This window comes from Streptomyces sp. CB02056, from assembly GCF_001905545.1.
Taxonomy (GTDB): Bacteria; Actinomycetota; Actinomycetes; order Streptomycetales; family Streptomycetaceae; genus Kitasatospora.
The window spans coordinates 342,340-398,772 of record NZ_LIPD01000007.1; the positions used below are offsets into that span (position 1 = coordinate 342,340).

The following is a 56,433-nucleotide window of genomic DNA, read 5'->3' on the forward strand; positions in this document are numbered from 1 at the left end:
GGGTGCGTGCATCGCAAGGCGGAGGAGGGAGTCCATGCGGAGCATCGGCGACCGACGACAACGCGGCGAGGTGCGTGCTCCGGCGTCGTGCGCCCGGCATGATCCGAAAGAGAGGACCCAGGCCGACCAGGCGATTCGGGAGCGAAAACGAAGGCGTGAACCCCTACCGAACGGCAGAGCGAAGAGCCGGATTTAGGCCGTTCCGCATCTGGCTCTCCCCCGCCCCGGCGTCGCTATGATGATCCGCCTCACGTCCTCGGCGTCCCCCTCCGCGGGCGTGACCCGCCACCGCGCCCCGCCGTCCCCCTGGAGGCCGCCGTGCCCATGTCCGAGACCGCGGTCGAGGCCGCAGTCCACTCCGCGCCGCTGAAGCGGGACGACATTCCCGGCTGGTTCTTCAGCCTCGACCGGGCCGCCTTCAGCCACCTGCTGTCCGCCCAGACCGCGGCCGGCGTCACCGGCGACATCCTGGAGCTCGGCAGCTACCTCGGCCGCAGCGCCGTCCTGCTCGGCGACCACCTGCAGCCGGGTGAGCGGCTGACGGTCTGCGACCTGTTCGACTCCGAGGCGGGCGACGCCGACAACGCCGCCGAGATGAACATGTCCTACCGCAAGACCCTCACCCGCAGCGCCTTCGAGGCCAACTACCTCGCCTTCCACGGCGAGCTGCCCGAGATAGTGCAGGCCCCGACCTCGGTGCTGGCCGACGGCCGCGTCCGGGCGGACAGCTGCCGCTTCGTCCACGTCGACGCCTCCCACCTCTACGAGCACGTCGCCGGGGACATCGCGGTGGCCCGGGCCGCGCTCGGCGAGAACGGCGTGGTCGCCCTGGACGACTACCGCTCCGAGCACACCCCGGGCGTCTCCGCCGCGGTCTGGGAGGCGGTCTTCACCGGCGGACTGCGGCCGGTCCTGCTCACCCCGATGAAGTTCTACGGCACCTGGGGCGACGCGGCGGCCGCCCAGGCCGTCCTGCGGAAGCGCGATTGGCCGGCCGAGGGGTACACCGTCGACGAGGACACCATCGCCGGCGCCCGGGTGATGCGCCTCAACTACCAGGTCAAGGGCCCGATCCAGCGCTCCACCTCACGGCGGCTCGCCCTGGAGCTCCTGCCCCCGGTCGCGACCAAGGCCACCCGCCGGATGCTCCGGACACTGCGCGAACGCCGCGCCGCACCCCCGCTCCCGCGCGCCTGACCCTCACGCACCGGGGCCCGCACCTCACCGGCCGGGCCCCGGCGCCGGCTTCGCCCCGTACACGGCCCTGTTCCCCCGAAGCCACGGCGAAGCGAGGAACAGCGCTCTGCAGTCGGAGTGGCACTCGGCCCGGGACAGCGAGGCGGGCACCGGGACTTGGCCTACCTGAAGGACGGCGAAGTCGATGTGGGCCTGTTCGACGGCTTCGGGGCACACCTCGCGCTTGGCGTGCTCGGGCGGCGCCCGGTAGATGCTCGCGACGGAGGGGTTCCGCCCCTTCCGCTTGCCGGCGGGGATGATCAGGCCGGGCTGGATCTGTTCGACCGACCGCCGCCCGCGCGGCGCCGCAGGACGGTGTGCACCGTGTCGTCGGTGATGACGGGCGGTCGGCCGCTGTCCTTGCCCTTGCGGGCCGCGGTGTGCCCTTCGAGGGTGGACGCGCGGAGTGGGCGGTGCGGACGTCCGGGCTCGGCGGGTCCGGGTCGGTCAGCGCACTTCGGACAGGCTTGCCGGCAGGGGTCCGGCACCCCGTGATCGACCTTGCTCTCGCACCGGACCGTTCGCGAGAAGGCAACTCTGGTGGACACTTAGTCCAGGCTGGATATAACGTCCAACTCATGAGGAGCCCTGACGCACGCACGGATCCGCGCGTGCAGACCTGGGCGCCCCGGACTCCGCACTCGCCTCGGACGTCCTCCACGAACCGACCCCGCCGGCCCGATGATCACCATGCTCAGCGTCAGCCCCGGCAGCCACGGACAACAGCCCAGCCGATGACAGCAGAGCCACTCGAAAAGAGAACCGCGATGACGACCCACTCCGCCGGCACCCCTGCGCTCCCCACACTCGCGAGCGACAACTCGGCCTTCTCCGGCGATGACGGGTGCATGAAATTCGAACTGGTCGAAGTGTTCGGGAATGAGCCGCTGACCGGAGGGCCACTCGGAGTGGTCACGTGCGCTGCCTCATGTGACGATGCGCTGATGCAACGCCTGGCGGCCCGCCTGGCCATGCCGGAAACCGTCTTCCTGCGCCGGGGGGACGGAGGAGAGGTGGAGGTGCGAATCTTCACCCCCTACGTCGAGCTGGACTTCGCAGGTCATCCCCTCGTGGGAGCAGCCGCAGTGGCGGTGCGGCAGGGCCTGGCCCAGCCCGGCCGGGTGGCGCTGCGCACTCGGGGCGGAATCGTTCACGCGCAGGTGGGGCCGACAGGGGAAAGTGCGGTACTGGAGGAACGGGCCTGCCAGGTGGGTCCGCCCGTCGTTCCGGATCTCGTATGCGAAGCGGTTGGGCTCGCTCCGGACGCGGCAGTGGGGCCCGTGAGATTGGCATCGGCCGGGCTCGGGTTCGCCTGCCTCCCGGTGAGCGCCGCCGATCTGGAGTCGGCCGAGGCCCTGCCGCACAGGGTTGCGGCGCTCGCCGAGAGCGTGCCCGGACTGGCCGGCGTTTTCGGGGTGGCAGTGTTCGTTCCGCAACTGCCCGAAGTCCGCGCTCGGGTCTTCGTTCCCGAGCCGGTTTGCGCGGAAGACCCCGCCACAGGCTCGGCCGCACTGGCAATGGCCGGATGGCTGGCGCACACGGGGCCGATCGACAAGCCCCTGGTGTTCGACATCGTCCAGGGCACCACCGAACTCGGCTTCTCCAGATTGCGGGTGGAAGTCCGCAGGAATGCCGATGGGGGCATATTCGCAAGCGTCGGCGGCGGGGTACGCACCTTGCTGAAAGGGCAGCTCATGACGGGCAAAATGGTCGACCGGGCCTGAGAACCGCTCGCCCGGCGATTCACGTGACGGCAGTCGACTCCGACAGCCCTGCCTCCGGGGCGCCGACCCCGACCACCCTGCTGGAGCGTCACAGCATTTAGCCGATATACATATCAGCATCTTTCATATCTTCGACATTTCTTCACTCTCGCGAGTGAATCTCACTTAAAGATTTGCCCACGGAACCTTAAAGAGCGCATAGTGATGACACCTCAGTTCGGTCTGGCAAGCACCAAGTTCAGGCAAAGTCATCCCCAGTGAGGAGAAGACCTTGTTCCACGGAAACACGGCAACGGACAGCCCCGGGCAGCGGCTGCGCGCGGAGATCGCGGGCCCGGGGGCGACGCCGCTGATCGGCGTCTACGACATGTACTCGGCCTCCATCGCGGCCGAGCACTACGACGGCATGTTCGTCTCCGGCTTCGGCTTCGCGGCCTCCTACTACGGGCTGCCGGACATCGGTTTCATCGCCTGGCCCGACATGGTGGGCTTCGTCGAACGGCTGCGCGGGGCCTTTCCCCGGCACCACCTGCTGGTCGACATCGACGACGGCTACGTCGATCCGGAGGTGGCCTGCCACGTCGTGCGCAAGCTCGAACGGATCGGCGCGTCGGGCGTGATCCTGGAGGACCAGAAGCGGCCGCGCCGCTGCGGGCACGCGGACGGCAAGCTGGTGCTCCCGCTGGAGGAGTACCTGGAGAAGCTGGAGCTCGTCCTCGCCAACCGGACGGACTTGGTGGTGGTCGCGCGCACCGACGCCACCGAGGAGGCCGACATCCTGCGCCGGGCCCGGGCGCTCGCCGCCACCGACGCCGATGTGGTGCTCGTGGACGGCGTGCGCAGCGAGGAGTGGATCCGCCGGATCCGCCGGGTGGTCGGCGACAAGCCGCTGCTGTTCAACCAGATCGCGGGCGGCAAGTCGCCCCGGCTGTCGCTCTCGGAGCTGTCGGCCCTGGGGGTGGACGTGGCCATCTACAGCACCCCGTGCCTGTTCGCCGCGCACCGGGCGATGGACGAGGCGCTGTCCGAGCTGAAGAGCGCCGACGGGCGGCTGCCCACCCCGTCCGGGGGGCGTGAGCAGGTCGGCGTGCGGGAGTCCACCGAGCTGCTGGAGCGGAACATCGCGCGCCCCAGGGGGCTGATGGCGGTGACGGCATGAGGGCCGGGCAGCTCAGGCCGGCCCGGCCCTCGCCCGCCCTGCCCTCGTCGGCCCAGCCCTCGGCGGCCGCCGCCCTGCGGGCCACCGCGCTGGGGCTGGCCGGGGCCTGCGCCCTGCTCGCGGGGGCCGCGGCGCCCGCGGCCGCCGGCGGCGGGCTGATCACGGTCGTGGACAACTCGAACGCCGACTCCTGGCTGGAGATCGACCGGACGGCCAACCTCCAGAACGGCAGCGGCTCCGCGGGCAGCGACCACGACGGCGCCGGCTCGCTGGTGGGCGGCCTGCTCGGCCCGGGTTCCTCCTCCGGGCCCGCCCTCCGCCCGGTGACGGGAGGCGGCCCGTGACCGACGGCCTGGCGCGCCCGGAGCAGCCACCAGGGCTCCGGGCGCGCGGGGAGCGGCCCCGCGGGGCAAAGGCGCTCGAGGTACGGGCGCAGACGCAACGCGGCTCCGGGCCCCGCTCCCGAAGACTGCTGCCGCGCTGGCTGGACCCGTACATGGCGGCGCTGGCCGGAACGGTCGGGCTGGCCGCGCTGTTCCCGGCCTCCGGCGCCTCGGCACGGGTCGCCGAAGTGGCCTGCGACCTCGCGGTGGCGCTGCTGTTCTTCCTCTACGGCGCCCGGCTCTCCACCCGCGAGACGCTGGCCGGGCTGCGCCACCTGCGGCTGCACGGGCTGGTGGTGGCCACCACCTTCGTCCTCTTCCCGCTGCTCGGCGTGGCCACGGCACTGCTCACGCCCGTCCCGCTCACCGGGCCGTTGCAAACCGGGGTGCTGTTCCTCTGTCTGGTGCCCTCGACGGTGCAGTCCTCGGTGGCGCTCACCGGCGCCGCCGGGGGCAACGTCCCGGCGGCGATCTGTGCCGGCACCTACTCCAGCCTGGCGGGTCTGGCGCTGACACCGCTGCTGGCGGCCTGGCTGCTGGGTTCGCACACCGAGCTGTCCGCCGACGGGCTGCTGCGGATCGGGCTGCAGCTGCTCGCGCCCTTCCTGCTCGGGCAGGTGCTGCGGCCGTGGCTCGGTGGTCCGCTGTCACGGCACAAACGGGTGCTCACGCCGGTGGATCGCGGCTCGATCCTGCTGGTCGTCTACACGGCGTTCAGCGCGGCGGTGTCCCAGGGCATCTGGGGCCTGGCCACCCCGCTGGCACTGCTCGGGCTCCTCGCGGTGCTGCTCGCCCTGCTCGCCGCCGCCCTGGCGGCCACCGGGCTCGGTGCCCGGCTGCTGGGGCTCGATCGGCCGGCCACCATCGCGGCGGTGCTCTGCGGTTCGCAGAAGAGCCTGGCCAACGGCCTGCCGATGGCGACCGTCCTGTTCGGAGCGCAAGCCGGGCTGATGGTGCTGCCGCTGATGCTCTACCACCAGCTCCAGCTGATCGTCGGCACCGTCCTCGCCGGTCGCTGGTCGCGGGCGGCGGCGGGCGGCGCGGCGCCCGGATCGGTCCCGCCCGCGCTCACCGGTCCGGGCGCTCCGCCAGCGCCCGGGTGATCCCCCGGCGCAGCCTGGCCGAGGCCCCGGGCTGTCGGCCGAGCGGGCGCAGCCGCTCGGCCGACAGCTCCGGTCGGCGGGCCAGCTCCAGGACGGCCGCGTACGGGCGGTCGCCCTCCCGCAGGCGGTCCCCGACGAGATCGACCAGGCCGTCCAACGCCTCGCCCGTGAGGGCGGGGTGGGCCGCGAGCAAGCGAAGGAGGCGATTGTCGTTCCACACCTGCTGCCGGCGCCCGACCAAGGCCGCCAGCAGGTCGGTGGGGGCGGCCGGGTTGTCGGCGATCGCGTGCCAGACGAACGGGTACTCGCCGATGGCCAGCCGGCGCAGGACGTCGGGATTCGAGGTCCGTTCGGCGAGCCGCCGGTAGTCGCCGCCGTCATGCAGGTGCTTGAGCGCCTCCATGTCGTCCGTCGCGTCCGTCGTGTCCGCCGCGGCCACCGCCCTCAGCACCCTCGCCGTCCTTCGTGCAGGGGCGCGACCCTAACAGTCCACTGATCCGCCCTCATTCCACTTTCCGGCGGGGGTGCTGAGGGCGGTGGCCGGGAGGGTGGGCAGCGGTCCCTCCGGCGGCAGCGTCCAGGCGTCCGAGTCGGGGGCGAACGGGCCGGTGCGGTCCCGGAGCTGGGCGAGGGCGAGCTCCCGGGCCCGGTCCAGCTGTCGGTGGGTGGCCTCGTCAACGACGCCGAGGCGCCGGGCCTGGGCGTACTCGTCCTCGTCCTTCCAGCTGTACGACGACAGATCGGGGGTGATCACGAGGTCCAGGAAGAGGTCGAGGGTGTCGATGCCGATGGCCGTCCGGCGGTACGGGCGCTCGAAGTTGACGTACCAGCGCAGCGGCCGGCCGTCGGGTGTCAGGAAACGGTGCACGCTGAACGGCACTCCGGCGGTGAAGCGGCTGAGCACCACGGTGTCGCGCCAGGTCCAGTGGTCGAGTTCCCAGCGGCCGGAGGCGAGGTCGTGGACGCAGTCCAGGCGCAGGGCGTCGTCTCCGGCGTGCGCTGCGACGGTCCAGCTGGCCGGGGCCAGGCTCTCCGTCCCCGGGCGGGCGGTGAGGGTCAGGACGTCGCCGTTGTCCGCGAGCACGGTGTGGGGCATGGCCGACCAGACCCGGCCGTGGGCGACGTCCCGCCGTACGGCGGTGCTGCCCGGGGCGAAGACGGGAGCCGAGCCCGGGGCCGTCACCGGACGTAGTAGGCGCGGTTGTGGGCGGCGACGGGCGGGGACTGGTAGGTCCAGACCCCGGCGGCCGGGGCGTCGGCGATCAGGTGGGCGAGGTCGCGGGCGGACTCCTCGGCGGGGTTGCCGAGGTCGAGCCGGACGCGGTCGGCGGTGCGGTCGTCCAGCGCGTAGTAGCGGTAGGGCTGGTAGACGTTGAGCGGTCCGGCCAGCAGCTTGCCCTCGTCGTCGGTGCCGTAGCCGGTGATCGGGGTGTTGTTGACGGACTCGGGGGTGAGGCCCACCAGGTTCACGTCCAGGGCGAGGAGTTCCTCGTCGTGGCGGCTCAGCCCGTCCGGCCCGAGGGCGGCCCGACGGCAGGAGACCGACCAGCGTTCGCGCACGTCGGGCGCGTTGAGGGAGGGCAGGGTGGTCTCGAACCAGCCCGGGTGCTTGGGCTCGGCGTACAGCCGGCGCCCGGCGTCGATGGCGAGCGGGTTGTCGCAGAGCACGTGCAGCCGCGCGATGCCGAGCAGCTTGGTCTGGTCGTAACCCCGGGCGTACTGGCCGTAGTTGACCACCGGCATCCGCTCCTCGGCGAAGACCGGGTGGGCGATCAGGTTGATCTCCAGCTCCTGGGTGATGCCGCCGCCGTTCGGATACTGGGCGAAGTAGAGCTGGAAGTTGAGCGAGACGCAGGCCCCGCCGTCGAAGGCGGCGACGCTCAGCCCGGGGTGGCGCTTGGCGAGCAGTTCACTCGCCCGCGCACGGTCGACCAGGTAGTCGACACCGACGTTGTGCAACGCACCGTAGTGGAAGGGCAGGTGGTACGGCTCCGGTACGGGCGGCAGCGGCAGGCCGGTCATGAGGGCTCCGAGGACGAGGGGGACGAGGGGGACGAGGAGGACGGCGAGGAGAACGGCAAGGGGGGCGACGACGGGGTCAACGCGGGTGAGAACACGGGCGCTACGGGGACACGGCTGGCGGCCGGGGGCGCCACCGCCGCCGGGCGGTGCAGCTCCAGCAGGTCGCGGTGCATCCGCTCGGCGCTGCGCAGCGCGAGGGCGGCCATGGTGAGCGACGGGTTGGAGGTGCCGAGAGAGGGCATCGACCCGCAGCCGACGGCGTACAGGTTGGGGTGCTCCCAGCACCGCTGCCAGTGGTCGACCACCGAGTTGGCGGGCGAGTCGCCCATGATGTGGGTGCCACCGGCGTGGCCGGCGCCCCGGTAGCCGTGGACGGTTCCCCGGTGTTCGAGCCGTCCCGGCCATCCGGCCGCCGGGTAGGCGGTGTGGTCCTCGGCGCCGAGCAGCGCGAACAGCTGGTCGGAGACGGCCCGGGCCGAGGCCATGCCCTCGCGGACGTACTCGGAGACGTCGTAGCGGATGGCCGGGCTCGGCAGGCCGAGCGGGTCACGCCGGTCCCGGTCGAGGGTGACCCGGTTGGCCGGGTCGGCGGGCTGCTCCAGCTCGAACTGGAGCGAGAACTGACGGCCCAGCCGGTCGCCGAGCCGCTCCCGGAGCTCCTTGCCCCGGAGGCCCGCCGCGAGCAGCGACGCCGCCTCGGCCTCCGGCGCGCCGCCCGCCCAGGACCAGCCCCAGTTGCCGATCTCGATCCGGAACGGCGCCCGGCGGTCCCGCCCGGGTCCGAAGCGGAACGCCTCCAGGCCGCTGGTGGAGCCGGGCCCCCGGTAGGGGCCGACCGGTCGGGGCATCAGCCCCCAGGTGAGCAGGGCCGGGTGGTCCATCAGGTTCCGGCCGACCTGGTCGCTGCGGTCGGCCAGACCGGAGAGGAGCAGCAGCCGGGCGTTCTCGATCGCGTGCGCGGCGAGGACGACCAGGTCCGCCGTCACCCGGTGGGTCGTGCCGCCGGCGAGGTACTCGACTTCCCGGGCCCGCCCGGTCTCCGGGTCGGCCAGCACCCGGCTGACGACGGCCTCCGTTCGCAGTTCGACCCCGGCCGCCCAGCGGGCCTGGGTACGCATCGGGGTGTACTTGGCCCCGCTCGGGCAGGCCGGGACACAGCTGGAACTGCCCGCGCAGAGCGGCCCGTCGGCGGAGCCGGGCCTGGTCGGCACGCCGTTGCGGGCGTGCGGGGTGGCGGTGACGGCGAGCCGGGCGGGGCCGGGCACGGCGGGATCGCGGACGGTCCGGCCGTCGAGGGCCCGGGCCAGCTGCCGGTCGAGGTAGCTGGCCGGGATGGCCCGCATCGGGAAGTCGTAGCCGTCCGGGATGGGCAGTCCGACGGCACGGCGCTGCTCCTCGGCGTCGGCGGCGACGCCGAGTTCCCGTTCGGCCTCGCGGTATTGGGGTTCCAGGTCGTGGTAGCCGATCGGCCAGTTGCGGCCGTGGCCGAGGTCGCCGGTGCGGAAGTCCTCGGGGTGCATGCGCGGGGTGAGTCCGGTCCAGAGCAGCCCGGTGCCGCCGTTGGCGCGCAGGTAGCCGCTGGCGTAGGGCAGCGGCCCGTACTGGCGGAGGTGGCCGGTGGCGGTGAAGCCGCCGTCCGGGTTCCCGGTGAGGTCGGTGACGTCGGGTGACGGCGCCTCGGGGCTGTGCGAGTAGGGCGAGGTGGGCGGTCCGCCGCCAGCCGCTCGGTGGGCGGTGGCGGCCTCGGCGCCGGTGGGCGCGGCCCGTCCGGCCTCCAGGACGAGGACCCGCCAGCCCTGTGCGCCCAGGCGGTGGGCGACCAGTGTCCCGGCGAAGCCCGCGCCGACCACGACGGCGTCCCAACGGGCGGTCACCGGCCCTCACCGCCGTTCTCCGGTGCCACTGCCCCGGTGCCCCGCGATGCGGTGCCTCCCGACGTCGCGGCCCCGCCCAGGATCTCCGCCCCTCCCCGGACCTCGGGGCCCGGAACCTCGGCGCCCCGGGGCGCGCCGGCCCAGCTGCCGTGCCCGGGGGCGGCGGCGCCGGGCGGGACGGCGTGGAAGGTCCGCCAGACCAGCCCCTGGTCGTGGGCGCGGGCGGAGGAGGGCGCCTCGCCGGGCCAGGCGCCGACGTACCAGAGGTGGACCAGGGCGTGCTCGTCGCGGACCCGGTGGGCCAGCGTGGTGCGGTGGTGCTCGTCCGCCATGCCGGTGGAGCGCAGTTCGGGCACGTCGAAGCCGGTCAGCTCGGCGCAGACGCGGAGGAACTCGTCCGGGTCTGCCAGGGCGTCGACGTACGCCTTCGCTCCGGGGTCCCAGCGCTCCGCCAGGTCGTAGTCGGCCGGACGGTTGTCGGACACGGACACGCGGACACCCCCACGATCGGCAACGGGTGGCCGAGGCATGACAGGCCGTACGGCGCAACGGTCCGTACGGCACGACAGGCCCCGCACAACGCGGCAGGTCCGGGGCCGCCGGTCCTCGCGGGGACGGCCCTGCCTGCCACCGCGATCCTGCCGCCCGCCCTCACCACCGGAAACGCGTTGCACGAATCTGCCCGGACTTCATCACCCTGTGCCCGGTCGGCCGTCCATCCCGATCATCCGGCGTCCGCTTCCGGTCGGCCCAGCGCCCGCACCGCCGCCAGGACGTCCAGGCCCAGCTCCGGGTCGGCGTCCTCGGGGAGGCTGACGGACAGCCGGGTGACCAGCCCCGCGTAGCGGCGGTGGATCTCCCCCGCGACCTCCTCGACCGGACCGCAGACCGCGAAGGCGTCGAACACCTCGTCGTCGATCAGCGCGGCCATCTCCGCCCAGCGCCCGCGAACCGAGTGGGTGTGCAGTTCCTCCTGGAGCCCCTCCCAGCCGTGCTGCGCCAGCACCGGGCGGTAGGCCGGCGTGGAGGCGTAGAACGCGAGCCGCTCGCGGGTGGCGGCCCGGTTGGCCGCCAGCTCCTCCTCGGTGCGGCCGGTGGCGGTGAGCACGTTGCCGACGATCTCGAACGGCCGCTCCGTCCACGCGGCGCCCTCCGCCTCGGCCCGGGCCCGTTCCTCGGTCAGGCCCGGCAGCACCTGCTCGACCAGGTAGGCGGTGGAGGAGAACGGGTGGCTCAGGAAGCCGTCGGCCACCGCCCCGGCGGTCCGGGTCATCAGCGGCCCGACGCCCGCCAACAGGATGCGCGGCACCCCGGACGGGACCGGATCCGGCGAGAACACCGGCGTCATCACCGTGTGGGTGTAGAACTCGCCCCGGAAGCGCAGCCGTTCGCCGGTCTGCCAGCTGTGCCAGATCGCCCGCACCGCGTGCACGTACTCGCGCATCCGGGCGGCCGGGCGGTCCCAGGGCATCCCGAAGCGCTTCTCGATGTGCGGCTTGACCTGCGAGCCCAGCCCGATGACGGCCCGTCCGCCGGAGGCCGCGTGCAGCCCCCAGGCCTGGTAGGCGAGCGTCATCGGGGTCCGCGCGAAGGCCACCGCGATGCCGGTGGCCAGCTCGATCGACTCGGTGCGGTCGGCCGCCCGGGCGAGCTGGAGGAACGGGTCGTACGCGGTCTCGGCGACCACCAGCCGGTCCGTGCCCCGGCGTTCGGCCCGCTCGGCGGCGTCCAGGATGCCCGCCGGGTGTCCGGAGGCGGTGGCGTCGAGGCGCAGGGCGGCGGGTCGGAGGGCGGCGGGTCGGTCCATGGCGGTGCTCCTGGTCGCGGGCGGCGGTGCTACCCGGGTAGCCTGCCACGCCCCGCCCCGGGCCCCCGGGCCCCGGACCGACCGCCGCCCCCTCACCGACCGCCGACGGCACCGCCCGCACCGCCCGCACCACCCGGCGCCGCGAACAGCCGGTCCAGGTGCCGGTCGACGGCCGTGAGCACGGCGGCGGGCTCGACCACGTCCAGCTCCAGCAGCGTGGTGAACCCGGTGAGCGCGAGCAGCAGGTCCGTCTCCACCACCGGGTCGCGGTCGGCCGCGAGCTGCCCGTCGGCGATCGCCTGCCGGACGATCCCCTCGACCATCGCCCGCCCCTGGAGCAGTCCGTCGCGCGCCCGCGCGTGGACCTCCTCGTCGTGCAGCGCCTCCAGCACGTAGGCGGCGCTCATCCGGCTGGTCGCCCGCGCGTCGGCGTGCAGGGGCAGCAGCTCGACCAGCATCGCCCGCAGCACGTCGCGCGGGTGCGGCCGTTCGCCGAGCTCCGCCAGTGCCCGGCCGACCCGCAACCCGCTCTGCTCGCCGGCGAAGTCCATCGCGAAGGTGAGCATCTGCGCCCGGGAGCCGAAGTAGTGCTGGAGCTGCCCGAGCGAGATGCCCGCCTCCTGGGCGACCTCGCGCATCGTCAGGTGCGTGGCGCCGCGCCGCTCCACGACCCGCCACAGCGCGCGGGCGATCGTCTCGCGGCGTTCCCGGTGGTCGACCTGCTTGGGCATCGGCGGCGGCTCCTCGGACTCCCCGCGGGCCGCGGAAACAGCGGACCCTGCGGGATCTTTTCCATACGCTTGACATAATACAGCTGACCTATAACGTGGGAAGCCTTCCGAGGGAGGAGCGTCCACATGTCGGAGCAGCCCGTCATCCGCACCACCGAAGGACTCGTCCGCGGCCGCTGGGAGCCGCGGCGCGAGCCGGAACAGCACTCGGAGCAGCACCACGAGCAGCGAGACCGCCGAGGACTCGCAGTCTTCCGCGGCATCCGCTACGCCCAACCGCCCGTCGGAGCCCTCCGCTTCGCCGCCCCCGCCGAGCCCGAGCCGTGGGACGGCGTCCGCGAGGCCGTCGCCTTCGGCCCCGTCGTCCCCCAGTCCGGGCCGATGCCCGCCGGGTCCGGCGAGTCGTCCGAGGACACCGACTGGCTGACGCTCGACGTCTGCACGCCCGATCCTGGCGCGGCCGGGCTGCCGGTCCTGGTCTGGATCCACGGCGGCGGGTTCATGTCCGGCACCGCCGGAGACCCGCTGTACGACCCGACCGCCCTGGCCTCCGCCGGGCTCGTCGTGGTGGCCGTCAACTACCGCGTGGGCGCCGAGGGCTTCGCCCTGCTGGAGGGCGCCCCGGCCAACCGGGCCTTCCTGGACCAGATCGCCACCCTGCACTGGGTGCGGCGCAACATCGCCCGGTTCGGCGGGGACCCGGCCCGGGTGACCGTCGCCGGGCAGTCCGCGGGCGCCGGCTCGGTCGCCGCCCTGCTGGCGATGGACCCGGCCCGCGGCCTGTTCCGGCGGGCCGTCGCCCACTCGGTGCCGGGCAACCACTGCACGCCCGCACTGGCCGCCGAGGTCACCGCCGAGCTCGCGAAGCTGCTCGGCACCGTCCCCACCGCCGCCGCGCTGGCCGAAGTGCACCCCTGGCGCCTGGCCTCGGCGGTCACCGAGCTGAATGCCGCGCTGCCGGACCACGTCGCACGCTGGGGCCGACTGGCACGGAGCGGCATCGCCACCGTCCCGGTGGTCGACGGCGAGATCCTGCCGGGCTCCCCGTGGTCGGCGCTGACCGCCGGCGTGGACCTGCTGGTCGGTCACACCCGGGACGAGTTCCGGCTGTTCAGCGTCCTCAGCGGCCGACACGGCGGCTTCACCGAGGAGGAGGCGCAGCGCATGCTGAAGGCGTTCGCGCCGACGCCGGGCGGCCCGGACGCCTACCGGTCCGCCCTCCCCGGCGCGACGCCCTCCGAACTCCTCGAAGCCGTCGGCTCCGACGCCCTGTTCCGGGTGCCGTCCCTCCGGCTGGCCGAGGCCAACGCGGCCGCCGGCGGCACCTCGTACCTCTTCGAGCTCGCCCTGCCCGCCCCCGCCCTCGGCGGCGTCCTCGGCGCCTGCCACGGCCTGGACGTACCGCTCGCGTTCGGCAGCCTGGACAGCCCGACGGCGCGGCAGTCGCTCGGCGACCCGCCCCCGCCGGAGGCCGTCCGGGTCTCGGCGGAGCTGCGCCGGGCCTGGGTCCGGTTCGCCACCACCGGCGACCCGGGGTGGCCCGCCTTCGATCCGGACCAGCAGCTCACCCGCGTCCTGGACACCCGCTCGGAGACCGTCCGCTACCCGGAACAGGCCGCCCGCCGGATCTGGGCGGGGCACCCCCTCACCGCCTACGACCTGCACTGACGGGGGCCCGGCCGGACGGGGAGCCCGAGGGCGGGTGCCGAGGACGGCCGTACGGCGCGGGCGCATGCCCGCGCCGTACCCGCCGTGGGCTCCTCACCCGCTCAGGCAGCTCCCGTGCACGGGCGACCGCACGGACCGGCCGTTCCGCCGCTACTTCCCCTACTTCCCCGCGTCCTTCAGCAGCCGCAGCAGCCCGGTCGCCACCAGGGCCGAGGAGGCCGGGTTCTGACCGGTCACCAGGTTGCGGTCGACCACCGCGTGCGGCGCCCAGGGCTCGCCCTCCTCGAAGTCCACGCCGAGCCCGACCAGCCGGTCCTGGAGCAGCCACGGCGCGCGGTCCGCCAGGCCGGCCTGGGTCTCCTCGGCGTTGGTGAAGCCGGTCACCCGGTACCCGGCGAAGGGCGAGCCGCCGTCCTCGGTCCGCGCGGCGAGCAGCGCGGCCGGGCCGTGGCAGACCACTCCGAGCGGGCGCCCGGAGGCGAGCACCCGGGTGAGCAGCCGGCCGGAGTCGGCGTCGACCGCCAGGTCCTCCATCGGGCCGTGGCCGCCGGGGTAGAAGACGGCGTCGTAGTCGGCCGGGTCGACCTCGGCCAGCACCAGCGGCCGCCGGAACTCGGCGATCCCCGCCAGTTCCTCGGCCATCGCCGGGTCGGTCAGGCTGGCCCGGTCCGCGACCGGGACGACACCGCCGGGAGTGGCGACGGCGACCCGGTGGCCGGCCTCGGCGAAGGCCCGGTACGGGACGACCGCCTCCTCCGCCCAGAAGCCGGTCGGGTGCTCGGTGCCGTCGTTCAGGGTCCAGACCTTCGAACCGGTCAGGACGAACAGGATGTCGGCCATGGGGGTGTGCCTCCGGGGGTGCCGCGGTCTCCGCCACGACGGTCCGCCGCGGCGCTCACGCGGTCGACGCTAGACGCGCCCGGCCCACGGGAACCAATGGGCCACGCGATACGAGGCATCGGAATTCCGATACCTCACCCGGACCGTCGAGCCGGTCGCCAAGCTCAGCACCGAACCGACCACGGAATCCACCATCGGGCCCACCCCAGGGCCCACCGCCGAGCCATCGGAATCCCGTACGCTCACGGGCATGAGCGATCGCCCGGCCACCGGCTCCGGCCCGCTGGACCTCAACCAGCTGCGGACCTTCCTCGCCGTACACCGGGCGGGCTCCTTCACCGCGGCCGCGCACCTGCTGGGCCTCTCCCAGTCCACGGTGACCGCGCAGATCCGGGCACTGGAGCAGCGGCTCGGCCGGGAGCTGTTCGAACGCCGGGCCCGCGGGGTCAGCCCGCTGCCGTACGCCGACGACCTCGCCGCCCGCCTGGCCGGGCCCCTGGACCGGCTCGCGGGCCTCGCCGACGGGCGCGGCGGCGGCGCGCCGGAGCCGGTGCACCTGGCCGGGCCGGCCGAGTTCCTCGGCACCGTCCTGCTGGCCGAGCTGGCCCCGCTGGTCGCGCAGGGCGTCCAGCTGCGGGTGACCGGCGGGCTCACCGACCCGCTGCTGGCGGAACTGCGCGCCGGGCAGCACGACCTGGTGGTCGCCACCCGGCGTCCGCGCGGCCGGACGCTGCTCGCCGAACCGCTCGCCGACGAGGAGTTCGTCCTGGTCGCGGCCCCGGTCTGGGCCGAGCGGCTGGCCGGCCGGGAGCTGCCCGACGCGCTGGCCGAGGCACCGCTGCTCAGCTACGCCGAGGACCTGCCGATCGCCCGCCGCTACTGGCGGCACGTCTTCGACCGGCGGCTGCACGCCCGGGCCGCGGTCACCGTGCCGGACCTGCGGGCGCTGCTCTCGGCGGTGACCGCGGGCGCGGGCTGGAGCGTGCTGCCCGGCTACCTGTGCCGGGCCGAACTCGCCTCCGGGGCCCTGCGGTTGCTGCACGAGCCGGCCGATCCGCCGATCAACACCGCCTACCTGGTGCGCCGCCCGGCCGGCTCGGCCAACCCGCACGTGGCCCTGGTCCGCGAACACCTGCTGGCCGCGGCCCGCACCTGGGGCTGACCGGCCGCGCCCCCGCCGACCGGCCGCCCACCAGCCACACACCGCGCCCCGGGATCAGACCGCCAGGTCCCGCCGCTCCAGCAGCCGGAAGGCCGCCACCAGCCCGAGCAGCCCCACCCCGAGCAGCACGCCGAACGCCGCCCACGGCACCCCGCCGTGGCCGAGCACGTCGCCCGGCGCGTAGTAGTGGAACGGGCTGAGGTAGCGCAACGGCCGGGCCGGGGACCAGGCCAGCGCGACGAAGTTGAGCGCGAAACCGACCGCGCCGAAGGCGACGGCCGCGCCGACCACATGGGCCCGCCGCCGGCTGACCGCGGAGACCGCCAGCACCGGTCCGGTCAGGCAGAACGCGAGGGCGCAGCCGAGCAGTCCGGCGGTGAACACCGCACCCTCCGGGACGGCCTCGCGCAGCGGCGCGGAGACCGCCACCCCGAGCGCGAGGGTCAGCGTGGCGGCGGCGTTGAGCAGCACCGAGGCGGCGACCAGGGCGCCGGTCCGCTCGGCGAGCAGCCGGCGGCGGGAGACCGGGCGGGTCATCAGCAGCTCGATGGTGCCGGACTCGACGTCGGCCGCGACGGCGGCGGCGCCGAGCGAGCCGATCACGGTCAGCTGGAGGGCGATCCAGAACGGGTGGGTGAGCCCGGCGCCGAGCAGGCCGGGGTAGCTGGCGATGGAGACGTCGCCGTTGGAACCGCTGAAGGCCTTGAACGCGCCGGGCGGGGTGCGACCACCGCCGAACAGGTCGCCGGGCGGGATGGTCCCGGCGATCACCACGATCAGGGCCTCGAAGACGACCATGCCGAACAGCAGGGAGAGCAGCATCCGGCGCCGCCGGTGCAGGGCGAGCCAGACCAGCGGGAGGCGGCGGTTGACGGTGCCCGGGTTCACGGCCGCTCCTCCGGTTCCGGCCGGCTGCCACCGGCTGATCGCTCCTCGGCCCCGACGGACCGGTAGAGGTCGAGGAAGGCCTCGTCCAGGCCCGCCTCCTCCACCGTCAGGTCGGCGACCGGCAGTTCGGCGAGCAGGCTGCGCACCGCCGCGACCACCTCGTCCGGCGGCACCAGCAGCTCCACCCGCGGGCCGTCCCAGCGCGGCGACCACCGCTCGGCGGCGCCCAGCGGCCGGGCGCCCCGCCCGTCGTCGAGGAGCAGCCGGACCCGGCGGGCCCGGGCCTGGCGCAGTTCGGCCACCGAGCGGACGGTGACCAGCCGGCCGTGGCGGACGATGGCGACCCGGCCGCAGGTCCGCTGCACCTCGGGCAGCACGTGGCTGGAGAGCAGGACGGTCCGCCCGGCCGCGGCCTCCTCAGCGAGCAGTTCGTAGAAGGTCTCCTGGACGAGCGGGTCGAGCCCCTCGCTCGGCTCGTCCAGCACCACCACCGGCGGCCGGTGCTGGAGCGACTGGACGAGTCCGAGCTTCTGCTTCATGCCGCGCGAGTACTGCCCCACCGGCCGGGCCAGGTCGGCCCGGGAGAGCTTCAGCCGCTCGCACAGCTCGCGCTGGCGCGGGACCGGGGCGCCCTGGAGGGCGGCGAGCAGGTCGAGGGTCTGCTGCCCGGTGAGCTCGGGGTAGAGCCGCAGTTCGCCGGGCAGGTAGCCGATCGAGGGGGCGAGCCGGCCGTGGTCGGCCACCGGGTCCAGGCCGAGCACCCGCACCTGCCCGTCGCTGGGGCCGAGCAGGCCGACCAGGCAGCGCAGCGTGGTGGTCTTGCCGGCGCCGTTGGGGCCGAGCAGGCCGAACACCTCGCCGGCCTCGACCGACACGTCCAGCTGTTCGATGCCGACCGTACTGCCGTAGCGCTTGGTGAGCGCCCGCAGTTCGATCACCGGACCGCCTCCGGTGCCCCGGCGGTCGACGGCTGGATCCGGGCTTCCCGGCATGACCACCTCCTGTGAGGGACGCGCCCGACGGTGCCGGACGGGCTCCAGCGACGGGATGCGATCCGTCGCCGGACGCGCCCCGGTGACGGACGCGTCCGACATCCAAGCGCGCCCGGCCGGGCGAGTCGAGGGACGCGGCCGAAACGGAGGGTGTCTCACCCCTTGCACACCCCCAGCGGCACCAGCCGGGCGACCTGCCGGGCGAGCCCCGCGGCCTCGGTCACGGCGGCCACCGCGTCGACGTCCTTGTACGCCTCGGGGGTCTCCTCGGCCAGCGCCCGCCAGGAGGCCGGCCGCACCGCGATCCCCCGCGCCTCCAGCTCGCTCTTCAGCCGCTCGCCGCGCACGGTGCGCAGCGCCTGGTGGCGGCTCAGCACCCGCCCGGCGCCGTGGCAGGCGGAGCGGAAGGCCTCGTTGCCGGGCAGTCCGACCATGACGTACGAGGCGGTGCCCATGGTGCCCGGCACCAGCACCGGCTGCCCGGCCCCCACCAGGTCGGCGGGCAGGTCGGGGTCGCCCGGCGGCAGCGCCCGGGTGGCGCCCTTGCGGTGCACGCACAGCGTCCGGAGCTCGCCGTCCACCTCGTGGGTCTCCAGCTTGGCGAGGTTGTGCGAGACGTCGTAGACCAGCTCCAGCCCGACGCCGAGCACGGTGGCGAAGGCGCGGCGGGCCGCCTCGGCGAGCAGCTGCCGGTTGGCCCGGCCGTAGTTGGCGGCCGCGGTCATGGCGCCCAGGTAGGCGCGGCCGCGCGGGGAGTCGACCGGGGTGCAGGCGAGCTGGCGGTCCGGGAGCTCGATCCGGTAGCGGTGCAGTTCGCGGTCCATGGCGCGGACGTGGTCGGTGCAGATCTGGTGGCCGAGGCCGCGCGAACCGCAGTGGATCATGACGCAGACCTGTCCCGGCCGCAGTCCGAAGGCGGCGGCGGTCCGCGGGTCGTGCACCCGGTCGACGGCCTGCACCTCCAGGAAGTGGTTGGCCGAGCCGAGGCTGCCGACCTGCTGCAGCCCGCGCTCGACGGCCCGGGTGCTCACCTCCCCGGGAGCCGCGCCGGCCAGCACGCCACGGTCCTCGCAGCGTTCCAGGTCGCGCGGCACGCCGTGGCCGTGCTCGACGGCGTAGCGGGCACCGCCGATCAGCAGCTCGTCCAGTTCCTCCGGTCCGCCGAGCCGCCACAGGCCGCCCCGGCCCAGGCCGCGCGGGACGGTGCGGTCCAGCAGGTCCATCAGGCGGCCGATCCGCTCCGGGTCGAGTTCGTCCCGGCCGACCCCGGCCGCCAGCAGCCGGACCCCGCAGGAGATGTCGAAGCCCACCCCGCCCGGCGAGACCACCCCGCCCCGCTCGACGTCGGTCGCGGCGACCCCTCCGATCGGGAAGCCGTAGCCCCAGTGCACGTCCGGCATCGCGAAGGAGGCGCGGACGATCCCGGGCAGCGCCGCCACGTTCGCCACCTGCTCCAGCGCCTTGTCCCCGGCGGCCTGCGGCAGCAGCGCGGCGCTCGCGAACACCACCCCGGGCACCCGCATCGGCGGGCGCGGTTCGATCCGCCAGCGGTACCGGCCGGCCTCGGTCAGTGCGATCTCCACCTCGCTCACCCCGCTCCCGCGGCTCCGGCCCACCGCGCCGGGACCGGGCTCAGACGTCCACCGTGGCCTGGCAGGTCCAGCCGTCCGGCCCGGCGCTCAGGTCCAGGTCGTGCAGTGAGACGGCCTTCGGCACGGCGCCGACCAGGGCGGCCGTGGCGGCGTCGGCCATCCGGAACCGGACCGCCACCCGACGGGCGCCGTCCAGGCCCTCGATCGGACCGACCGCCACCGCCACCGGCAGCTCGCCGTCGACGTCCATCCGGTAGACGACCTCCTCCAGGACGCCCGCCAGCAGGTCCGGATCGCTCACCGCGAGGACCGTGCAGCCGCGCTCACCGACGATCCGCGCGCCGGCCAGGTCGGCGAAACTGCCGACGACGCCGTGCACCAGCTCGCCGATACAGCCCTCCGCCGTCGGCGCCCATGCCTCGACCCGCAGGTCGGCCGTGTGCGGCACACTCCGGTGCCCGCCGGCGGACCGGCCGGCAGGCTCGTCTCCGTCCACGAGCGACGCCTCCCGCACCCGTTTCCCTCTCCCCTCCAGCCTCGTCCCGCAGCCCACCCGGGGGCAAGTGCGGCCGATCCGGCGGCCGGGTGCCGCAGCAGGCCCTCACGCAGGGCGATGGCGTGCGGCCGAACGGTGGCCGTGCCTGCGCGACGGGCAGCGCGTCATGCCCGATCAGGCAGCCCGGACTGCCTTCGCGCCTCTGGTGGAGCCCCTGCCCGTCTGTTAGTCAGGAGGGTGACCGCCTGCCGTGCGAGAGGGAGACCATGCACGCCCAGCACAGCGCGAAGACCGATGAGGCCGAGCGCAGCCGTCCACCGGTGAGCAAGCCCGCAGTCGGGGGCGCGCCGCCTCTCCTGGCCCTCCAGCGCAGCGTCGGCAACGCGGCGGTCGTCCGGATGCTCCGCCGGACCGGACGGCCAGGGGCTCAGGAACAGCCCCGGCAGGGCGACGAATTCGACTACGGGCAGACCGAACACGCCGTTCAGCGCTCCACCGTCCAGGACGTGCTGCGCTCCCCGGGGCATCCGCTCGACCACGGCACGCGCGCCGAGATGGAAGGCCGGCTCGGCGCGGACTTCTCGGACGTCCGCATCCACACGGACGCCGCCGCGCGGGCCTCGGCAGTGGACGTGGGCGCCCGCGCCTACACCTCCGGCCACCACGTCGTCATCGGCGAGGGCGGAGGCGACAAGCACACCCTCGCCCACGAACTCACCCACGTCATCCAGCAGCGCCAGGGCCCCGTCGCCGGAACGGACGACGGCACCGGGCTGAAGGTCTCCGACCCCTCCGACCGCTTCGAACGCGAGGCCGAGGCCAACGCCGTTCGCGTCATGCGGCGGTCGGTGCTTCCGCCGGCGCGGACCGAGGGCGGAGCCGCCGTCGGCACCCGTACCGACGTAGCGGTGCAGCGCGCGACGGCGGAGGAGGACCGCGAGGTCGCGGCGAACCTCGCGGAGGCCGCCGGCGGGCGCCTCGGGAGCACCGAGCCGTGGGCGCGCGAGACGTTCGATCCCCATGACACGGAGATCGGCGCGGACAGGACCGGTGTCCACATCGCCAGTGTCCAGGCCCCCACGGACAAGGTGATGAAAGCGGGTGCGCAGTGGTCGGCCGTCGAGCTGGATAAGAAGAAGAAGCTCCTGGGCGAGGCGCTGGACACCGCGTTCCTCGAATGGAGCAAGCGGTACGACCCCGAGCAGGTGTACATCTTCACCGCGCCGGAGTACTACTTCAGCGGCCAGGGCACCCACTTCCTGAGCGGGGACCAGGCGGCCGGCGTGGACGAGTGGCTCGCCGACCGCCTGGCGATCCTGCCCAGCAACTACCTGGTGGTGCCGGGAACCATCGGCCGCCGACGTTCCCTCGACGCGCACGAATCGGACCAGGCGCGCGCCGACCAGCAGGAGGGCCGGAAGCGGCTCAAGGAGAACATGGGTGCCGACAACGGATACGCGAAGGACTCGGTAGCGGAGCTGGAGGAGATCTGGGAGCAAGGACCTGACCCCGACGGGTCGGGCAACGTGACCGTGTTCGACAACTACGCGCGTGTCTTCCAGGGCGGCCAGGATCCGAAGACCTACACGAAGCGTTTCGAGGCGCCGGACTGGGGAGGAGCTCCGGACCGTTCACAGGAGGAGATGGAGCAAGGCTTCTTCGCCATCGGGCAGGAGAACTTCGAGACCACCGTGAAGGGCGTTCAGGTCCGTCTCCAAATATGCTCGGACAACGCCGCGGAGAGCCTCTGGAACGAACCGTACGAAGGCGTCCACATCCTGGTGGCGGCGAACTTCGGCGACGCGGGCGAGAGCCAGGCCAACATGCACGGGGACACCTTCGTCGTGGCCGACTCGGGACATTCCCAGCTCTTCGAGGCCGACAATCCGGTCCCGCCGGCGGACAGCGTCGAGGACCTCCGGTACCACGCTGCCGAGAAGCGGAAGATGACGGGCAAGAGCCCGGAGGCGACCAGCACGAAGGGACCGGTCTCGCTGAACTTCTACCGCACGGCGACCCGGGAACCCAGCGCCCAGTAGGCGCCGGGGCGGTGGGCGAGGCCGATCGCGTGCCCTGCGGGTGCCCCTGGCCGCCGGGTCAGGCCGTGGGGAACTCGACCCGGACGCGCAGTCCGCCCGTGCTGCCGGGGTCGGCGGTGACGGTGGCGTGGTGGGCGCGCGCGATGGAGGCGACGATGGACAGGCCCAGGCCCGCGCCCTCACGCGGGCTGTGCCGACGCTCCTGGAGGCGGCGGAAGGGCTCGAAGAGGTAGGGGACCGTCTCCGGCGGCACCTGGGGGCCGGTGTTGGCGACCTCCAGGACGCCGTCGCGCACGTCGACGTCGACCCGGCCGCCGTCGTGGTTGTAGCGCAGGGCGTTGCCGACCAGGTTGCGTACCAGGTGTGCCAGCAGCACCGGATCACCCTCGACGGACACGGGGGCGGTGTCGGTCCGGACGGTGACGCCGTTCGCCCGGGCTTCCTCCGGGGCGGCGCACTCGGCGGCCACCGCGCGGGCCAGCCGGTCCAGTGCGACCGGTTCGCGGTGGTCCAGCCTCTGGTCGGAGACGGACAGCAACAGCAGGCCCTCGATGAGCCGTTCGCTGCTCTCGGAGACCTCGATCAGTTTGCGGCGGACCCGGGCGACGGCGGCCGGGTCCCCGGTGGCCAGCCCGATCTCGGCCGCGGCCCGCTGCACCGCGAGCGGAGTGCGCAGTTCGTGTGCGGCGTTGGCCGCGAACCGCTGCTGCGCACCGACCAGTTGCTCCATGCGGTCGAGCATGTCGTCGAAGGTGTCGGCGAGCTGTTTGAGTTCGCCCGGGGGTGCGTCGAGGGCGATCCGCTCGTGCAGGTTCTCGCCCGAGAGCCGCCGCGCCGTGTTGGTGATCACCGCCACCGGGCGCAGCACCCGTCCCGACATCCACCAGGCCAGTGCCATCGAGATGACGGCGAAGGCGGCCAGAGCGATCAGGGAGACGGTCAGCAGCTGGTTCTGGGCGGCCTGCTCGGCGGCCTGGGTGACGACCTTGACGGCCTGGAAGTGGGACTGTCCGCCGTCGGCGGGATCGGCTCCGGCGGGGGCGCTCCCGGGTGGAGCGTTCGCGGGTGGGGCGTTCGCGGGTGCGGCGGTTCCCACCGTGAGGGTCTTCGCCGCGGCGGCCGGGTCCGGGGTCGCCAGTGTGGCCAGTCGCGGTTCGACGGCGACGGCCGTGCTGATCGAGGTGTACAGCCCCTCCCGGACCAGGAAGTTGACCAGGACGATGAGCATCGCCCCGGCGAGGACGAGCAGCCCGCCGTAGAGCATGGTCAGCCGGCCCCGCTCCCCGCCCGGCAGCCGCGGGCGTGCTCTGCCCGGTAGCCGCCGGCGTGCTCTGCCCGGCAGCGGAAGCAGCGGAAGGCGGTTCGGGCCGACCGGGGCGGAGCGCCTCACGCCGGGACGCCGATGCGGTAGCCGTGGCCGGGCACGGTGTCGATGACCGAGGGCTCGCCGAGCTTGGCGCGGAGTTTGCTGAGGGCGACCCGGACCGCGTTGGTGCGGTATCCCATGTTCCGCTCCCACACCTGGTCGATCAGGTCCTCACCGCTGACCACGGCGCCCTCGGCCTGCATCAGCACCTCCAGTACGCCGAACTCCTTGCGGGACAGGGCGAGGTAGCGGCCCTCCCGGAAGGCCTGGCGGCGGGCGGTGTCGAGGGTGATGCCGGCACGTTCGATGACCGGCGGAAGGGCGGGGTGGGTGCGGCGGCCGAGGGCCAGGACCCGGGCCAGCAGTTCCTCGTAGGCGAACGGCTTGGTGAGGTAGTCGTCCGCGCCCAGGTCCAGGCCGTCGACGCGGTCGCGGACGGTGCCGGCGGCGGTGAGCATCAGCACCCGGGTCAGCAGCCGCTGCTCGACGACGCTCCGGCACACCTCGTCGCCGTGCGCTCCGGGCAGGTCGCGGTCGAGTACGAGCACGTCGTAGTCGGTGAGGCGCAGCCGTTCCAGCGCGTCGGCGCCGTTGTACACGACGTCGACGGCCAGGGCGTCGCGCCGCAATCCCTCGGCGATCATGTCCGCCAGGAATTCCTCGTCCTCCACGATCAGTACACGCATGACATCAGGTGTACCTGAAAGCCACCTTTCGTCGCCGTAAAGGTCTCGGCTGACAGCGGCGAAACGCGGGTGCGTGCCAGCCTCTGCGTCGTCGGTCACCCGGTATCGGAGACGTATCGGACACGGTGGCCGGCCACTCGCAATCGGACTCGGAGGAATTCCATGCGGAACCACATGCGGAACCACAGGTACGGCGCGGCGGCCGTGCTGGTGGCGGGGATGGCGCTGTTCACCGCGGCCTGTGGCGGAGGCGCCACGGGCTCCGGCGGGGGCGCCGGCTCGGACTCGTCGGGCAGGGGCGCGGCGGCGGACCAGGCCTACGAGCACCGTAAGTGCCTGCGCGAACACGGCGCCCAGGTGAAGGAGCCGGAGCCGGGCCAGGACCCGCGGGGCCTGGTCCTCGAGGGCGGCCAGGACAAGATGGCGGAAGCCCTCAAGGCCTGCGGTGGAGCCGGTGGCGCGGGCGGCGCGAAGATGTCCCAGGCCGACAAGGACAGGGCTCTCAAGTTCGCCCAGTGCATGCGCGGTAACGGTGTGGACATGCCGGACCCGAAGTTCGACGGCGACTCGGCGATGTCGGGACAGGCGATGAAGGTCCCGGAGGGCCCCGACAAGGACAGGTTCGACAAGGCGAACAAGGCGTGCAGTGGTCAGAATGCGGAGTGAGCGCGGGCGGAGCCGCCGAACGTACCTGATCGCCGCGCTGGTCACCTCGGTCTCGCTGGTGGGCGGGGTCACGGCCCTGTCGCAGACCGGCGGCGGCGCGAGCGCCGGCACGGACCGCACGGACGGGCTGCCGCCGAGCACGGGCTCGGTGGAACGGCAGGACCTGAGCAGCCGGACCCGGGTGGACGGGACCCTCGGGTACGCCGAGGAGCGCCGGTTCAACGCCGGTGTGACGGGCACCCTCACCTGGCTCCCGGAGGCCGGCGCGCTGGTGGAGCGCGACGGGGTCCTCTACGAGGTCGACGGCCGGAAGGTCCGGCTCATGGTCGGCGAGCGCCCCGTGTACCGGACGCTGAAGGCCGGCGACAAGGGGCCGGACGTCAGACAGCTGAAGGAGAACCTCCGCGCCCTGGGCCACGGCAAGGGGCTGGCCGCGGACGAGGAGTTCACCCCCGGCACCGTGGAGGCGGTCAAGCGCTGGCAGAAGGCCCACGGTCTGGCCCAGACCGGCGAGATCGGCCCCGAGCAGATCGCCTTCTCGCCCGGTCCGGTGCGGATCAAGAAGAACGACGCGGCCGTCGGCGACCAGGCCGCTCCCGGCAAGCCGGTCCTCACCACCACCGGCTCCGAACGGCAGGTGCAGATCAGGATCGAGGTCTCCCGGGCCGACCTCGCCAAGCCCGGTACCCGGGTCGAGGTCGCTCTGCCCGGCGGCGGCAGGGCCAAGGGCAAGGTCGCCTCCGTCGACCGCACCATCGGTGAGGACGGCAAGGAGCAGGGCTCCCAGGACAAGCCCGCCAAGATCACCGCCCGGGTGGTCTTCGACGACCCGGGGCAGGCCGAGGGCTTCGACCAGGCGCCGGTCACCGTCGAGCTCGAGGGCGAGGTCCGCAAGGGCGTGCTGACGGTACCGGTCAACGCCCTGCTCGCGCTGACCGGCGGGGGCTTCGGCATCCAGGTCGTGGAGAACGGGAAGGTGCGCGAAGTCCCGGTCGAACTCGGCATGTTCGGACAGGGCCGGGTCGAGGTCAGCGGGACCGGCCTGGCCGAGGGAATGAAGGTCGGGGTGCCCACGTCATGAGCGCGGTGGTCGAGTTGAACCAGGTCACCAAGGAGTATCCGGGCGGGGTCGTGGCGCTGCAGGGGGTGGACCTGCGCATCGGAAGCGGCGAACTGCTCGCCATCGTCGGCCCTTCGGGGTCGGGCAAGTCCACCCTGCTGCACATCGTCGGCACCCTGGACCGGCCCAGCGCCGGATCCGTCACCCTGGCGGGCCACGACGTCGCCGCCCTCTCCGACCGCCGGCTGTCCGCCCTGCGCGCCCGGCACATCGGCTTCGTCTTCCAGTCCTTCCACCTGGTGGCCGGGGTCAGCGCCCGGGACAACGTCGCCGAGGGCCTGCTCTACTCGGGCCTGCCGCGCGCCCAGCGCCGCAGGCGCGCGGCCCTGGCCCTGGAGCGGGTCGGGCTCGCGGACCGCATGCACCACCGGCCGCACGAGCTGTCGGGCGGCCAGCGGCAGCGGGTGGCGATCGCCCGGGCGGTGGTCGGCGAGCCGGACCTGCTGCTGGCCGACGAGCCGACCGGCGCGCTGGACTCCGCCTCGAGCGAAGCGGTGATGGAGCTGCTGCACGACCTCAACGCCGACGGTGCCACCATCGCGGTGATCACCCACGACGGCGAGATCGCCGACAGCCTGCCCCGCCAGGTCCGGATCCGCGACGGCCGCGTCGTGGCGGACCTGCGCACCGGCGCCGCCGTCCCGGCCGATCGGGGTGGGGAGCGATGAGCCGCACACGGCTCTCCCCGGCCCGGCTCGGCCCCCGTGACGTCCTCCACGTCGGCTCGGCCGGCCTGCGCACCCGGCCGCTGCGGGTGGTGCTGTCCGCGCTGGGCATCGCCATCGGCATCGCCACCATGATCGCGGTGGTCGGCATCTCCTCCTCCAGCAAGGCCCAACTCCTGCGGCAGCTCGACCGGTTGGGCACCAACCTGCTGGTGGCCTCCCCCGGCCAGGGGCTGTTCGGCGAGAAGGTGAAGCTGCCCGAGGAGTCGGTCGGCATGCTGAGCCGCGTCCCCGGGGTCGAGCAGGTCGGCGCGACCGGTGACCTGGCGCAGTCCGTCCGGCGCAGCGAGAAGATCCCCGACGACGAGACCGGCGGCATCACCGTGAAGGCCGCCACCGAAGGACTGCTGGACGTCGTACGCGGCGCGGTCGGCTCGGGCACCTGGCTCAACGAGGCCAACGGGCGCTACCCGTCGACGGTGCTCGGACACGTCGCGGCCCAGCGCCTGGGCATCACCGCCCCCGGTCAGCAGGTCCACATCGGCGACCGGTACTTCACCGTCATCGGCATCCTCGACCCGCTGCCGCTGGCTCCCGAGATCGAGCGGGCCGCCCTGGTCGGCTGGGACGGCGCCGGCACGCTGCTGGGCTTCGACGGCCACCCGACCCAGATCTACGAACGGTCGACGGACCGGACGGTCAGCGCGGTCCGCGAGCTGATCCCCCGCACCGTCGATCCGCAGAACCCGCACAACGTGCAGGTCACCGACCCCTCCTCGGCGCTCCAGGCCAAGGCCGCCACCGAGGGGGCGTTCACCGACCTCCTGCTCGGGCTGGGCGGGGTGGCGCTCCTGGTCGGCGGCGTCGGGGTCGCCAACACGATGATCATCTCGGTACTGGAGAGGCGCCACGAGATCGGACTGCGCCGCTCCCTGGGCGCCACCAGGGGCCAGATCCGCCTCCAGTTCGTGACGGAGTCCCTCCTGCTCTCCGGACTGGGCGGGCTGGCCGGCGTGGCCCTGGGCGCGGCCGCCACCTACGCCTTCGCCGCCTCGGGCGGCCTGCCCTGGGTGGTCCCCCCGTGGGCCGTCACCGGGGGCTTCGCCGCCACCCTGCTCATCGGCACGGTCGCCGGCCTCTACCCGGCCGTCCGGGCCGCCCGCCTCTCCCCGACCCTCGCCCTCCACGCCGGCTAGCGGGCCGCACGGGTGGGGCACCCCTCCGGGCGCCCCACCCTCCGGTCCGCGGCCTGCCGGCCAAGGCACGGGTGGCTCGGCTCCAGCAATCCCGCGCCACTCTGCCGGACGTCAGTGTCAGAGTGGGCCCGTACTGTTCACGGCATGGCAATCGTGATGTTCGTCGACGAGACGACGGCTGGGGACCGGAGCGACGGGTGGGAACTGGAGGTTCTCGAGGAGAGGCTCACCGTGCGTGAGCTGATCCGGCGCAGGGTGTTCCAGGAGGTCGCCGAGTACAACGCGAAGGCACCACAGGTGTTCCAGGGGCTGGTGCGGCCGCACGATGCCGAGCGGGTGCTGAACGGGTACGCGCTGCGCACGCCGCGCCGGATCGATCCGGAGGCGCAGAGCGAACTGGCGCTCCGGGCGTTCGCGGGCAACGGCTTCCTGGTGCTGGTGGGGGAACGCCAGGTCACCGACGCGGAGGAGGAGGTCGAGCTCGGCCTCGGCACCGAGGTCACGTTCCTGAAGCTCGTTCCGCTGGTGGGGGGATGACGGTGATGGACTTCCAGGAGATCACGGAGCTGGTCCGACAGTACGCAGGAGAGGCGGATGACCTCGCCGTCGAGCTGCTGAAGCTGGGAACAGGGAGGCACAGCGGCTACTGGGAGGGACAGTGGGACGGCGCCTTCGCCGAGTTGCGCGCGCTGCCGTCCGAGGCCCGGACCGCGCTCGCCGACGCGCTGGTCGGGCAGTACCACTCGGCCGAGGCCGGCCCGGTCGCCCGCGGGAACGTTCTGATCCTGCTGGCTGTCGTCGCGCACGGTCTGCCCGGCGACCGGCTCCCGGCGGAGCGCACGGAGAAGCTCGACGAGCTCGGCCACGAGAACTCCGTGGTGCACAGCGGCCGTCACCTGCTCCTCGCCGAGGCCGAGCTCGGGGCCGGCCGCCCCCTCACTCCCGAGGTCGTGGCCGTCTACCGGCGCTCGGCCCTGGACACCTACGGCAGGAAGCCGCTCGTCGAGTTCGCCGGCACGCTCACCGAGCCCGTCCTCAACGTCGGTGAGGAATGGGCCGAGCAGGCCCTGCGGGACACCCTGGACGACCCCGACTGGCAGGCACTCCTGCGGCACGCGACGACCGCCACAGCCGCCAAGCCCTCCCGCCCGTGGGAGCAGCGGGCCGAACGCCTGATCCTCCCCCTCGGTGCCGACCGCGTCCGGACCACCCTGCTGCCCTGGCTCGCCCTCGTCGGCCGCCGCACCTTCGCGCTGAACCATGAACTCCTCGGGTCCGACGGACACAGCGCCTACGACCCGTACAACGCCAACGCCCTGCGCGGACTGACCTGGATGCTCGCCCTGCTGCCGGCCCATCCGGACACCGCCCGCGCCCTCGGCACGCTGGTCGAGACCTCCCTCAGGAAGATCCCCGGGCTCGGCCCGCGCAACCCGAAGGTCGCCAACGCCGCCACGACCGCGCTCTCCCGCATCGACGGCGAAGCGGCCCTCGCCGAACTCGCCCGCCTGGCCACCCGCGTGACGTACAAGGGCACGCTCAAGCTGCTCGACACCGCGCTCCGGACCCGGGCCGAGGCGCTGGGCCTGTCCCGCGAGGAGGTCGAGGAGATCGCCGTCCCCGCCTACGGGCTGACCGAGATCGGCCGGGCCGAGCCGCGTCTGGGCGAGGCCACGGCAGTCCTGGAGGTCCGGGGCACCAGGGTGTTCCTCGGCTGGCGCAACGCCGCGGGCAAGGAGGTCAAGAGCGTGCCCGCCGCCGTCAAGCGCGACCACGCCGAGCAGCTCAAGGAGCTGAAGACAGCGGTCAAGGACATCGACAAGATGCTCTCCGCCCAGAGCGAGCGTCTGGACCGGCAGTTCCTCGGCCGCCGCACCTGGCCGTACACCGCCTGGCGCGAGCGGTACCTCGACCACCCCCTGGTCGGCACCCTGGCCCGACGGCTGCTGTGGACGGTCGACGGCACGACCGTCGGATTCGCGGACGGCGAGCTGCGCACCCTCACCGACGACCCGGTGCGCGAAGGGGCCGAGGTCCGGCTCTGGCACCCGGTGGGCCACGAGCCCGCCCAGGTCGTGGCCTGGCGTGACTGGCTGGAGCGGCACGAGATCACCCAGCCGTTCAAGCAGGCCCACCGCGAGGTGTACCTGCTGACCGACGCCGAGCGCGCGACGGGGACGTACTCCAACCGTTTCGCCGCGCACGTCCTGCGCCAGCACCAGTTCCACTCCCTGACGTCGGCCCGGGGGTGGCGCAACAAGCTGCGCCTGATGGTCGACGACTCGGCCCCGCCCGCCACCCGTGCGCTGCCGCAGTGGGGGTTGCGCGCCGAGTACTGGATCCACGGGGAAGGCGACGAGTACGGGGACGACACCACCGAGTCGGGCAGTTACCTGCGTCTGGCCACCGACCAGGTCCGCTTCTACCCGATCGACGCGCCGGAGAACGCGGCGGACTGCTACGGCAGTGAGTACCGCATGTGGTCGGCGGCCGGCGCCGGGCCGGTGGAGCCCGTCCAGCTCGCCGAGGTCCCGCCGCTCGTGCTGTCCGAAGTCCTGCGCGACGTGGACCTGTTCGTGGGCGTGGCCAGCATCGGCAACGACCCGGCCTGGCAGGACGGCGGACCGGAGGGCCGCTTCAGGGACTACTGGAGGTCGTACGGCTTCGGTGAGCTCGGCCAGGGTGCCGAGACGCGCCGCATGCTGCTGGAGCGGCTCGTGCCCCGGCTGGCGATAGCCGACCGCTGCACCCTTGAGGGCCGCTTCCTCCACGTGAAGGGCGAGCGCCACACGTACAAGATCCACCTCGGCTCGGGGAACATCCTGATGACGCCGAACGACCAGTACCTGTGCATCGTCCCGAAGTCCGCCGCGGCCGCCCCGCAGACCGGCTACCTCCCCTTCGAGGGCGACCGCCTGCTGGCCGTGATCCTCAGCAAGGCGATGATGCTGGCCGAGGACACGAAGATCACGGACCCGACGATCCTGAGCCAGCTCTAGCACTGCGAGTTCGTTCGCCGGGTTGCTTGATCACGCGGCGAGGAGGGCCTGCCGCCCCGGCGCAGGCCCTTCTCGCCGCGGATGCGGGCTCGCCCCTTGTGTTTGGGCGGCCGGGACGTCGTGGTGGCGGGCGTTGGCGTCACGCCACCGTAGACAGGCGGGCAGCACACGGCTCCGGACCGTGTGGTTCGGGTGACTGGAGTTCGCCAGGGCGAACTGACGCAGTGCGCCCTCACCGGATGATCGGCGGCGTGCGGCGCCACCACGTGTGCCGGGGTCCAACGGGGTCTACTCAGGGCGCTGATCGCGCGCCACGCATACGGCTGCCGCCTGCACCGCCTCTTACTCCCGCTGGTTCGGTCCACTTTGCATCCCACGGGGATTAGGTGTCATTCCGAAACGTAAGCAAAGGACTTGTCACGTTGGCCTGATTGCGCCTTGGGATTCCCTTGAGTTCCCGGAGAGACTGCCCATGGCCCGGCAAGTCCCGTGCTCGATGAGGCGGCTACGAAGGACGGTTCCGCGGTGCCGGAAGGGCACCGGACGGGTTCCGCGGGCGTGCCGGGCGGGCGGATTTCCTTCCGAAAGGGGTACGTCATGAAGAGACTCACGGCGGTACTGGCAGTATTCGGTTCAGGGGCACTGGCGGTCCTCGGCGTTCCCGGCACGACCGCTGCCGCTCCGGCGGCTGTGTCGTCCTGGACCCCGTACAACATCCAGAACTACAACAGTGAGCGGTGCATTCTCGGGCCCGGCCATGGAAGCGAGACCGGCCTCGCACAGGTGGAGTGTGCCGGGTATGCGGACCAGAAGTGGGAGAAGCACCAGTACCTCGGCGAGAACTATTACTTCCTCGCCAACGTGAACAGTCGGCTCTGCCTGCTCGCACGATCCCAACAAGAGGCACGCCAGATAGACTGCGGGGCCGCCGGAGCGGATGCCGACTGGTACATCGACACCATCAATGCGGCCGACCCGCAGTGGAAGCGTCTCGTGAACAGGGCGACAGGCACGTGTCTGGTCCCCCAGAACACGAACCTGAACGTCCCGATCCTGCAGGCCACCTGCGACTACAGCACCAACCCTCCTGCCGATCAGCGGTGGCGATTCATCAACTTCTAGGATCCGAGCCCTGTTTCGCGTCGAGGCAGGGCTTTCCTCCCGGTACTGCGGTGCCGGGTCCAGGAGAGGACGACGAGCGATGCGCACTGGATCATCCCGAACAGCCCTCCGTCAGTGGTCAACCAGGTTGAAGAGCGGCCTGGCCGCGGCGGGACTGGTGGCGGTGTCCTCGGTCGGGCTGCTGTCCGCTCCGGCCCAGGCGGAGTCCATGCAGTGCACCGAACTGGTGTGTCTGTTCGTCACCGGCGGCCCTGACGGGTACGCAACGCATGCCTACAAGCGCAGTTCGGCCGCCGGCGCCTCCACCTTCGAGGGCTTCTTCGCTTTCAGCGGCCCGGGGCTCCACGCCGACACCGAGACCAAGCGGTGGTACGACTTCGAGAACACGAGTACCTTCGGCGGCCGTGGCGCGGGCCTCGTGTGCGTCCAGATGATGTACAAGCATCCGGACGGGAGCTTCGGCTACGGCTCCCAGCGGTGTGACCGGGTCTACTGAGCCTCGGGGCCCAGGTGCTCGCCCGGCGTCCCGCAGGGAGGCGCCGGGCGCGCGCGTTCCGGAACCGGTGGCGTCGAGACTTGACCCGGCCATCGATGAGGCTCAGAGACCGGAGGAGGCTCCGGTGCTCCGGCTGACATAGGACCTCCATACGGCGGTGGGGCGCGGTGGCGGTGACAGCCTGCCCGTCGCCCCTGGTGCCGGGGGCGCCGAAGGTGAACTCACCGCCGTGCTTGGGCGGATGGCCCCCGGCAGGGTTGGTCAGGGCGAACTCGCGCAGGCAGTTGGATGGCGGTGGCGGCAGCCGGATCAGCGCCGGCTCCGGTCGCACCGCGTCCAGGACCTGCGCGAACGCGTCGCGGGCCGGGGAGTTGGACGCCGCCCTCGGTCCAGGGGTGGGGGCGGGAGCGGGGCCGCGAAAAATTTCTTCGAACCCGGCTGCAACCCCCCGGCGGGATGGACGTCTATCAGGGTGAGAGGCGGGGAGAGCGAGCCGGCGGAGCCGGGGGGCTCGGGCCGACTCCTCGGGGCGTGACAGTAGGCGCCCGCTCATTCGATCACCACCATCACCATGTCCTTGGGGGGACTGTCACATGAACGCGTCCGTTATCGCCCGTATTGCGAAGATCGTCCCGCTGGCCGTTGTCGCCGCCGTCGGCGTCACCGCCTGCGGCCCGACCGAGGGCGGGGCCTCCGTCGCCGCCTCCGCTCCCGCCTCCGCCCCGGCCGCTGCCTCCTCGGCCACCCCCGGCGCGGGCGCCGTCCCGGCCGTCCCCGCCCCGGCCGCGCCGACCGCCGAGGCGGCCCCGACCGCCGCCGCCCCGGCCGGGCAGGCCCCCGCCGCCGGGGCCGCGACGGCCAAGACCGACGTCAAGGCCGCCGCGAAGGCCGCGGCCAAGCCCACCGCGCCGAAGGCCCCCGCCCCCTCCGGCGGAAGCGGTATCGGCATCACCTTCGGCGGCCTGAGCGAGGGCGGGAAGATCGGGCTGAACGACCTGGTCCCCTTCACCGTCACCTGGAAGAACAACGACACCACCGGCACCCGCAGCGTGGCCCCGGTGGTGGCCACCCAGCAGTACGAGGGCGCGCCCTGCACCACGGTGCTCGCGATGGCGGACGGCACCCTGGAGCGCAAGGACGCCTCCGGCTGGAAGACGCTGGACCACCTCAGCCAGGGCGGCGGGATGGACTACGCGGGTACCGCCGACGACGCGGCCTTCACCCTGGCCGCCGGCGAGAGCCGGACCATCGAGTTCCGGATGCGGTTGTCCCTGGCCAACCGCCCGGGGCAGATCACGATCGAGGCGGACGCCCCCGTGCCGCACTCCAAGAACTACCTGGACATGGCGAAGGCCGAGCTGAACGCCACGGTCGTCGACAGCCACAGCCCGGAGATGCTCTCGGTGATGCCGCCGGCCAAGGGCGTGATCACCACGGACCCGATCCCGTTCAGCTTCCGGGTCTCCTCGCCGGACGGCACCGCGGGCCTGCGCCCCCGGGTGACCGTCTGGAGCTCCGAGGGGCCGACCCCGAACGACGTCACGGTGGAGGCCCGGGTCGGCGACGTGTGGAAGCCGGTCGAACTGAAGGACGAGTGCGGCCTGGTCACGGTCGACCCGAACGTGCCGGGCGTCCGTGACGGCAACACGGTCGAGTACACCTTCCGGGCCACGTTCAAGGAGGCCCCGAAGTACGGCGCCGACGTGGACATCCGGGTGAGCGCGGAGTCGAACGGCCACCAGTCCGTCCAGCGGTCCGTCTTCCTGCGCGACGCGCGCTGACACCGCACACCCGCGCACCCGCACACCCGCACACCCGCACCACCGTCCCGGCCTCCCACCACTCGGGAGGCCGGGGCGGTGGCATTGGGGAAGAAGCGCCGGGACGCCGATGTCCCGGTGAGCCGGAGGGCTACCGGTACCAGTCGTCTCCGCCGTCGGCGAGTGAGCGTCCGAGGTAGTCCCGGAGACCGCCGGCCACCCAGCGGCGGCTGTCGGTCTCGTGCTCCCAGACGAAGACGTCCGGCCTCCGCGGTGTCCGCACGAAGGCGAACTGGTCGCCGCCACCGTTGTCCCCGAAGAACAGGAGTGCGTCGAACGGCATATACGGCCGGGCGAAGGAACCGTCCGTACGGAAGTGGAGGTTCTGCTCGGCGATCTGCTCGACGGGCCGGACCATGTCCACGCTGGTCCGCCCGACGATTCCGTTGCTCTCCAGCAGCAACTGCCTGAGCTCGGACGGTAGTTCCTCCCCCAGCTTGCGCTCGGCCTCCGCCAGGACCGACGCGTCGGCGGGCTCCGCGAAGCCGGCGTCGGGGAAGGCCTCGCGGGCCGCTTGTCTCCATATGGTCCGGAGGCGTAGCCGTCCCGACACGCCCGCTCAGCCGGGACCGGGCTCGTCGTGGATGGTCAGTGATCCGGCGAGGTCGAGGTCGGCGACGGTGCCGTGTGCTCCGGCGCGGACGAGCAGCACGGCGCCGAGCGCGGTGCTCCAGAACGTCCGGGCCTCCACGGCGAGCGGTCGGCGGGCCGCCCAGCCGCGGCTGTCGACGAGTTGGCCGACGAAGCGTTCGGACTGCCGGAACAGCAGCTGGAGGTGCCGGTCGACCACGGGGGCGAGTTCGGGCTTGGAGATCCCGGCGGCGAGTGCCCGCGTGACGGACGGGAGCGAGGGCATGGCCAGGACAGCGCGGGCGATGTTGCGCCGGAACGTCGCCGCGTCGGGGGCCTGGCGGCCGATGCGCTCGATCCGTCGGGCGTCGTGCAGCAGGCCGAGGAAGGCGGCGTGCACGAGCAGTGAGTCCTTGGAACCAAAGTGGTAGGTGACCTGGTTGGGGAAGACGCCTGCCGCGCCCGCGATCTCCGCGACGCTCAGCTCGGCGCCGGGCCGCTCCTTGCAGAGCTCCGCGGTCGCCTCGATCAGCCGGGTCCTCGTCGCGCGACCGCGGTCCCGCGAGCGGCCCGGGGCCGGTCGGGCTCCGGTTCGCTTCTTCTCCACGCGCTCCGTCTCCTCCACGCGCCCCTTCTCCACTCGCTCGTTCTCCATCCCGGAATTGTATGTGATACAACTTGCCCCGCATTCACTTGTATCGCATACAAGAAAGGCTGAGGAGCATGCACCGGACCGAAGTCGTCGTGACCGGACTCGGCGCGATCACCCCGCTCGGGGCCGACGTGGCGTCCACCTGGGAAGCCCTGCTCGCCGGAGAGTCGGGCATCCGCGGGGGCGTCCTGCGCGCCCACGAGGGACTCGGCCTCCCCGACACCGTCGCGGGGACGATGGCGGTGGACCCCGCCACGTTGCTGCCGCCGGTACAGGCGAGGCGGCTCGACCGCTCGCAGCAGGCAGCCCTCGCCGCGGCGGCCCAAGCCTGGGCCGACGCCGGAGCCCCGGAGGTGGACCCGGACCGGCTCGTTTCCGCGATCGGCACGGGCATCGGCGGCGTGGGCACGCTGCTGAGGGAGGACGACGTCCTGGAGACGGCCGGAGCCCGGCGCGTCTCTCCCCGTACGGTGCCGATGCTCATGCCCAATGCGGCGGCGGCACTGATCAGCATCGAGTACGGCGCGCGGGCCGGGGTCTACACACCCGTCTCGGCCTGCTCCTCCGGGGCCGAGGCGATCGCCCTGGCGGCCCGTCTCATCCGGGCCGGCGAGGCGGACGTGGTCATCGCGGGCGGCACCGAGGCCGCGACCACCCCGATCACCGTCGCCGGGTTCGCCCGGGCCCAGGCACTGTCGGGGCACACCGCCGATCCCGCCTCGGCGTCCCGGCCGTTCGCGGCGGACCGCAGCGGATTCGTCCTCAGCGAAGGCGCCGCCGTCCTGGTGCTCGAAAGCGCCGAGCACGCCGCCGCCCGGGGCGCGCACGTCCACGCGGTGCTCGCGGGCGCCGGCATCGCCGCCGACGCCCACCACATCACGGCGCCCGCCCCCGACGGTGCCGGTCAGGTCTCCGCCATGCGCAAGGCCCTCGCCCAAGCCGGTCTGACCCCCGGGCAGATCGGCCACATCAACGCCCACGCCACCGGAACGCCGGTCGGCGACGCCGCCGAGGCGCACGCGATCAGGGAGGTCTTCGGCCGCGCCACCGTCACGGCCCCCAAGGCCGCTCTCGGCCACCTCTTCGGCGCCGCCGGCGCGATCGAGGCGCTCATCGCCGTCCTCAGCGTGGAGCACGGTGTCATCCCGCCGACCCGCAACCTCACCGCGGCCGGCATCGGCCCCGACATCGGCCTCGACATCGTCGCGGAGCGACGGGACGTCCCCCAGGAGGCCGTGCTCAGCAACTCCTTCGGCTTCGGCGGGCAGAACGTCTCCCTCGTCGTCACCGGCGCACGGCACCGCGCGTCCCGTACGGCCCCGGCCGCACCATGACGGACACGGACGATCGCTCCGGCCACCACGGGACAACGGGGTACTACGGGGTGCTCCGGCAGGACGCCTGCCGCCCGAGCCAGCCGGTCGCGGCGGCGAGTGACGGATCCCCCTCCTTACGGGTGTCCACGGGCTCGTCCGGCTCGATCGGCCCCGCGTGGATCCGGCCCGTGCGGTCCGCCTCGGCGGCGCCCGTGAGCAGGACGACCGCACCGTCCGACAACCGGTGCGCGGCGTTGCCGGTGGGCACCCCGTAGGTGCGCGCGCCGAAGCTACGGGTGTCCGGGCGGCCGATGAACGCGATGGCGACGGCCTCGCCCGCGCTGCCCGTCCCCGGGCCGGTGAGGACGGCGACGGGCGCGCCCGGCCACGCGTCCGCGCCGGCCCCGGGGGGCTCCGCCTGCGGGGCCCCGTCCAGGAACGGCACGCCCCCGCGCACCGACCAGACGCTGCGGGTGCCGTCCGCCGTGACGAAGGCCCCCACCGGACCGTCCCCGAGCAGCGGAGCCGCCACGGCCAGCGGCGCCCACATCCCGCCGCCGCTCTCCCGGCGGAGGTCCACCACCCAGCCGCAGGCGCTCGCCCCGGCGACGGCGGAGCGGCCGCGGGCGACGTACTCGGCGTAGGTGCGCTCCGAGCCGTTCACCGCCGGAAGGTTCAACCTGGCGATGCCGCCGGGAAGTTGTTCGACCGTCGGGGCGTCGACCGTCACGGGGTCGGCGTCCACGGCCGCCGCCTCGCCGGGCGGGTAGAACCGGCTGTGGCCGTCCCCAAGCGCCGCCACCGCGCCGCCGACCGCCCGATGGGTGTCGGCCGTCGTCCGCGCCCCGGCCGCCCGTGCGAACGCCTCGCCCCGCAGCTTCGGCCAGTCCACCGTCGCGGTGTTCAACGACTCCCGCTGCAACAGGTCCAGCGCCTCCGACAGGTAGCCGTGCGCCTGCGCCGACATCCCCCCGGACTCCCCGGATCCCCCGGAACCTCCCGAAGCGCACCCCGCGACCAGCGCCACCGTGCCCGCCACCACCACGGCGATTCGCGCCGCTCTCATCCGCACTCCTCCCCCGGTTCGTACAGCTCCCATTCCTACCCCACGAACCGGCAAGCAGCGACGGCCGGGAGCCCCGCCTCGACCGCCGCTGCCGATCCCCGATGCCGTCCCGCAGGCCCGCCGGGTCCCGCCCGGCCGAAAACCATCGTGTGCGCAGGGCCCCCCTAGATATCTCGGATGGACAGGGCGTCAGGCCGCGCGCGAGGCTTCCGGGAGGTCGGACCGGAACCATTCCCCCTACCGGAGGGATCTCCTCATGACAGCATCACCCAGGCGTCGACGGACCGTCTTCACCTCGGGGTTGGCCGCCCTCTTCGCCGTCGCCGGGTTGGGCCTCACCGCCGCCCCCGCGCAGGCCGACGCACCGCCACGCGCCACCTGCAACCCCGAGATCGAGCCGGTCTGGGACGACATCGTGACGGCCACCGTCACCCCGGTGGTCACCGAGTTCACGTCCTTCAACGTCGTCCCCGGGACGACGGGGCAGCAGCAGCAACGGCTCTCCCAGGTGACGATGATCACCACCAAGATCAACAACAGTGCCGATTTCAACCTCAGCTACAGCTCCGCCCTGGCGCAGGTCAGCTTCAAGACCGGATTCCAGGTCGAGACCAGCCGGGCCAACACCCGGACCACGGACACCTCCCGGACGGTGAACATCAACGCGCCGGGCAACTACGGGATCTTCCGCGGGTTCCTGCGCGTCGACGGCGAGTGGACCCGCTACCTGTGCGCCCGCTCGGGCCAGGGCACCGGGTACTGGATCAAAGCCAACCCGAACGGCACCGGCTACTACACGACTTACGGGGCAGCGAGCGAGGGCGTGGTGCTCTGCTCGTACCCCGAGCCGGCGGGGACCGTCCGCGAGGCGGCCCGCCTCGAACTCTGCAAGCACTGACCCGTGACCGCGTCCCACCCAGGAGGGAAGAACATGGCGAAGTCCGGCAAGCGCTCCACCCACCGACTCGGAGCCGTGCTCGGCAGCGTCGCCTTCGTCGGCTCACTGCTGACCGTAGCGGCGCCGGCCGCGCACGCGGCGAATCCGCTGGACGGCTTCACCTGCGAGAGCGGCGGGTACCGCATCTTCACCCCGTACACCTATGCGAGCGACCGGATGGTGCTCGGCTGGTCCCAGGCGTCGTGGGACAACGGCTCGATCATCCAGGAGCCGTGGCAGGACGCCGCCGACCGGCAGTGGACACTGTGCGAAGAGAACAATCCGACCCGGACCGACGGCAAGTACTACAAGCTGATGGACCATGCGCGCCACTGGTGCCTCGGCATCGACCGGGCCATGACCGACGACGGCAACTGGCTGATCGACGAGCCCTGCAACTACTCGCAGAGCGAGATCTTCTTCATCCAGCCGGTGCCGGGCACCAACCTGAAGGCGATCATGGCCAAGCACAGCAACCGCTGGCTCTCGGTGGACGGCTCCAACTCCGGATCCCACGTCACCCAGGGCTCCTTCAAGGCCGACCTGTTCGAGCTCCACAAGGTCTGGTAGGCACCCGCCCGAGCGCCCGTGGGGGCCTTCCGGCAACGGACCCCGACCGGAAGGCCCCCACCGGCTGCCGCTCCCTGGTGGGGCCGCCGCGGATGCCGGCGACGGGGAGGTCCAGGCGGCCACGCTCGCTCACCTGCCGGGGTGTTCGACGGCCGAAGCCGTCAGGTGTCTAAGGTCGCGTTCCATGACGAGGACCACGCCCCCACGCCCACTCGATGTCGAGGCGCTCTTCCCGGAGCTGGCTGCCCACCGGGGTACGACGACCCGGCTCCACCCGCGGCCGGGCAGCCCGCAGATGTCGGCCAGTTCGGTGGGCGGTCCGATGCTGTGGCCGGCGGACGAGCCGTAGCCGGTGTGCGGTGAGGCGCACGGCCGCGGGCGGGGTCGGCGCCTGGCCGACATCGACCGCTACCGGCGGACCCTGGCTGCCGCATGGGTCCGGGAAGAGAATCCGGGCCCCACGGCGGAGGAACGAGAGCTCCTGACAGAGCTGAGCCGCGAGCACCGGCTCTCCGATGTGTCGGAGACGGATCCGCTGCCGATGATCGGCCTGGCGCAGCTGTACCGCCGGGATGTCCCCGACCTGCCGGAGGGGCCGGACGGCTGCGACCTGTTGCAGGTGTTCTGGTGCCCCTTCAACGCCCATGGCCCGAACCGGTACGACTTCGAGCTGCACCTCCACTGGCGGCGGTCGTCGGAGGTCGGCGAAGTGCTGACGGCTCAGCCGCAGCCGCTGGTCGTCGAATCGGACGGGTTCGTTCCCGAGCCCTGCGTCCTGCACCCGGAGCAGGTGGCCACGTACCCGTTCGCCGGCCTGCTGCCCGAGGACCTGTGCGCCCGGCTCGACGCTTGGGACGAAGCGCAGGAGGAGGCCGCCAGGTCCACGGACGGGCGCTCCGTACAGCCGATCGGCTACCAGTACGACCTGTCCGTCCCGCCCGGCTGGCGCGTCGGCGGCTTCGCCTCCTGGCACGCGACGGACCCCTACCCGATGGACTGCCAGACTTGCAGGACACCGATGCACCTTCTGCTGACCATCGACAGCTCGGAGTGGGACGGCGGCAGCGGCAGCTGGAAGCCACTGGAAGACCGAGACCTGCCCACCCCTCGGTCCGCCACCCCCACTGGAATCACCGTCGGCCGATTCGGCGAGCTCAACATCTTCACCTGCCCGAACGATCCCGGACATCCGCACCGCTGGAGCATCCAGTAGCCCACGGGAGGCGGCCCGTCGGCTCGGACCTCGGGCGGCGCCGCGCTGTCTGCTCTGTCAGTCCGGATACAGCGCCGCCAGGCGTGGCAGCCGTCGGATCAGCTGGTCACCGTCGCCGAAGTCGAAGTTCCAGGCCGGGTCCAGCGGCGGGTACGGAACGGTGAGGACCTCGTCGGGGAGGTCTTCACCGGTGGCTTCCCGGTAGGCGCTCCAGGCGATGCTCAGGGCTTCTTCGCATTCGATGTCGATCCCGTCGGCGGCGTACGCCTGTACGGCCGGGAGCGCGGCGAGCCGGTCCGGGTCGGTGATGACGCTGTCGAAGGTCGTGCGGCCCTGTGTGATCAGCCAACCTCGGAAGTAGTCGAAACCGTCGTCGGAGCAACCGCCGTTGATCAGGTAGGCGGCGCCCCACAGCGGAGCCCGGTACGAGTCGGCCATCAGGTTCCGCAGGACCTGCTCGGCGGCGACGATCTCCCCGGCGGGGCGAAGCGCGAGTAGCGCGCCGGCCCGGATCGCGACAGCGTGACCGTTGTCCGGGGCCGGCACTCGCGAGCGGGCTTCCTCGATCAGGTTCCAGAACTGCTGGGTCTCCATGGTGGTTGAGCATCGCACCGGACTCTGACAGCACGGCCAGGAGACGGACCGTGCCCGCCGCGACGGACCGCTCCTTCACGGGCTGGGTGATGATGGCATGGCGCGGGTGGCGAGGTGGTCCTGGAGTTCACGGTGGCGGAACTGCCATGCGGTCCCGGACAGGCGCAGGATGCCGAGTTCGTAGCAGGCGTCGAGGAAGCGGCCCAGCCGCCAGGGCAGCTTCCTGCGCGTGTGCAGGAGGAACGCGAAGTACCGCAAGGCTGCCGAGCCACCCGCAGCAGGGATGGCGAATATGAAGATCCCGATGACCAATCCGGCGAGGGACATCAACAGAACCTCGAACCTCGAAGAATCGAGTCCGTCGGTGGCGGCGTGTACGAGGAAACCCACGAGCCCGAACACGAGCGGGGCGCCAATCCCTGTCACGGGGCCGAACACAAGGGCGGCGGTGAGGTCCATGCGGATGAGGCGACGCGGAAGCACTCCCACTCGCTCGTGCTTGATCATGAGTCCGCGTGCGAGGCCGATTGGGAGCCCGGTCGCAAGCCCGACGGCTAGGCAGAACACCAGAGGGTCTTTGAGGTTGCCGTGGAGGCCGCCCTTCGCATAGACCAGACCGAAACTGATCAGGAAAGCGATCGCGGAGCCGACCGTGGCCCCCAGCGTGAGAGCGCGTCGGCCCGCCAGGGTGCGAAGACGGCCGAGGTCGATTCGCCGTGGCTTCGGCCATGCCGGGCGGTAGAGCAGGGCGAGAACAGGGAAGTACAGCCACGGCCATGCCACCTGCCAGGCAAGACTGACCAGAGCAAGTGGCGCCGCCACGGCCAGAACGCCTTCGGTCAACCGTGTCCGGTGCTTCCCGCCCAGGGGCCACAGTTCGTGGAGGACCAGGTCGGTGCTGCTCAGCGCCCGTCCTGCGACGCGCCGGGGTGAGCCGCCTCCCGGGCCGCCGTTGTCGTTGAGGTAGCGGGCGAGGAAGGCGAGGCAGCGCCAGGTGGTGGCGGCATCCAGCCGTGGAGGGCTGTCGCTGCTCGACGGCCGGGACGTGTCGGCCGCCCCGCGGTGGGAGGCGGCCACGGCGGCACCGATGTAGTGGTCCAGGAGGTACTCGTACAGCTGCCCGTTCGCAGCCAGCGCGAGGAGTTGGGCGGGGTCACGCAGGTACCGTCCGTCGGCGGCGCGCTCCTGGAAGACGGTGGCGGCCAGGGTGAGTCGCCAGGGCGTGTCCAATGCGTCGGCCAGCAGGGTGTATTCCGGTGGCACGGTGTCGGCCGGGCCCGCCGCCACCGTGTCGAGGGCGGAGAGGACCGGCTGCCAACGGGCCCGGCTCCGCTCCCTGTTGGCGACGCGTTGCGACAGGTAGCTGCGAGCACGGGAGGCGTCGACGCGGGCCACGGCGATGTGTGCCCAGATTCCGGGCTCCGCCTCTTCCTCCACCAGGGCCTGGTAGTGGGCGTGCCGACAGGTCACGACGACCGGGCAGTGTGCGCCACCGTGCCCGAACCGGTTGACGCAGGCGAGGAGGGCGGCGGCGCGTGAACCGTAGCCGGGGGCCGAGCCCGGGTCCATCTCGTCCAGGCCGTCGACGACCGGCAGGACGAGGTTGGCGGCCACCAGGCGGGCGGCTTCACGGCGGGAAAGACGGTAGACGTCGGTCAGGTGTGTCCGGAGCCAGTCCCGTACCTCGGTGCCGGGCCAGGACGCCGCGGTCAGTCGTACCGGCACCGGATCCAGCGGGGAACGTTCCCGGGCCAAGCCCAGGATCAGGGACAGCGCGAGCACGGTCTTGCCCGTTCCCGCGTCCCCGCTGCTCTGCCCGCCCGGGTTGGTGGACGGTGTACCGGTGATGACCACCCGCCCAGGGCGCAGGGCCCGGTAGTAGTCGGCGATCCCCTCCAACGTTCCGTCGGCGCGTGAACCCCCCGTCCCGGTGGCCGCGAAGGGGAGGTCGATCCGTCCGTCCGGTGCTGCCCGTCCACTGCCCAGCAACTGCTGGTACTGCTCGCCTTCCGTTTCGGCCACCCGTCCGGCGAGCTTCTCCGCGATCGCCGGGGCCGTCTGCTGGTCCTGTAGGGCCCTGATCCCCGCCCATGCTCCCCATCCCCCGAGGACCACGCCCACCAGGCTGGGCAGGAGGGCCAGCACTCCCGCCGGATCGGAGTCCGCCTTCGCCTTCGGCAACTCAACTACCGTCCACCACAGGCCGATCAAGCACACCGCAATGCTGAACACCACCGCTGATGCTACTCCGGCACGCCACCGATGCTTCATGACCACATCCTGCATCAGGGGTCAGTGACGATTGTCGGCAACGGGTGAAACGAGGACCACGTACGGCGGATCAGAAGCGGGTCACTTTGTGGTCTCCCCTGGTCGTCGCCGCACACCTCGACGAGGTCGGCGGAGGGGAACGGGCCTGATCCTGATCAGCGAGCCGCCGCTCGTACGGGCCCGCTCCGCCGGCGGGCGTCAGCGCAGTGCGAGGACCTGGCCGGGCAGGAGCAGATCGGGGTCGTCGCCGATGGTGTCCTGGTTGAGTTCGTAGAGGGCGGGCCAGCCGCCGTCCGTGGCGAAGGCCTCGGCGATGCCGCCGAGGGTGTCGCCGGGTTCCACGGTCCAGGTGTCCGGGCAGTCCTCCTCGTCGTCCGTGCAGACCGGAGCGGGGGCGTCGGCGTGGGATGGCGGGGTGGCGGAGGCATGGGGCCGAGTGTGCGCCGGCCGGTGGCTGCCGGTGTGAGCGGCCGAGTGGTCGCCGCCGTGTGCGGCACGGGCTCCGCAGGCCGGCCACGGGGTCAGGCCGCGGCGCTCGGCGAGGTGTTCGGCCACGGCGATCTGCTGTTCGCGGGTCGCCCGGTCCGCGCGCGGCGCGTAGGCGAGGCCGCCGTTCGAGCGCCAGGTCCCGCTGTCGAACTGCAGCCCCCCGTAGTAGCCGTTGCCGGTGTCGGCCTGCCAGCGCCCTCCGCTCTCGCACCTGGCGACGGCATCCCAGTCCACTCCCGTTCGGGCCCCCGCACTCGCCGCGGCGGCGGACGCTGTTGCCGTACCGCCGGCGATGGCGACGGCGAGCAGGGACAGCAGAACGACGACCAGGCGACGGGCCACGGACAGCGGTGACATGAACGCTCCGTACTCCGGGAACAGGGACCGGGCACCGAAGTGCCCCTCCCACCCATGCACCTGACGCCCTCGACGAGCAGGAGCGCAGCGCCGATCTCGCTCGACCGGCGGCTCGACACCACTCGAACGCGCGACCAGGCCACCGGGCTACCGGGCCGAGCGATCGCCCGAGCGGCCCGGAACGTCTCCTCGCGCCGTCCCGGTGGGCCCATCATGAGCCGCTGCGGGGTAGGCAGGTGCGGACTGACGGTGTGGTGGCAACGGAGTGGTGCGGCGGTCGAACGGGGTCGATGCGGGGCACGCCTACCAGGCCAGGGCGCGGTCCTCAGCCGGGGAGTCCAGCCACTCGCGAGCATCCCGTCCGAGGCCGGCTCCGGCGCCTGCTCGCGCGGTTGCTCAGCGCACCAGCGGGTCAGCGGGCGGCCGTTGACGTACAGCTGGCCCGTACCGGCCGCGCGGTCGGACCTTGAGGATGCGCGCCACCGGGCAGGTGATGCCGGGGACGCCGGGTCATCTTGCCACCGGTCGTCACCAGCGGCACTGGCCTCGATGACGGCGTCAGCCCGACGAACGAGCCGACGAGGAGCCGGAGCTGCCGACCGGGTGGCCGTAAACGCACGGCGTCCGCTCATTGTCCTTGTGTTCCACGCGAAGATCATGTGGAACACCAGGACAGGACTCTTCCCCCCGGGCTATGGCCCTTGGCCCCTCGGCCGCTTCCGCCATGAACCGCAGGAATCACTGGAAGCGGCAGTGCTGGTCACGGCCCTCGAAAAGCGTGGCCGTGACCAACACGTTCGCAACGGGCTAGTAGAGCGTGATGGAGCTCGCCCTGTCGTTCACCCCCCACGGGACATTCACCGGTGAGCCGAACGGGCCGGATCCGACCAGGTATCCGGTGAAGTCGGAGCCGTCGAACAGGCTCAGGGTGCCGCCACTGCGGTTCCAGAAGGAGCTCACCTTGTTGTCCAAACCGTAGTTGGCGAGCTTGAAGGACCCGGCGCTGGGCACCTCCCAGATCAGGCCGCCGCCGTTGGTGTCGGTGAACAGGCACGCCTGGGTGTGCAGGCAGTTGTCCCACACCGTGGCCAGGGAGTCGCCGCTGACGGCGATCGGGTAGATCACGGTGGGGGAGCCGCTCCGCTCTCCGACGGCGGCCTGGGCCGTGGCGGTACCGGTCACGGAGGCGAGCATCAGGACGGCGCTGGCCGCGGCCAGGGCGAAGTGCTTGCGCATGTGTCTCCTCATTCCTGTCGGTCTTGCGGTTGGGAGCGTTGTTCACACGCGGTGCTCCGGACGATCCGAGCGGGGCCCTCGGCTCCTGCCGAACGGTGTCGCCGATGCGGCGGGCCGGCGGCGCTCGCCACTCCCCCGTGGCGTCGGGCCGTTCGCGGTGCGGTCGGCCCCGTTCGTAGGCGGAGCCGGCCGTACCGCGGGACCTTCCACGTTGTCCGAAGTGCCGGTGGTGGCTCCACACTGCGGCCTGTTGGATTGTCCATCTACAAGAACTGGCCGAGGCCCAGGTGAGCGGCGGACAACCCGGCTTGGCCGCGGACACGGCCATGGGACCGGGTCCGGCCGCGTGGCAGCCAGCCGTCGACGGGGCCTGGCGGAGCTCCGGCAGTCCCGGCTGCGGGAGACGACGCGTTGTCTGGCCGAGGTACGGTCCCACCAGGCAGAGCGCCCACGAGGTGCGGCAGGCAGCGCAGTCGGAGCAGGACGCCGTCGGGCCGCTGGTCGATCAGGAGCGTCTGCGGGCCCGGACGGACGACGGCCTGGAGCCGGGCGCCGACCCGGTGGTGGCGGACGGGGTACGGGCGCACCTGGCGGTGCTGCGGCGGCTGGAGGCCGAGCTGGTGACGGCGCGGGCGGCCCTGATCAGCCAGCTCCGGGAAGTGTGAGCCGGATGGTTCCCGCCCTAGCCGCCTCCGGGATTGTCCGCGGTGAGCTGGTCGAAGTCACGGACAATCGCAGGGGCCGGGAGGAAGGCCTGCAGGTCCAGCAGTTTCCCTGCGGGGACTACCCGGACCGCTACTGGGACTACGGCCCATGCCGACGACCGACTCGTCACCAGGGGCATCGGCGCCCTCGTCGGCCGGGACACCGCGGGCATACAGGTCGAGGACCGCGCAGTGGATCAGCTCGTGTGCAGGCCGGTGGTGGTCGGCGGGGCGGATCGTCTCGACGGCGTCGACGACCAAGTCCTTGGAGCACAACATCGAACCGGGGGACGATCTGCTCGATGACCGGGTCGTACGCCACCTCGAAGGGCCGAGGCCGGGTGGCAGTGGTCGGGAGCCCGAGTGCCACCCGGGGCTCGATCCCGCAGTCGGACCCCGGGGACGATGGATGGCACCTATTCCGACTGTCCGTCAAAACCCTGATGCGCTGGGCTTGTTCGGGCTCGTCGTTTACGCTGGGCGGCGGTTCGATCACGCAACTGGTGTGTCTGAGGGGGCTGAGACGATGGCAGGGTTCCGAGTGAATCCGCAGGACCTGCGCGACGCGTCGAAGAGCGGCTACGCGGTGGCGAAGGGCATCCAGCAGGACTGGGCGGAGGCGTTCGGCCACGCGCCGCCGGTCCTGGGCCTGCCGAACTGGTCTTTCGAAGGAGCGGCCCAGGCCGCCCTCCACGATCTGGGCGAGCACATCGACCGCATCACCACCAGAACCCTGGCGGAGGCGGCCGGCAACCTGTCCATCATCGCCAGGAGTTACGAGAACACGGACAACGGCGCCGCCTCGACGGTCGACGGCGCCGGGGCACAGACCGGGACAGGGGGGCAGGGCTGATGCCGCACTACTGGGGAATGATCAAGGAAGCCGATGTCGGCACGCTCAGGACGGCCGTCCAGGTCCTGACGACCTTCGAGGGCAGGTACAAGCAGCAGGTCACCGCCTGGCAGACGATGCAGCGCACCCTCGCCTCCTCGTCCTGGCACGGCCAGGCGTCGGACGCGACCACCACCGCACTCCAGAACCGCACCAACCAACTGCTGCTCGTCGACCAGTTCATCGAGGACCTGCGCCGGATGCTGACCGACGGCATCGACAGCGTCCTCCTCCTGCAGGCACGCCAGCAGACGCTCATCACGCGGGCGACCGGCAACTGCCTGGAGATCGTCGCCGCCGACGTGAACGCCACACCGGTGGTGCGCGTCCTGCCGCCCGACCAGCACTCCCGCAACGACCCCGAGTGGCGCAAGGAGGTGGAGGCCGCCCGGGACCGCCTCGTGACGGACATCGACGCCCTGTGCACCTCCGCCCGGGGCGACGACGACCGCCTCGCCCGTGCCCTGGCCGCCTTCGACTACATCGCCAAGCAGGACGGGGACTACGACCCGGAGAAGGTCGCCGAGATCACCAAGGCCGTCGCCGAACTCGACCGGATGCCGGGCGGCGGCGTGGGGAGCGGCGGTGGCAACCCCGAATCCAACCGGGCGTGGTGGGACTCCCTGCCCGAGGCCACCCGGCAGCAGCTCATCCAGGACCGCCCCAGCTGGATCGGGTCCCTGGACGGCGTGCCCGCCGAGGTCCGTGACCAGGCCAACCGGGCCTGGCTGCCCCAGCTCCGCGAGGAGATGGCCCGAGAACTCACCGGCCCCCCTTCGCAGAACATCACCCAGGCGAACCTGGACGGCCTCGACGCCCTCCAGAAGCAGATCGACACCCCCGGCGTACCGCCCCAGCTCCTGCTCAGCGTGGACGACCCCCGCTCGGTGTCCCACGTCCCGGGCGCCGTCCTCGCCTACGGCAACCCCGACACCGCCACCCACATCGCCGCCTACGTCCCGCCCAACCCGGCGGTGGGGACCCTTCCCGCGGACGCCGCCGCCGCACGCAACCTGGCCGTCGCAGCTGGGAAGGCGGACCCGACGAAACCGACCGCGAGCATCGTCTTCACGAACCTCGGCCCGGCCGGCGACCCGTACCAGACCCCCACCGCCTCACTCAGCCCGCTGCGCGACGGCGGCCAGACCATCCACGGCACGTACAACGGACTGCGGGCCTCCCACCGCGACGGCAACGCCACCCTGAGCGAGGTCGCCGCCCCCGCCGACGGCTCCGGGTTCGCCGTCGCCAGCACCCCCCTCGCCGACACGGGCAAGCCCGGGTGGAACTTCACCCCCGACTCCATCGTCGCCAGGACACCTGGCGGCCCCGACGACCCGCCCTCCCGCCACACCGCCGCCAACGCCATCGTCGGGCGCCGGTAACGGCCCCGGGAACAACGGCCCGGGTGTCACACGGTCCGCCTATCCTCGCGGTATGAGCTTCAGGGGGTACTGGGTCGTGATGCCGGTGCCCGTCGACGTGGTCGCCGACGTGGCCCCGGTGTTCACGCCCCTGATCGACGCCCAGGCAACAGCAGGCCGCAAGGGGCTGGAGCGGTGGCGCCACGAAAGCCCGGGACGACCGGACGTGACGGAGCTCCACGACCTGGCCGCCCCCTACCTCCTCGACGACCACCTCGACGTGCTCTTCGGGATCTGGGGCACCCACGAGGCGGCCGGCCCGTTCCTGAAGTCCTCCTGCCGCAAGGCCTACCCCGCCGTCGGCCTCGCCCACGCGCTCCGAGCCGAGCGGTTCCTCGCCCTGCCCGGCTGGTTCGGCCACTTCGTCCTCACCCCGCAGGAGGTCCGCGCCACGCTCCCCGCCGTCCAGGCCGCACTCGACCTGACACCCGACCAGCGCAGCACCGTGGAGCAGCGCCTGTACGACATCCTGGACGAAGTCTCGGAAGAGGACGCCGCCGCCCTGCTCGACGACCTCGTACCGGTCTGGCGAAGAGCCGCCGCCACCGGCCAGGGCCTCATCGGCGCCCAGGCCGTCCCCTGCTGAACACACCTGCCACCACCGGCTGTTGACAGGATCGGGCCGCATGAGCCACATGCGGTGCGGAGAAGGCCGCAGGCAAGCCTCCGCACTGGCGGGGCCGATGGGGCGTCGTGGTCGGTGCGGTGTGCGGACCGGCGGGCCACAGGTCCGCGCTGGCGCGCACCGCGGCGGGAGGGCCCGGCAGCGGTGCTGAGCCGCAGTCCGCCGACGGGCGCCTGTACCGGCAGCGGCATTCGGGGTCACCCGAGATCAGAGGTCGCCGCCGTAGATCGCGGCGTCGCCGGACCCCTCGTACGGGCCGTAGTCGCTGCCGGTGCGGGCGACGGTCTCCCGGGCCCCGCGCCCGCCGAGGAGCGCGGCCCGCGCGGCGAAGTCCGGCAGCAGCAGGCGCAGCGCCCGGCGTCCGTACAGCGCGGTCAGCAGTCCTGCCCCGTCAGGCTCCGATGGTGTGCCACCTGATGTCGCCGCCCCGTTCAGGGGGTGCCGGCGGCGCAGCTCGCGAAGCAGCCTGTGTCCGGCGAGGGTGCGGGCCGGAGCGCAGAGCAGTATGAGCGGGAGTACGGTCATGGGCAGTCCTGTCCACCAGGCGCCCCGGGCGGTGGCGAACGCGCCCGTGGCGCACGTGGCCGCAGCCAGCACGCTGGATGTGGCCAGCCGGGCCGGACCGCAGCGCAGGCCGCGGCGGACCAGGTCGGTGCGGGTCTCCTCGCGGGCCCGCCGCACAGGTGGGGTGGTCACGGCGTCGGCCCAGGACAGGTCCCGGCCGAACGCCGTCCGCGCTGCCCGGTGCAGTGGAGTTGCGTCCTGCCCTGAGTGGGCGTGCACCACCCGCCGCAGGCGGCCCCGTCGGTCGGTGTCGAGCACCCCCGCGAGGTGCAGCTCGACGACGGCCACCACCAGTGCGGCCTTCGACCCCCCACGTACCCCCGCGATCGCCGCGGCTGTCAGGCCGTCAGCCCTCCCCCGGGCCGGCTGCCATCGCAGCAGCGCCGCCCCGAGGAGCGCGGCCACCGCGCACACCACACCGACCGATCCCATCAAACCCCCTGAAGCACGGACCACCCGACGGCCCTCCCCCGGCCACCGTTCCCGCAGGATGACAGAGCGGGAAGGCGACGCCAAGCGGCCGACCAGCCCGACCGCCATGCCGCCGGAGCGCGATGAGAGCGCGAACGGCGATCCCGTCGAGCGTGCCGACGGCCTTCGTCTGTCCATGGGCGAGGCGGACGCGTGGAAGTCCAAGGGGTCGACGTCCTCGGTTCGGGCCTCCCCGCGCAGGCGGAGCGAGCGATCGTACGGCGGGTGCACGCTGGAGATCGGCTACTTCCTCGGCCGGCGGCACCGATCCGCGGACGCCGGATCAAGGACGCCGGCTCAAGGGCGCCGTCCTTCGGGAGGGCGCCCTCACGCCACCGCGCAGGTCCCCGCCGGACCGTGACCCCGGCCTCGGCCGGGCCGCTCCGCCGCCCTGGCCTCCCCGCACGACGGTGTCGTCGCCTACAGTGAGAGCTTCTTGCGGGCGGGGCCTGGTGACGGCACGAGCGGGGAGGGGGTTGGAGTGGAGCGACGGGTACGTCGGACCGCGGCGGCCGCGCTGTCCTGGGCGTTCCTCACGGCCTGGGCCGTCTGCCAGGTCCTCCTCGGCACGACGACGGCCACGGCGACGGGCGCGGCGCAGCCGGCCCCCGGCACGCCGCCCGCCGTCGCCGCCCCGGCGGCCCCCGCCGTCGCACGGCTCGGCCCGGCGGGCGCGGAGGCCCGGCGCGCTGCGGACCGCCCCCGCCACGACGTCGCCCAGCGGCAGACGGCCGCCGCCGAGGCCGGTGCCCGGCTGCCCGCGCTGCCGCCGGTCGCGCTCCCGTCCACCAGGACGGACGCCCCCCGGCCCCGGCCCGGGATGTACGCCCCGGAGCCGCGCCAGGAGCGGGCGCCGCCGTCCGATCGCTACGACCCCCGCCACACCCGCGGTCCCCCTTCCACCCGGTCCAGCTGACGTTCCACCGCGCCCGCCGACCCGGGTGCCGCGGCCTGCCCGCGGCCCGGACGGGAGGGCTCCGGCCACCGTGCCCGGAGCGTTCCCGGCGGCGCGCCGTCCCCTCGCGTCCGCCCGTCCCGGGTGCGGCGTCCCTCCGCGGACGCCCGGCTCCCGCGGACCGCCCGTGGAGTACCCATGCCTATTCGCCGTGCCGCGTTCTGGCGCGCGCTCGTCGCGCTCGCCGTCGTCGGCGTCTCGTTCTACGTCGCCCTGACCACCCCGCCCCGCCTCGGGCTCGACCTGCGCGGCGGCACCCGGATCGTCCTGGAGACCCAGGACTCGCCCACTGTCCGCGCCGACGCGGACGCCACCGACCGGGCGCTGGAGGTACTGCGCCGCCGGGTCGACGGTCTCGGTGTCGCCGAACCCTCGCTCGCCCGCGCCGGGGAACGGCGCATCGTCGTCGAACTCCCCGGCATCCAGGACCCCCGCGAGGCCGCCGGGGTCATCGGCCGCACCGCCCAGCTCACCTTCCACGCCGTCACCGCGAACGCCGACGGCCCGGCCGGACCCCCGGCGGCGGACGGCTCCCGGGTCCTCGCCGATCCCGGCCTCCCCGGTGGCCACCTGCGGCTGGGTCCGCCGGTGCTGACCGGCGACGGCGTCAAGGACGCCTCGGCCGTGCTCGACACCCGGACGGGCCTCGGCTGGAGCATCGACCTCTCCTTCCGCGGCTCGGCCGGCGACGCCTGGGCCCGGCTCACCGGGGAAGCCGCGTGCGCCGCGCCGGCCGACCCCACCCGCCGGGTCGCCATCGTGCTCGACGACCGCGTCCTGTCCGCCCCCGGCGTCCAGGACAGCGTGCCCTGCGGGCAGGGGATCACCGGTGGTTCGACCCAGATCACCGGCGGGTTCTCGGCCGACGAGGCCCGCGATCTCGCCGCCCTGGTCAAGGGCGGTGCCCTGCCCGTACCGGTGACGGTGATCGAGCAGAGCACCGTCGGCCCCACCCTCGGCGCCGAGGCGATTCGGGCCAGCGCCCTGGCCGCGGCCATCGGCCTGCTCTGCACCGGGGCCTTCGTCATCGCGGTGTACCGCCTGCTCGGTGTGCTGGCCACCGTCGCCCTCGCCCTCTACGGACTGATCTCGTACGCCGCCGTGGTCGCGCTCGGCGCGACGCTCACCCTGCCCGGGCTGGCCGGCTTCGTGCTCGCCATCGGCATGGCGGTGGACGCCAACGTGCTGGTCTTCGAACGGGCCAGGGAGGAGTACACCGCGCCTCGGGCGGCCGGCCCCGGCAGGGAACGGGACCTTCGGCGCCCGCTGCGCGTCGGCTTCGCGAAGGCATGGAGCGCGGTGGCCGACTCCAACGTGACGACGCTGCTCGCCGCCGGTCTGCTCTTCGTGTTCGCCACCGGCCCGGTCAAGGGCTTCGGGGTGACGCTCTCGATCGGCGTGCTGGCCTCGATGTTCTCGGCCATGCTGATCACCCGGCTGCTCGCCGAGTGGGCGGTGCGCCGGCCCGCCGTCGCCCGGCGGCCCGCCCTGACCGGCATGGCCACCGTCGGCCGGCTCCGGACCCGGCTGACCCGGCGGCCGCCCCGGCTGATGCGCCACCGGCGGCGCTGGCTGGGCGCCTGCGCCGGCCTGCTCCTGCTCGCCGTGGCCGGGATCGGCGGGCGCGGCCTGGACTTCGGCATCGAGTTCACCGGCGGTCGGGTGGCGCAGTACACCGCCGCGCAGCGGGTCGACGCGGACGCCGCCCGCGCGGCGGTGGTCGGCGCCGGGTTCCCCCAGGCCGTGGTCCAGACCACCGGCGACACCGGGGTGTCCGTCCGCACCAAGGAGACCGGCGACGACCAGCAGCAGCGCATCCGGGAGGCGCTCACCGGCGTCACCGGCGAGCTGTCCGTGGAGCGCGACGAGCTGATCGGGCCGAGCCTCGGCGGCGAGCTGCGCGGCTACGCGCTGGCCGCGCTCGGGCTCGCGGTCGCCGCCCAACTGCTCTACCTCACGATCCGCTTCCGGTGGGCCTTCGCGGCCGCAGCGGTGATCGCGATGGCGCAGGACCTGCTGCTCGTCCTCGGCCTCTTCGCCTGGCTGGGCAAGCCGGTGGACAGCGTCTTCCTCGCCGCGCTGCTCACCATCGTCGGGTACTCGGTCAACGACACGGTGGTGGTCCTGGACCGGCTGCGCGAGCTGCGCCGGACCGGGACGAAGGCGAGCTGGGCGGATCTCGCGGACCGCGCCGTGGCGCAGACCCTCCCCCGGACGGTGAACACCGGCATGGGGGCGCTGTTCGTCCTGGTGGCCCTGGCGGCCTTCGGCGGCGACTCGCTCGCCGACTTCTCGGTGGCGCTGCTGGCCGGGGTCCTGCTGGGCACCGCGTCGACGGTGTTCACCGCGATGCCGGTGGTCGTCCTGCTCCAGGAGCGGTTCCCGGACCGGCCGCAGGAGGCCGGGGAGGCACCGGCACCTCACGCGGCGGGCACGGCCCGGGCGCGCGACCACAACGGGGCGGTGGTCTGAGCGACGCCGGTTCGGCGGGGAGGCCGTGCGTGCCGCGACCGGCCGGCTGCTCTCGGTCGGCCGGCCGGCGGGCGAGCAGGTGCTGGTGCTGGTGCTGGACGTCAGCGCCATCGGACGGCGGAGCGCCGTCCTGACGCACGATGAGACGCCGACCTACTGGTCAACGGCCGCCGTACAGCGGGACGTTCGGGCGCCGCAGGGCGCGGGGCGGCGCGCCGCCGAGGAGCACGGGAGGTCTCGTCTCCCGGCCGATCCGGTACCGGGAGACGTGCCGGCCGGACCGCGGGGGAAGCCGCTGTCCGGCCGGGCTCAGCCTTACCCCCGTACGGACGGCAGCGGGTTGGCCGGCTCGTCCAGCCACGCCCGGTGCCCGCCGTCCGTGTCCACGGTCAGCCCGAACCGGTCGAAGCCCGGGCGGCCCTGCTTCTCCCACCAGCGGACGATGTCCTCAATCTCCGACCACATCCGGCGAGGACCCGACTGGCGGACCTCGTACCGTTCCGCGCCGTCCACGAAGTCGACCGTGGCCCAGGACGTGACGCCGGTGTCGAACAGCCACAGGGTGGTCATCCCGTCGCCGTCGCTGCGCCGGTAGTACACATCGGGCACGACCAGGCCCACGACGAAGGACGCCAGCCAGTCGTCCACGACATCGAGCGGGCTGAGGGTCGTGTACTCCTGTGTGGCGTCGCCGGGCCAGTCGCCGGGCAGGTAGTCGTCGACGGGCGGGCCCTGGTAGCGCTGTTGACGCATGCGCATGAACGCCGAGGACCCGGTGAACGGCCCCTCGGCGGTGCGGCCGGCGGCGGTGAGGCGGGCGACGGCTCCGCCGCCGAAGAGCGGCGCGAAGGGCAGTACCAGCACGCCCTGCGGCCGGATCTGCCCGATCACGGCCGCGGGGACCTCCCGTACCGAGCAGGTGAGGATCCCCCGGTCGTACGGGGCCCGTGGCGGGTACCCGTCGGCGGCGTCGCCCACTACCGCGGTCGGGGCGTCGTCGAGGGCCCGGAGATTCGCCTCGGCCTGGGCGGCGACCTCCCGGTCCAGTTCCACGGTCACCACGGCATCCGCGCCTTGGCGCCGGGCCAGCAGTGCGGCGTTCCAGCCCGGGCCGGTCCCGCCCTCCCAGACCGTGTGGCCCTCGTGGACGTCCAGGTCGCGCAGCATGGAGGCCACCATCGTCGGCATGGAGACCGACGACGTCGGCTCCCGCTGCCCGCCGTCCGCGTCGTCCTCCCACTGCGTCACGATCGCCACGTCGGAGTACGCGAGCTCCAGCCACCTCCCGGGGTTCTCCGTCCGGTCGCAGCGCTCGTAGCCGTCGCTGGTGCTCGCCCAGACGACGTCCGGGAGGAACAGGTGGCGCCCGACGTCGAGGAAGGCCTGACGCCAGCCCGGGGTCAGCGCACCCGAGGCCTCCAACCGGTCGACGAGCCGGCCCTGGAGGTCGGCGATCGCCGTCACTTGTGCTTCGGATCGGGAGTCGGGCCCTGTCCGTCGGGATTCGGCTTGGGGCCGATCTGCGGGCCACCGGGCTTGGCGTGGGAGCCGCCCCTACCGTCGTTCGGGCCGCCCTTGTTCTCGTCACCCACGGGTGATTCCCCCTTCTGTGCGACGCTCCGAGAATTTCAGAGCAGAGCGTAGGTGGGCGAGCACCCAAAGTAAATGGCGGTCCCACCGCTCCTCCTCGCGGGACAGGCACGGCTGGCCGACCATCCCGGGTGGGCCAACGCTTCGGGTGGTACGGCGCACAGGAGCAGCCGGGGAGCGCGCGCGGCGCCACCCACGCCGACGCCGGGCGCCTTGCCGAGGAGTGGGAGCGATACGACAACCTGGCGAGGGAGCAGTTCGTCGGGAAGTGCTGGAATTCGCATGCAGTGGATTCCTGCGGCAACCAAGGCCGCACCGTGGTTCGAACAACCCGGAGGCGTCACTCAGTTCTCCCTTGAAAAGCCCGTCAAGGTACTCTGCGCCGCGGAATACCTTGTCTTCGAGAATGGAAAATCCTGCTGATGGATCGTCATCAACTTCTGACGCGCCTCACCGAGGCAGGTGTGAGCGACCGCTTTTACGGGATCAGCACGCGGGGTCTCTCGACGTCCAACCATCTGCACGAGGCGGCCCCCGTCCTCACCGAGGGCCGCGACGGTCGATGGACGATCGACGTCTATGAGCGTGGCGAGCACTGGGAGGAAGCGAGTTTCGATTCGGAGGAAGAGGCGTGTTCCTACCTCTACGCAGGGGTCATGAGGCAGTGGGAGCTCTACGGGTCTCAGTGAGGTGAACAATCGAGCGCAGAGCCGCCGGGTCCTGGTGGCGCAGGACGACGTGGACGTCCACGATCGGGAGCGGGGCGAGCCTGGTTTCGGTGGTGCTCATGTCCTCTCTAACTTCACTACGGGGTTTAGGTGTTGATCGTCCGGTGCGGCACCGCTCCCAGGATGGCCTGTGCGGTCTGCTCGGGGAGTCAGGTGGGTGGCGTCTCGGGGCGCCGTCGGGCCTCAGGGGCGGGGGGCGATCTTCAGGTCGCCCCGGGTGACCTGGCGGATGTGGGGGCCGGCCAGCAGGTCGTGGGGGTAGCCGAGTTCGATGCGGCCGGCCTCGTCGAGGCGGTCCGACTGGGCGGCGCTGAGTTCGACCTCCAGGGCGCCCAGGTTGTCCTCCAGCTGCGTGAGCGTGCGGGCGCCGACGACGGGCGCCGTCACGCCCGGCCGGTTCAGCGTCCAGGCGAGCGCGACCTGCGCGGGTGTGCGGCCCAGTTCGGCGGCGACCTCCTTCACGACCTCGGCGACGGCGAGGGCGCGTTCGGTGACCATGCCCAGCCCGGCGTTGAAGCTCCTCCGGGTGCCCTCCCCCGCGCCGGCGGCCGCCGCGGTCAGGTCGGCGCGGCCGTACGTGCCGGTGAGCAGGCCGCCCGCCAGCGGGGAGTACGGCAACACGCCCAGGCCCATCTCCCGTGCCATCGGGACGAGATCGCGTTCCGCCGCCCGGTTGAGGAGGTTGTACTCGATCTGCAGGGCGACCAGCGGGGACCAGCCGCGCAGGTCGGCGACCGCCTGCATGCGCGAGACCTCCCAGGCCGGGACGTTGGAGACCGCCACGTACAGGACCTTGCCCTGCCGGACCAGGTCGTCCATGGCGCGCAGGATCTCCTCGACCGGCGTCGTGAAGTCCCACACGTGCAGGTACAGCAGGTCGAGGTA

At 73.0% G+C, this 56,433-nt stretch carries 52 protein-coding genes and 1 pseudogene (1 of these 53 only partly in view); 28 read left to right on the forward strand and 25 right to left on the reverse strand.

From position 1 onward, the window contains the following. The first annotated feature begins 324 nt into the window (after positions 1–324). The 5 genes from AMK13_RS20380 (at position 325) to AMK13_RS20405 (ending at position 5,605) form a co-directional block, all read left to right on the forward strand. Complete coding sequence (locus AMK13_RS20380; protein WP_074003533.1) at positions 325–1,197, forward strand: class I SAM-dependent methyltransferase; 873 nt, start codon at positions 325–327, stop codon at positions 1,195–1,197. An 806-nt stretch (positions 1,198–2,003) separates the two neighbouring features. Beyond that, the gene (locus tag AMK13_RS20390; protein WP_074003534.1) at positions 2,004–2,960 is read left to right on the forward strand and encodes a PhzF family phenazine biosynthesis protein; all 957 of its coding nucleotides are present in this window, start codon (positions 2,004–2,006) and stop codon (positions 2,958–2,960) included. Between the two features lie 271 nt (positions 2,961–3,231). Then, entirely contained in the window at positions 3,232–4,119 is an 888-nt protein-coding gene (locus AMK13_RS20395) for an isocitrate lyase/PEP mutase family protein (protein WP_049652485.1), read from the forward strand. After that, positions 4,116–4,463, forward strand: coding sequence for a hypothetical protein (locus AMK13_RS20400; RefSeq protein WP_234348422.1), 348 nt, complete (start codon positions 4,116–4,118; stop codon positions 4,461–4,463). Before AMK13_RS20395 ends, AMK13_RS20400 begins: the two co-directional genes overlap by 4 nt. 152 nt (positions 4,464–4,615) lie before the next feature. Then, a complete protein-coding gene (locus tag AMK13_RS20405) occupies positions 4,616–5,605 on the forward strand; it encodes a bile acid:sodium symporter family protein (protein ID WP_074003535.1) in 990 nt (329 codons plus the stop codon). On the opposite strand, the gene AMK13_RS20410 is transcribed toward AMK13_RS20405, so the two are convergent. The 7 genes from AMK13_RS20410 to AMK13_RS20440 form a co-directional block, all read right to left on the reverse strand. Then, entirely contained in the window at positions 5,571–6,056 is a 486-nt protein-coding gene (locus tag AMK13_RS20410; RefSeq protein WP_241852965.1) for a hypothetical protein, read from the reverse strand. The genes AMK13_RS20405 and AMK13_RS20410 overlap by 35 nt on opposite strands. A 30-nt stretch (positions 6,057–6,086) precedes the next feature. Next, positions 6,087–6,788 (reverse strand): DUF402 domain-containing protein, encoded by a 702-nt coding sequence (locus AMK13_RS20415; protein ID WP_074003536.1) that lies wholly within the window; start codon positions 6,786–6,788, stop codon positions 6,087–6,089. Beyond that, on the reverse strand, positions 6,785–7,627 hold the full coding sequence (locus tag AMK13_RS20420) for a hypothetical protein (protein WP_049652491.1): 843 nt from the start codon (positions 7,625–7,627) through the stop codon (positions 6,785–6,787). Before AMK13_RS20420 ends, AMK13_RS20415 begins: the two co-directional genes overlap by 4 nt. After that, positions 7,624–9,501, reverse strand: coding sequence for a GMC family oxidoreductase (locus AMK13_RS20425; protein ID WP_074003537.1), 1,878 nt, complete (start codon positions 9,499–9,501; stop codon positions 7,624–7,626). The genes AMK13_RS20420 and AMK13_RS20425 overlap by 4 nt, the downstream gene beginning before the upstream one ends. Then, entirely contained in the window at positions 9,498–9,992 is a 495-nt protein-coding gene (locus AMK13_RS44165) for a hypothetical protein (RefSeq protein WP_074003538.1), read from the reverse strand. The genes AMK13_RS20425 and AMK13_RS44165 overlap by 4 nt, the downstream gene beginning before the upstream one ends. A 233-nt stretch (positions 9,993–10,225) precedes the next feature. After that, entirely contained in the window at positions 10,226–11,308 is a 1,083-nt protein-coding gene (locus AMK13_RS20435) for a TIGR03617 family F420-dependent LLM class oxidoreductase (protein ID WP_107418794.1), read from the reverse strand. 92 nt (positions 11,309–11,400) lie between these two features. Then, positions 11,401–12,039, reverse strand: coding sequence for a TetR/AcrR family transcriptional regulator (locus AMK13_RS20440; RefSeq protein WP_074003539.1), 639 nt, complete (start codon positions 12,037–12,039; stop codon positions 11,401–11,403). Positions 12,040–12,165: 126 nt separating this feature from the next. Here AMK13_RS20440 and AMK13_RS20445 point away from each other — a divergent pair, with 126 nt between their 5' ends. Continuing rightward, complete coding sequence (locus tag AMK13_RS20445; protein WP_074003540.1) at positions 12,166–13,707, forward strand: carboxylesterase/lipase family protein; 1,542 nt, start codon at positions 12,166–12,168, stop codon at positions 13,705–13,707. A gap of 159 nt (positions 13,708–13,866) precedes the next feature. Here AMK13_RS20445 and AMK13_RS20450 read toward each other — a convergent pair whose 3' ends face one another. Continuing rightward, positions 13,867–14,547 carry a type 1 glutamine amidotransferase domain-containing protein gene (locus AMK13_RS20450; protein ID WP_074003541.1) on the reverse strand — a complete coding sequence of 227 codons (681 nt, stop codon included), beginning with the start codon at positions 14,545–14,547 and terminating at the stop codon, positions 13,867–13,869. 250 nt (positions 14,548–14,797) lie between these two features. Here AMK13_RS20450 and AMK13_RS20455 point away from each other — a divergent pair, with 250 nt between their 5' ends. After that, positions 14,798–15,709 carry a LysR family transcriptional regulator gene (locus AMK13_RS20455; protein WP_074003542.1) on the forward strand — a complete coding sequence of 304 codons (912 nt, stop codon included), beginning with the start codon at positions 14,798–14,800 and terminating at the stop codon, positions 15,707–15,709. Positions 15,710–15,763: 54 nt separating this feature from the next. Here AMK13_RS20455 and AMK13_RS20460 read toward each other — a convergent pair whose 3' ends face one another. The 4 genes from AMK13_RS20460 to AMK13_RS20475 form a co-directional block, all read right to left on the reverse strand. Next, positions 15,764–16,597, reverse strand: coding sequence for an ABC transporter permease subunit (locus tag AMK13_RS20460; protein WP_074003543.1), 834 nt, complete (start codon positions 16,595–16,597; stop codon positions 15,764–15,766). Further along, positions 16,594–17,589 carry an ABC transporter ATP-binding protein gene (locus AMK13_RS20465; protein WP_074003544.1) on the reverse strand — a complete coding sequence of 332 codons (996 nt, stop codon included), beginning with the start codon at positions 17,587–17,589 and terminating at the stop codon, positions 16,594–16,596. Before AMK13_RS20465 ends, AMK13_RS20460 begins: the two co-directional genes overlap by 4 nt. A 155-nt stretch (positions 17,590–17,744) precedes the next feature. Continuing rightward, positions 17,745–19,172 (reverse strand): RtcB family protein, encoded by a 1,428-nt coding sequence (locus AMK13_RS20470; protein ID WP_338016310.1) that lies wholly within the window; start codon positions 19,170–19,172, stop codon positions 17,745–17,747. Positions 19,173–19,221: 49 nt separating this feature from the next. Next, on the reverse strand, positions 19,222–19,629 hold the full coding sequence (locus tag AMK13_RS20475; protein WP_234348327.1) for an archease: 408 nt from the start codon (positions 19,627–19,629) through the stop codon (positions 19,222–19,224). A gap of 314 nt (positions 19,630–19,943) precedes the next feature. On the opposite strand from AMK13_RS20475, the gene AMK13_RS20480 reads away from it, so the two are divergent. Continuing rightward, positions 19,944–21,716 (forward strand): eCIS core domain-containing protein, encoded by a 1,773-nt coding sequence (locus AMK13_RS20480; protein WP_074003546.1) that lies wholly within the window; start codon positions 19,944–19,946, stop codon positions 21,714–21,716. Between the two features lie 58 nt (positions 21,717–21,774). Here the strand turns inward: AMK13_RS20480 and AMK13_RS20485 are convergent, their stop codons facing one another. Beyond that, positions 21,775–22,980, reverse strand: coding sequence for a sensor histidine kinase (locus AMK13_RS20485; RefSeq protein ID WP_074003547.1), 1,206 nt, complete (start codon positions 22,978–22,980; stop codon positions 21,775–21,777). A gap of 122 nt (positions 22,981–23,102) precedes the next feature. Further along, on the reverse strand, positions 23,103–23,768 hold the full coding sequence (locus AMK13_RS20490; RefSeq protein ID WP_049650922.1) for a response regulator transcription factor: 666 nt from the start codon (positions 23,766–23,768) through the stop codon (positions 23,103–23,105). Between the two features lie 174 nt (positions 23,769–23,942). Between AMK13_RS20490 and AMK13_RS20495 the strand changes: the two genes are divergently transcribed. From AMK13_RS20495 to AMK13_RS20520, 6 genes are all read left to right on the forward strand, one after another. Further along, the gene (locus tag AMK13_RS20495) at positions 23,943–24,434 is read left to right on the forward strand and encodes a hypothetical protein (protein ID WP_241852966.1); all 492 of its coding nucleotides are present in this window, start codon (positions 23,943–23,945) and stop codon (positions 24,432–24,434) included. After that, positions 24,424–25,515: a peptidoglycan-binding protein gene (locus AMK13_RS20500; RefSeq protein WP_074003549.1), complete on the forward strand. Its 1,092-nt coding sequence runs from the start codon at positions 24,424–24,426 to the stop codon at positions 25,513–25,515. The genes AMK13_RS20495 and AMK13_RS20500 overlap by 11 nt, the downstream gene beginning before the upstream one ends. Further along, positions 25,512–26,222 (forward strand): ABC transporter ATP-binding protein, encoded by a 711-nt coding sequence (locus AMK13_RS20505; protein ID WP_074003550.1) that lies wholly within the window; start codon positions 25,512–25,514, stop codon positions 26,220–26,222. Before AMK13_RS20500 ends, AMK13_RS20505 begins: the two co-directional genes overlap by 4 nt. Further along, on the forward strand, positions 26,219–27,415 hold the full coding sequence (locus tag AMK13_RS20510; RefSeq protein WP_074003551.1) for an ABC transporter permease: 1,197 nt from the start codon (positions 26,219–26,221) through the stop codon (positions 27,413–27,415). Before AMK13_RS20505 ends, AMK13_RS20510 begins: the two co-directional genes overlap by 4 nt. A gap of 144 nt (positions 27,416–27,559) precedes the next feature. Beyond that, positions 27,560–27,952 (forward strand): hypothetical protein, encoded by a 393-nt coding sequence (locus AMK13_RS20515; RefSeq protein ID WP_074003552.1) that lies wholly within the window; start codon positions 27,560–27,562, stop codon positions 27,950–27,952. Between the two features lie 5 nt (positions 27,953–27,957). Beyond that, the gene (locus AMK13_RS20520; RefSeq protein WP_380717164.1) at positions 27,958–30,414 is read left to right on the forward strand and encodes a DUF4132 domain-containing protein; all 2,457 of its coding nucleotides are present in this window, start codon (positions 27,958–27,960) and stop codon (positions 30,412–30,414) included. Here the strand turns inward: AMK13_RS20520 and AMK13_RS45010 are convergent. Next, positions 30,411–30,645, reverse strand: a pseudogene (locus AMK13_RS45010) (hypothetical protein); the annotation flags it as partial. The gene AMK13_RS20520 and the pseudogene AMK13_RS45010 sit on opposite strands and share 4 nt — an antisense overlap. A gap of 366 nt (positions 30,646–31,011) precedes the next feature. Here AMK13_RS45010 and AMK13_RS20530 point away from each other — a divergent pair. From AMK13_RS20530 to AMK13_RS41990, 3 genes are all read left to right on the forward strand, one after another. After that, complete coding sequence (locus tag AMK13_RS20530; protein WP_143204584.1) at positions 31,012–31,536, forward strand: RICIN domain-containing protein; 525 nt, start codon at positions 31,012–31,014, stop codon at positions 31,534–31,536. Positions 31,537–31,663: 127 nt separating this feature from the next. Further along, positions 31,664–32,032 carry a hypothetical protein gene (locus AMK13_RS43605; protein ID WP_074003555.1) on the forward strand — a complete coding sequence of 123 codons (369 nt, stop codon included), beginning with the start codon at positions 31,664–31,666 and terminating at the stop codon, positions 32,030–32,032. Between the two features lie 593 nt (positions 32,033–32,625). After that, positions 32,626–33,813, forward strand: coding sequence for a hypothetical protein (locus AMK13_RS41990; RefSeq protein WP_074003556.1), 1,188 nt, complete (start codon positions 32,626–32,628; stop codon positions 33,811–33,813). 130 nt (positions 33,814–33,943) lie between these two features. Here the strand turns inward: AMK13_RS41990 and AMK13_RS20545 are convergent, their stop codons facing one another. After that, on the reverse strand, positions 33,944–34,405 hold the full coding sequence (locus AMK13_RS20545) for an SMI1/KNR4 family protein (RefSeq protein WP_241852967.1): 462 nt from the start codon (positions 34,403–34,405) through the stop codon (positions 33,944–33,946). A gap of 6 nt (positions 34,406–34,411) precedes the next feature. Next, positions 34,412–35,077, reverse strand: a complete 666-nt coding sequence (locus AMK13_RS20550) for a TetR/AcrR family transcriptional regulator C-terminal domain-containing protein (RefSeq protein ID WP_241852968.1) — start codon at positions 35,075–35,077, stop codon at positions 34,412–34,414. A 68-nt stretch (positions 35,078–35,145) separates the two neighbouring features. Between AMK13_RS20550 and AMK13_RS20555 the strand changes: the two genes are divergently transcribed. Continuing rightward, on the forward strand, positions 35,146–36,408 hold the full coding sequence (locus AMK13_RS20555) for a beta-ketoacyl-[acyl-carrier-protein] synthase family protein (RefSeq protein ID WP_074003557.1): 1,263 nt from the start codon (positions 35,146–35,148) through the stop codon (positions 36,406–36,408). A gap of 43 nt (positions 36,409–36,451) precedes the next feature. On the opposite strand, the gene AMK13_RS20560 is transcribed toward AMK13_RS20555, so the two are convergent. Then, entirely contained in the window at positions 36,452–37,456 is a 1,005-nt protein-coding gene (locus AMK13_RS20560; protein WP_241852969.1) for a S41 family peptidase, read from the reverse strand. 256 nt (positions 37,457–37,712) lie between these two features. On the opposite strand from AMK13_RS20560, the gene AMK13_RS20565 reads away from it, so the two are divergent. From AMK13_RS20565 to AMK13_RS20575, 3 genes are all read left to right on the forward strand, one after another. Beyond that, on the forward strand, positions 37,713–38,354 hold the full coding sequence (locus AMK13_RS20565; protein ID WP_143204585.1) for a hypothetical protein: 642 nt from the start codon (positions 37,713–37,715) through the stop codon (positions 38,352–38,354). 33 nt (positions 38,355–38,387) lie between these two features. Beyond that, positions 38,388–38,963, forward strand: a complete 576-nt coding sequence (locus tag AMK13_RS20570) for an RICIN domain-containing protein (protein WP_049653595.1) — start codon at positions 38,388–38,390, stop codon at positions 38,961–38,963. 517 nt (positions 38,964–39,480) lie between these two features. Then, on the forward strand, positions 39,481–40,176 hold the full coding sequence (locus AMK13_RS20575) for a hypothetical protein (RefSeq protein ID WP_380717054.1): 696 nt from the start codon (positions 39,481–39,483) through the stop codon (positions 40,174–40,176). 57 nt (positions 40,177–40,233) lie between these two features. Here AMK13_RS20575 and AMK13_RS20580 read toward each other — a convergent pair whose 3' ends face one another. From AMK13_RS20580 to AMK13_RS20595, 4 genes are all read right to left on the reverse strand, one after another. Further along, on the reverse strand, positions 40,234–40,770 hold the full coding sequence (locus AMK13_RS20580) for a DUF4240 domain-containing protein (protein ID WP_074003560.1): 537 nt from the start codon (positions 40,768–40,770) through the stop codon (positions 40,234–40,236). A 75-nt stretch (positions 40,771–40,845) separates the two neighbouring features. Then, a complete protein-coding gene (locus AMK13_RS20585; protein ID WP_143204586.1) occupies positions 40,846–43,002 on the reverse strand; it encodes an NACHT domain-containing protein in 2,157 nt (718 codons plus the stop codon). A gap of 237 nt (positions 43,003–43,239) precedes the next feature. Continuing rightward, positions 43,240–43,887 (reverse strand): LysM peptidoglycan-binding domain-containing protein, encoded by a 648-nt coding sequence (locus AMK13_RS45980; RefSeq protein WP_074003562.1) that lies wholly within the window; start codon positions 43,885–43,887, stop codon positions 43,240–43,242. Positions 43,888–44,694: 807 nt separating this feature from the next. After that, complete coding sequence (locus AMK13_RS20595; RefSeq protein WP_074003563.1) at positions 44,695–45,123, reverse strand: peptidase inhibitor family I36 protein; 429 nt, start codon at positions 45,121–45,123, stop codon at positions 44,695–44,697. 455 nt (positions 45,124–45,578) lie between these two features. On the opposite strand from AMK13_RS20595, the gene AMK13_RS20600 reads away from it, so the two are divergent. From AMK13_RS20600 to AMK13_RS20615, 4 genes are all read left to right on the forward strand, one after another. Then, a complete protein-coding gene (locus AMK13_RS20600) occupies positions 45,579–45,788 on the forward strand; it encodes a hypothetical protein (protein WP_074003564.1) in 210 nt (69 codons plus the stop codon). A gap of 565 nt (positions 45,789–46,353) precedes the next feature. Then, a complete protein-coding gene (locus AMK13_RS20605) occupies positions 46,354–46,680 on the forward strand; it encodes a hypothetical protein (RefSeq protein ID WP_143204587.1) in 327 nt (108 codons plus the stop codon). Between the two features lie 17 nt (positions 46,681–46,697). Next, on the forward strand, positions 46,698–48,104 hold the full coding sequence (locus AMK13_RS45985) for a hypothetical protein (protein ID WP_074003566.1): 1,407 nt from the start codon (positions 46,698–46,700) through the stop codon (positions 48,102–48,104). 52 nt (positions 48,105–48,156) lie between these two features. After that, entirely contained in the window at positions 48,157–48,729 is a 573-nt protein-coding gene (locus tag AMK13_RS20615) for a hypothetical protein (protein ID WP_074003567.1), read from the forward strand. A gap of 246 nt (positions 48,730–48,975) precedes the next feature. Here the strand turns inward: AMK13_RS20615 and AMK13_RS20620 are convergent, their stop codons facing one another. Next, complete coding sequence (locus AMK13_RS20620; RefSeq protein ID WP_079272350.1) at positions 48,976–49,764, reverse strand: TIGR04222 domain-containing membrane protein; 789 nt, start codon at positions 49,762–49,764, stop codon at positions 48,976–48,978. 520 nt (positions 49,765–50,284) lie between these two features. On the opposite strand from AMK13_RS20620, the gene AMK13_RS20625 reads away from it, so the two are divergent. After that, complete coding sequence (locus tag AMK13_RS20625; protein WP_074003569.1) at positions 50,285–50,719, forward strand: hypothetical protein; 435 nt, start codon at positions 50,285–50,287, stop codon at positions 50,717–50,719. Positions 50,720–50,896: 177 nt separating this feature from the next. Beyond that, on the forward strand, positions 50,897–53,230 hold the full coding sequence (secD, locus tag AMK13_RS20630) for a protein translocase subunit SecD (protein ID WP_074003570.1): 2,334 nt from the start codon (positions 50,897–50,899) through the stop codon (positions 53,228–53,230). A gap of 315 nt (positions 53,231–53,545) precedes the next feature. Here the strand turns inward: secD and AMK13_RS20635 are convergent, their stop codons facing one another. Beyond that, positions 53,546–54,694, reverse strand: coding sequence for a protein-L-isoaspartate(D-aspartate) O-methyltransferase (locus tag AMK13_RS20635; RefSeq protein WP_241852970.1), 1,149 nt, complete (start codon positions 54,692–54,694; stop codon positions 53,546–53,548). Between the two features lie 548 nt (positions 54,695–55,242). Between AMK13_RS20635 and AMK13_RS20640 the strand changes: the two genes are divergently transcribed. Further along, positions 55,243–55,509, forward strand: a complete 267-nt coding sequence (locus AMK13_RS20640) for a hypothetical protein (RefSeq protein ID WP_074003571.1) — start codon at positions 55,243–55,245, stop codon at positions 55,507–55,509. 222 nt (positions 55,510–55,731) lie between these two features. Here the strand turns inward: AMK13_RS20640 and AMK13_RS20645 are convergent, their stop codons facing one another. Next, positions 55,732–56,433, reverse strand: partial view of an aldo/keto reductase gene (locus tag AMK13_RS20645; protein ID WP_074003572.1) — the 3' portion only. 363 nt of this gene lie beyond the right edge of the window; only the last 702 of its 1,065 coding nucleotides appear in the window; its start codon lies beyond the right edge, outside the window; its stop codon occupies positions 55,732–55,734.

Coding starts and splice junctions, on each gene's coding strand:
- AMK13_RS20380 (WP_074003533.1), top strand. CDS start 325: ATGTCCGAGACCGCGGTCGAGGCCGCAGTCCACTCCGCGCCGCTGAAG.
- AMK13_RS20390 (WP_074003534.1), top strand. CDS start 2,004: ATGACGACCCACTCCGCCGGCACCCCTGCGCTCCCCACACTCGCGAGC.
- AMK13_RS20400 (WP_234348422.1), top strand. CDS start 4,116: ATGAGGGCCGGGCAGCTCAGGCCGGCCCGGCCCTCGCCCGCCCTGCCC.
- AMK13_RS20405 (WP_074003535.1), top strand. CDS start 4,616: ATGGCGGCGCTGGCCGGAACGGTCGGGCTGGCCGCGCTGTTCCCGGCC.
- AMK13_RS20420 (WP_049652491.1), bottom strand. CDS start 7,627: ATGACCGGCCTGCCGCTGCCGCCCGTACCGGAGCCGTACCACCTGCCC.
- AMK13_RS20435 (WP_107418794.1), bottom strand. CDS start 11,308: ATGGACCGACCCGCCGCCCTCCGACCCGCCGCCCTGCGCCTCGACGCC.
- AMK13_RS20440 (WP_074003539.1), bottom strand. CDS start 12,039: ATGCCCAAGCAGGTCGACCACCGGGAACGCCGCGAGACGATCGCCCGC.
- AMK13_RS20445 (WP_074003540.1), top strand. CDS start 12,166: ATGTCGGAGCAGCCCGTCATCCGCACCACCGAAGGACTCGTCCGCGGC.
- AMK13_RS20450 (WP_074003541.1), bottom strand. CDS start 14,547: ATGGCCGACATCCTGTTCGTCCTGACCGGTTCGAAGGTCTGGACCCTG.
- AMK13_RS20455 (WP_074003542.1), top strand. CDS start 14,798: ATGAGCGATCGCCCGGCCACCGGCTCCGGCCCGCTGGACCTCAACCAG.
- AMK13_RS20465 (WP_074003544.1), bottom strand. CDS start 17,589: ATGCCGGGAAGCCCGGATCCAGCCGTCGACCGCCGGGGCACCGGAGGC.
- AMK13_RS20480 (WP_074003546.1), top strand. CDS start 19,944: ATGCACGCCCAGCACAGCGCGAAGACCGATGAGGCCGAGCGCAGCCGT.
- AMK13_RS20485 (WP_074003547.1), bottom strand. CDS start 22,980: ATGCTCTACGGCGGGCTGCTCGTCCTCGCCGGGGCGATGCTCATCGTC.
- AMK13_RS20490 (WP_049650922.1), bottom strand. CDS start 23,768: ATGCGTGTACTGATCGTGGAGGACGAGGAATTCCTGGCGGACATGATC.
- AMK13_RS20495 (WP_241852966.1), top strand. CDS start 23,943: ATGCGGAACCACAGGTACGGCGCGGCGGCCGTGCTGGTGGCGGGGATG.
- AMK13_RS20500 (WP_074003549.1), top strand. CDS start 24,424: ATGCGGAGTGAGCGCGGGCGGAGCCGCCGAACGTACCTGATCGCCGCG.
- AMK13_RS20505 (WP_074003550.1), top strand. CDS start 25,512: ATGAGCGCGGTGGTCGAGTTGAACCAGGTCACCAAGGAGTATCCGGGC.
- AMK13_RS20510 (WP_074003551.1), top strand. CDS start 26,219: ATGAGCCGCACACGGCTCTCCCCGGCCCGGCTCGGCCCCCGTGACGTC.
- AMK13_RS20515 (WP_074003552.1), top strand. CDS start 27,560: ATGGCAATCGTGATGTTCGTCGACGAGACGACGGCTGGGGACCGGAGC.
- AMK13_RS20520 (WP_380717164.1), top strand. CDS start 27,958: ATGGACTTCCAGGAGATCACGGAGCTGGTCCGACAGTACGCAGGAGAG.
- AMK13_RS20530 (WP_143204584.1), top strand. CDS start 31,012: ATGAAGAGACTCACGGCGGTACTGGCAGTATTCGGTTCAGGGGCACTG.
- AMK13_RS41990 (WP_074003556.1), top strand. CDS start 32,626: ATGAACGCGTCCGTTATCGCCCGTATTGCGAAGATCGTCCCGCTGGCC.
- AMK13_RS20550 (WP_241852968.1), bottom strand. CDS start 35,077: ATGGAGAACGAGCGAGTGGAGAAGGGGCGCGTGGAGGAGACGGAGCGC.
- AMK13_RS20555 (WP_074003557.1), top strand. CDS start 35,146: ATGCACCGGACCGAAGTCGTCGTGACCGGACTCGGCGCGATCACCCCG.
- AMK13_RS20560 (WP_241852969.1), bottom strand. CDS start 37,456: ATGAGAGCGGCGCGAATCGCCGTGGTGGTGGCGGGCACGGTGGCGCTG.
- AMK13_RS20565 (WP_143204585.1), top strand. CDS start 37,713: ATGACAGCATCACCCAGGCGTCGACGGACCGTCTTCACCTCGGGGTTG.
- AMK13_RS20570 (WP_049653595.1), top strand. CDS start 38,388: ATGGCGAAGTCCGGCAAGCGCTCCACCCACCGACTCGGAGCCGTGCTC.
- AMK13_RS20580 (WP_074003560.1), bottom strand. CDS start 40,770: ATGGAGACCCAGCAGTTCTGGAACCTGATCGAGGAAGCCCGCTCGCGA.
- AMK13_RS45980 (WP_074003562.1), bottom strand. CDS start 43,887: ATGTCACCGCTGTCCGTGGCCCGTCGCCTGGTCGTCGTTCTGCTGTCC.
- AMK13_RS20595 (WP_074003563.1), bottom strand. CDS start 45,123: ATGCGCAAGCACTTCGCCCTGGCCGCGGCCAGCGCCGTCCTGATGCTC.
- AMK13_RS20605 (WP_143204587.1), top strand. CDS start 46,354: ATGGCAGGGTTCCGAGTGAATCCGCAGGACCTGCGCGACGCGTCGAAG.
- AMK13_RS45985 (WP_074003566.1), top strand. CDS start 46,698: ATGATCAAGGAAGCCGATGTCGGCACGCTCAGGACGGCCGTCCAGGTC.
- AMK13_RS20615 (WP_074003567.1), top strand. CDS start 48,157: ATGAGCTTCAGGGGGTACTGGGTCGTGATGCCGGTGCCCGTCGACGTG.
- AMK13_RS20620 (WP_079272350.1), bottom strand. CDS start 49,764: ATGGGATCGGTCGGTGTGGTGTGCGCGGTGGCCGCGCTCCTCGGGGCG.
- secD (WP_074003570.1), top strand. CDS start 50,897: ATGCCTATTCGCCGTGCCGCGTTCTGGCGCGCGCTCGTCGCGCTCGCC.
- AMK13_RS20640 (WP_074003571.1), top strand. CDS start 55,243: ATGGATCGTCATCAACTTCTGACGCGCCTCACCGAGGCAGGTGTGAGC.